Annotated in this window: 53 protein-coding genes, 1 tRNA gene and 1 pseudogene (1 of these 55 only partly in view); 38 read left to right on the plus strand and 17 right to left on the minus strand. The window is 67.3% G+C overall.

Annotated elements, in window-relative coordinates; translation table 11 throughout:
* Together ASE22_RS20830 and ASE22_RS20835 are read left to right on the plus strand one after the other, a co-directional pair.
* Window positions 1-443 (plus strand): glucokinase (locus ASE22_RS20830; RefSeq protein WP_200956580.1); only part of this gene is annotated, 443 nt, incomplete at its 5' end.
* Window positions 440-1,190 (plus strand): annotated as a pseudogene (locus ASE22_RS20835) (bifunctional 4-hydroxy-2-oxoglutarate aldolase/2-dehydro-3-deoxy-phosphogluconate aldolase). The gene ASE22_RS20830 and the pseudogene ASE22_RS20835, both read left to right, overlap by 4 nt.
* Here ASE22_RS20835 and ASE22_RS20840 read toward each other — a convergent pair.
* On the minus strand, window positions 1,153-1,917 hold the full coding sequence (locus ASE22_RS20840) for a DsbA family protein (protein ID WP_156397261.1): 765 nt from the start codon (window positions 1,915-1,917) through the stop codon (window positions 1,153-1,155). The pseudogene ASE22_RS20835 and the gene ASE22_RS20840 overlap by 38 nt on opposite strands.
* A complete protein-coding gene (locus tag ASE22_RS20845; RefSeq protein WP_156397260.1) occupies window positions 1,910-2,404 on the minus strand; it encodes a hypothetical protein in 495 nt (164 codons plus the stop codon). The genes ASE22_RS20840 and ASE22_RS20845 overlap by 8 nt, the downstream gene beginning before the upstream one ends.
* A 196-nt stretch (window positions 2,405-2,600) precedes the next feature.
* Between ASE22_RS20845 and ASE22_RS20850 the strand changes: the two genes are divergently transcribed.
* The 13 genes from ASE22_RS20850 to ASE22_RS20905 all read left to right on the plus strand — a co-directional run bounded on the left by ASE22_RS20850 (window position 2,601) and on the right by ASE22_RS20905 (window position 19,172).
* Window positions 2,601-4,775: a molybdopterin-containing oxidoreductase family protein gene (locus ASE22_RS20850; RefSeq protein ID WP_056364225.1), complete on the plus strand. Its 2,175-nt coding sequence runs from the start codon at window positions 2,601-2,603 to the stop codon at window positions 4,773-4,775.
* Between the two features lie 20 nt (window positions 4,776-4,795).
* A complete protein-coding gene (locus ASE22_RS20855) occupies window positions 4,796-5,296 on the plus strand; it encodes a cupin domain-containing protein (RefSeq protein WP_056601534.1) in 501 nt (166 codons plus the stop codon).
* A gap of 161 nt (window positions 5,297-5,457) precedes the next feature.
* Entirely contained in the window at window positions 5,458-5,814 is a 357-nt protein-coding gene (locus ASE22_RS20860; RefSeq protein WP_056364228.1) for a hypothetical protein, read from the plus strand.
* 391 nt (window positions 5,815-6,205) lie between these two features.
* Window positions 6,206-7,024 carry a helix-turn-helix domain-containing protein gene (locus ASE22_RS20865; RefSeq protein ID WP_056364230.1) on the plus strand — a complete coding sequence of 273 codons (819 nt, stop codon included), beginning with the start codon at window positions 6,206-6,208 and terminating at the stop codon, window positions 7,022-7,024.
* A gap of 124 nt (window positions 7,025-7,148) precedes the next feature.
* Complete coding sequence (locus ASE22_RS20870) at window positions 7,149-8,657, plus strand: linalool dehydratase/isomerase domain-containing protein (RefSeq protein ID WP_056364232.1); 1,509 nt, start codon at window positions 7,149-7,151, stop codon at window positions 8,655-8,657.
* Window positions 8,657-9,403, plus strand: a complete 747-nt coding sequence (locus tag ASE22_RS20875; protein ID WP_056364235.1) for an alpha/beta fold hydrolase — start codon at window positions 8,657-8,659, stop codon at window positions 9,401-9,403. The genes ASE22_RS20870 and ASE22_RS20875 overlap by 1 nt, the downstream gene beginning before the upstream one ends.
* Window positions 9,404-9,694: 291 nt before the next feature.
* Entirely contained in the window at window positions 9,695-11,932 is a 2,238-nt protein-coding gene (locus ASE22_RS20880; protein WP_056364237.1) for a TonB-dependent receptor, read from the plus strand.
* A gap of 113 nt (window positions 11,933-12,045) precedes the next feature.
* Entirely contained in the window at window positions 12,046-13,296 is a 1,251-nt protein-coding gene (locus ASE22_RS20885; RefSeq protein WP_056364240.1) for an MFS transporter, read from the plus strand.
* A gap of 166 nt (window positions 13,297-13,462) precedes the next feature.
* The gene (locus ASE22_RS20890) at window positions 13,463-14,560 is read left to right on the plus strand and encodes an NAD(P)-dependent alcohol dehydrogenase (RefSeq protein WP_056364242.1); all 1,098 of its coding nucleotides are present in this window, start codon (window positions 13,463-13,465) and stop codon (window positions 14,558-14,560) included.
* Window positions 14,560-16,113: a class I adenylate-forming enzyme family protein gene (locus ASE22_RS20895; protein WP_056364244.1), complete on the plus strand. Its 1,554-nt coding sequence runs from the start codon at window positions 14,560-14,562 to the stop codon at window positions 16,111-16,113. Before ASE22_RS20890 ends, ASE22_RS20895 begins: the two co-directional genes overlap by 1 nt.
* The gene (locus ASE22_RS27940) at window positions 16,113-17,042 is read left to right on the plus strand and encodes an aldehyde dehydrogenase family protein (RefSeq protein WP_327196987.1); all 930 of its coding nucleotides are present in this window, start codon (window positions 16,113-16,115) and stop codon (window positions 17,040-17,042) included. Before ASE22_RS20895 ends, ASE22_RS27940 begins: the two co-directional genes overlap by 1 nt.
* Window positions 16,975-17,601 carry an aldehyde dehydrogenase family protein gene (locus ASE22_RS27945; protein ID WP_327196991.1) on the plus strand — a complete coding sequence of 209 codons (627 nt, stop codon included), beginning with the start codon at window positions 16,975-16,977 and terminating at the stop codon, window positions 17,599-17,601. The genes ASE22_RS27940 and ASE22_RS27945 overlap by 68 nt, the downstream gene beginning before the upstream one ends.
* Window positions 17,601-19,172: a linalool dehydratase/isomerase domain-containing protein gene (locus tag ASE22_RS20905; RefSeq protein ID WP_056364245.1), complete on the plus strand. Its 1,572-nt coding sequence runs from the start codon at window positions 17,601-17,603 to the stop codon at window positions 19,170-19,172. Before ASE22_RS27945 ends, ASE22_RS20905 begins: the two co-directional genes overlap by 1 nt.
* 65 nt (window positions 19,173-19,237) lie before the next feature.
* Here the strand turns inward: ASE22_RS20905 and ASE22_RS20910 are convergent, their stop codons facing one another.
* The 3 genes from ASE22_RS20910 to ASE22_RS20920 all read right to left on the minus strand — a co-directional run bounded on the left by ASE22_RS20910 (window position 19,238) and on the right by ASE22_RS20920 (window position 21,669).
* A complete protein-coding gene (locus ASE22_RS20910; protein ID WP_056364248.1) occupies window positions 19,238-20,782 on the minus strand; it encodes a sodium:solute symporter family transporter in 1,545 nt (514 codons plus the stop codon).
* Entirely contained in the window at window positions 20,779-21,105 is a 327-nt protein-coding gene (locus ASE22_RS20915) for a DUF485 domain-containing protein (protein WP_056364250.1), read from the minus strand. Before ASE22_RS20915 ends, ASE22_RS20910 begins: the two co-directional genes overlap by 4 nt.
* A gap of 99 nt (window positions 21,106-21,204) precedes the next feature.
* Window positions 21,205-21,669, minus strand: a complete 465-nt coding sequence (locus ASE22_RS20920; protein WP_056364662.1) for a MarR family winged helix-turn-helix transcriptional regulator — start codon at window positions 21,667-21,669, stop codon at window positions 21,205-21,207.
* An 88-nt stretch (window positions 21,670-21,757) separates the two neighbouring features.
* Between ASE22_RS20920 and ASE22_RS20925 the strand changes: the two genes are divergently transcribed.
* Genes ASE22_RS20925 through ASE22_RS20935 form a run of 3 tightly spaced genes read left to right on the plus strand, consistent with a single transcriptional unit; the run spans window position 21,758 to window position 26,152 of the window.
* A complete protein-coding gene (locus ASE22_RS20925; RefSeq protein ID WP_056364252.1) occupies window positions 21,758-22,549 on the plus strand; it encodes a cyclase family protein in 792 nt (263 codons plus the stop codon).
* Window positions 22,542-24,668, plus strand: a complete 2,127-nt coding sequence (locus tag ASE22_RS20930) for an indolepyruvate ferredoxin oxidoreductase subunit alpha (RefSeq protein ID WP_056364254.1) — start codon at window positions 22,542-22,544, stop codon at window positions 24,666-24,668. The genes ASE22_RS20925 and ASE22_RS20930 overlap by 8 nt, the downstream gene beginning before the upstream one ends.
* Entirely contained in the window at window positions 24,668-26,152 is a 1,485-nt protein-coding gene (locus ASE22_RS20935) for an indolepyruvate oxidoreductase subunit beta family protein (protein ID WP_235536383.1), read from the plus strand. Before ASE22_RS20930 ends, ASE22_RS20935 begins: the two co-directional genes overlap by 1 nt.
* A gap of 2 nt (window positions 26,153-26,154) precedes the next feature.
* Here the strand turns inward: ASE22_RS20935 and ASE22_RS20940 are convergent, their stop codons facing one another.
* From ASE22_RS20940 to ASE22_RS20960, 5 genes are read right to left on the minus strand one after another with little or no spacing between them, the layout of a single operon-like run.
* On the minus strand, window positions 26,155-27,729 hold the full coding sequence (locus tag ASE22_RS20940; protein WP_056364256.1) for a phytoene desaturase family protein: 1,575 nt from the start codon (window positions 27,727-27,729) through the stop codon (window positions 26,155-26,157).
* Window positions 27,726-28,517, minus strand: coding sequence for an SDR family oxidoreductase (locus ASE22_RS20945; protein ID WP_056364258.1), 792 nt, complete (start codon window positions 28,515-28,517; stop codon window positions 27,726-27,728). The genes ASE22_RS20940 and ASE22_RS20945 overlap by 4 nt, the downstream gene beginning before the upstream one ends.
* Window positions 28,514-29,098 (minus strand): cysteine hydrolase family protein, encoded by a 585-nt coding sequence (locus tag ASE22_RS20950; RefSeq protein WP_056364261.1) that lies wholly within the window; start codon window positions 29,096-29,098, stop codon window positions 28,514-28,516. The genes ASE22_RS20945 and ASE22_RS20950 overlap by 4 nt, the downstream gene beginning before the upstream one ends.
* On the minus strand, window positions 29,095-29,580 hold the full coding sequence (locus tag ASE22_RS20955; RefSeq protein WP_056364263.1) for an aromatic-ring-hydroxylating dioxygenase subunit beta: 486 nt from the start codon (window positions 29,578-29,580) through the stop codon (window positions 29,095-29,097). The genes ASE22_RS20950 and ASE22_RS20955 overlap by 4 nt, the downstream gene beginning before the upstream one ends.
* Window positions 29,577-30,872: an aromatic ring-hydroxylating dioxygenase subunit alpha gene (locus tag ASE22_RS20960; RefSeq protein ID WP_056364265.1), complete on the minus strand. Its 1,296-nt coding sequence runs from the start codon at window positions 30,870-30,872 to the stop codon at window positions 29,577-29,579. Before ASE22_RS20960 ends, ASE22_RS20955 begins: the two co-directional genes overlap by 4 nt.
* A gap of 109 nt (window positions 30,873-30,981) precedes the next feature.
* On the opposite strand from ASE22_RS20960, the gene ASE22_RS20965 reads away from it, so the two are divergent.
* The 9 genes from ASE22_RS20965 (at window position 30,982) to ASE22_RS21005 (ending at window position 39,774) form a co-directional block, all read left to right on the plus strand.
* The gene (locus tag ASE22_RS20965; protein ID WP_056364268.1) at window positions 30,982-31,944 is read left to right on the plus strand and encodes an AraC family transcriptional regulator; all 963 of its coding nucleotides are present in this window, start codon (window positions 30,982-30,984) and stop codon (window positions 31,942-31,944) included.
* A gap of 94 nt (window positions 31,945-32,038) precedes the next feature.
* Window positions 32,039-32,500 carry a MarR family winged helix-turn-helix transcriptional regulator gene (locus ASE22_RS20970; RefSeq protein WP_056364269.1) on the plus strand — a complete coding sequence of 154 codons (462 nt, stop codon included), beginning with the start codon at window positions 32,039-32,041 and terminating at the stop codon, window positions 32,498-32,500.
* Between the two features lie 3 nt (window positions 32,501-32,503).
* Complete coding sequence (locus tag ASE22_RS20975) at window positions 32,504-32,923, plus strand: acyl-CoA thioesterase (RefSeq protein ID WP_056364272.1); 420 nt, start codon at window positions 32,504-32,506, stop codon at window positions 32,921-32,923.
* A gap of 117 nt (window positions 32,924-33,040) precedes the next feature.
* Window positions 33,041-35,368, plus strand: a complete 2,328-nt coding sequence (locus ASE22_RS20980) for a bifunctional salicylyl-CoA 5-hydroxylase/oxidoreductase (RefSeq protein WP_056364274.1) — start codon at window positions 33,041-33,043, stop codon at window positions 35,366-35,368.
* Window positions 35,365-36,126, plus strand: coding sequence for an SDR family NAD(P)-dependent oxidoreductase (locus ASE22_RS20985; protein WP_056364275.1), 762 nt, complete (start codon window positions 35,365-35,367; stop codon window positions 36,124-36,126). Before ASE22_RS20980 ends, ASE22_RS20985 begins: the two co-directional genes overlap by 4 nt.
* A 15-nt stretch (window positions 36,127-36,141) precedes the next feature.
* Window positions 36,142-36,954, plus strand: a complete 813-nt coding sequence (locus tag ASE22_RS20990; protein ID WP_056364666.1) for an enoyl-CoA hydratase family protein — start codon at window positions 36,142-36,144, stop codon at window positions 36,952-36,954.
* A 1-nt stretch (window position 36,955) separates the two neighbouring features.
* A complete protein-coding gene (locus ASE22_RS20995) occupies window positions 36,956-38,137 on the plus strand; it encodes an acyl-CoA dehydrogenase family protein (RefSeq protein WP_056364277.1) in 1,182 nt (393 codons plus the stop codon).
* The gene (locus tag ASE22_RS21000) at window positions 38,134-38,526 is read left to right on the plus strand and encodes a RidA family protein (RefSeq protein WP_056364278.1); all 393 of its coding nucleotides are present in this window, start codon (window positions 38,134-38,136) and stop codon (window positions 38,524-38,526) included. The genes ASE22_RS20995 and ASE22_RS21000 overlap by 4 nt, the downstream gene beginning before the upstream one ends.
* A 63-nt stretch (window positions 38,527-38,589) precedes the next feature.
* Entirely contained in the window at window positions 38,590-39,774 is a 1,185-nt protein-coding gene (locus ASE22_RS21005) for an acyl-CoA dehydrogenase (protein ID WP_056364668.1), read from the plus strand.
* A 26-nt stretch (window positions 39,775-39,800) separates the two neighbouring features.
* On the opposite strand, the gene ASE22_RS21010 is transcribed toward ASE22_RS21005, so the two are convergent.
* The 4 genes from ASE22_RS21010 to ASE22_RS21025 form a co-directional block, all read right to left on the minus strand.
* Window positions 39,801-40,553, minus strand: a complete 753-nt coding sequence (locus ASE22_RS21010; protein WP_056364281.1) for an RES family NAD+ phosphorylase — start codon at window positions 40,551-40,553, stop codon at window positions 39,801-39,803.
* Window positions 40,525-40,905, minus strand: a complete 381-nt coding sequence (locus tag ASE22_RS21015; RefSeq protein WP_056364283.1) for an MbcA/ParS/Xre antitoxin family protein — start codon at window positions 40,903-40,905, stop codon at window positions 40,525-40,527. Before ASE22_RS21015 ends, ASE22_RS21010 begins: the two co-directional genes overlap by 29 nt.
* Before the next feature lie 71 nt (window positions 40,906-40,976).
* Window positions 40,977-43,226 carry an acyl-CoA dehydrogenase gene (locus ASE22_RS21020; protein WP_056364286.1) on the minus strand — a complete coding sequence of 750 codons (2,250 nt, stop codon included), beginning with the start codon at window positions 43,224-43,226 and terminating at the stop codon, window positions 40,977-40,979.
* Window positions 43,227-43,317: 91 nt separating this feature from the next.
* Window positions 43,318-44,724 carry a methyl-accepting chemotaxis protein gene (locus tag ASE22_RS21025; RefSeq protein ID WP_056364288.1) on the minus strand — a complete coding sequence of 469 codons (1,407 nt, stop codon included), beginning with the start codon at window positions 44,722-44,724 and terminating at the stop codon, window positions 43,318-43,320.
* Window positions 44,725-44,836: 112 nt separating this feature from the next.
* On the opposite strand from ASE22_RS21025, the gene ku reads away from it, so the two are divergent.
* The 4 genes from ku to ASE22_RS21045 all read left to right on the plus strand — a co-directional run bounded on the left by ku (window position 44,837) and on the right by ASE22_RS21045 (window position 49,542).
* Window positions 44,837-45,715: a non-homologous end joining protein Ku gene (ku, locus tag ASE22_RS21030; protein ID WP_056364290.1), complete on the plus strand. Its 879-nt coding sequence runs from the start codon at window positions 44,837-44,839 to the stop codon at window positions 45,713-45,715.
* 3 nt (window positions 45,716-45,718) lie between these two features.
* The gene (ligD, locus tag ASE22_RS21035; protein WP_056364292.1) at window positions 45,719-48,235 is read left to right on the plus strand and encodes a DNA ligase D; all 2,517 of its coding nucleotides are present in this window, start codon (window positions 45,719-45,721) and stop codon (window positions 48,233-48,235) included.
* Window positions 48,236-48,305: 70 nt separating this feature from the next.
* A complete protein-coding gene (locus ASE22_RS21040; RefSeq protein ID WP_056364670.1) occupies window positions 48,306-48,644 on the plus strand; it encodes an antibiotic biosynthesis monooxygenase family protein in 339 nt (112 codons plus the stop codon).
* A gap of 43 nt (window positions 48,645-48,687) precedes the next feature.
* Window positions 48,688-49,542 carry an SDR family oxidoreductase gene (locus ASE22_RS21045; protein WP_056364294.1) on the plus strand — a complete coding sequence of 285 codons (855 nt, stop codon included), beginning with the start codon at window positions 48,688-48,690 and terminating at the stop codon, window positions 49,540-49,542.
* 198 nt (window positions 49,543-49,740) lie between these two features.
* Here the strand turns inward: ASE22_RS21045 and ASE22_RS21050 are convergent, their stop codons facing one another.
* Together ASE22_RS21050 and ASE22_RS21055 are read right to left on the minus strand one after the other, a co-directional pair.
* Window positions 49,741-49,974, minus strand: coding sequence for a hypothetical protein (locus ASE22_RS21050; RefSeq protein WP_056364296.1), 234 nt, complete (start codon window positions 49,972-49,974; stop codon window positions 49,741-49,743).
* Between the two features lie 215 nt (window positions 49,975-50,189).
* Complete coding sequence (locus ASE22_RS21055) at window positions 50,190-50,603, minus strand: RrF2 family transcriptional regulator (RefSeq protein WP_056364298.1); 414 nt, start codon at window positions 50,601-50,603, stop codon at window positions 50,190-50,192.
* 142 nt (window positions 50,604-50,745) lie between these two features.
* Between ASE22_RS21055 and ASE22_RS21060 the strand changes: the two genes are divergently transcribed.
* The 4 genes from ASE22_RS21060 (at window position 50,746) to ASE22_RS21075 (ending at window position 53,494) form a co-directional block, all read left to right on the plus strand.
* Window positions 50,746-50,822 (plus strand) — tRNA-His (locus ASE22_RS21060).
* A gap of 241 nt (window positions 50,823-51,063) precedes the next feature.
* Window positions 51,064-51,705: a hypothetical protein gene (locus ASE22_RS26940; RefSeq protein ID WP_156407255.1), complete on the plus strand. Its 642-nt coding sequence runs from the start codon at window positions 51,064-51,066 to the stop codon at window positions 51,703-51,705.
* 215 nt (window positions 51,706-51,920) lie between these two features.
* Complete coding sequence (locus ASE22_RS21070) at window positions 51,921-52,181, plus strand: hypothetical protein (protein WP_156397257.1); 261 nt, start codon at window positions 51,921-51,923, stop codon at window positions 52,179-52,181.
* 263 nt (window positions 52,182-52,444) lie between these two features.
* Complete coding sequence (locus ASE22_RS21075) at window positions 52,445-53,494, plus strand: Glu/Leu/Phe/Val family dehydrogenase (protein ID WP_056364305.1); 1,050 nt, start codon at window positions 52,445-52,447, stop codon at window positions 53,492-53,494.
* Between the two features lie 47 nt (window positions 53,495-53,541).
* Here ASE22_RS21075 and ASE22_RS21080 read toward each other — a convergent pair whose 3' ends face one another.
* Window positions 53,542-54,456: a DMT family transporter gene (locus ASE22_RS21080; protein ID WP_056364672.1), complete on the minus strand. Its 915-nt coding sequence runs from the start codon at window positions 54,454-54,456 to the stop codon at window positions 53,542-53,544.
* A 119-nt stretch (window positions 54,457-54,575) separates the two neighbouring features.
* On the opposite strand from ASE22_RS21080, the gene ccmC reads away from it, so the two are divergent.
* The 3 genes in view from ccmC to ccmE are tightly spaced (at most 5 nt apart) and all read left to right on the plus strand, a layout consistent with a single transcriptional unit that may run on beyond the window.
* Window positions 54,576-55,292: a heme ABC transporter permease CcmC gene (ccmC, locus tag ASE22_RS21085; RefSeq protein ID WP_056364307.1), complete on the plus strand. Its 717-nt coding sequence runs from the start codon at window positions 54,576-54,578 to the stop codon at window positions 55,290-55,292.
* Window positions 55,289-55,420: a heme exporter protein CcmD gene (locus ASE22_RS26945; protein WP_156397256.1), complete on the plus strand. Its 132-nt coding sequence runs from the start codon at window positions 55,289-55,291 to the stop codon at window positions 55,418-55,420. The genes ccmC and ASE22_RS26945 overlap by 4 nt, the downstream gene beginning before the upstream one ends.
* Window positions 55,421-55,425: 5 nt before the next feature.
* A protein-coding gene (ccmE, locus tag ASE22_RS21090) for a cytochrome c maturation protein CcmE (protein ID WP_056364674.1) crosses the window boundary here: on the plus strand, window positions 55,426-55,848 show its 5' portion. Its footprint extends 66 nt past the window's final position; only the first 423 of its 489 coding nucleotides appear in the window; its start codon is at window positions 55,426-55,428; its stop codon lies beyond the right edge, outside the window.

Genomic DNA, 55,848 nt, shown 5'->3' on the forward strand with positions numbered 1-55,848 from the left:
CGCTGCTCGCCCGCCTGCGCGCGCGCCACCGCCGCGTCTCGGTCGAGCGGATCGTCGCCGGCCCCGCGCTCGCCGACATCCACGCGACGCTGGCGATGATCGAAGGCCGCGCGATCGTACCGCAGGGCGATCCGGCGCTGTGGCAGGCCGCGACCGATGGGTCGGATCAACTGGCAGCGCAGGCGCTCGACCGCTTCACCATGGCGTTCGGCGCGGTGGCGGGCGACCTCGCGCTCGCCCACGGCGCCAATGCCGTCGTTCTCACCGGCGGGCTCGCCAACCGTATCGAGGACCGCCTCAGAAGCCCGYTGTTCCACGACCGCTTCCGCGCCAAGGGCCGCTTCGAGGCGCGCATGGCCAAATTTCCGATCCGTCTCGCYCGCCACCCGCAAGCCGGGCTGCTGGGCGCCGCCGCCGCCTATCAGGAGSATGAAAGACCATGACCGTCGAGCARGTGATGACCCTCGCCCCGGTGATCCCGGTGCTGGTGRTCCATGACGTCGCCCACGCCCGCCCGATCGCCGAGGCGCTGGTCGAAGGCGGCCTCCCCGCGCTCGAGGTCACCCTGCGCACCCCCTGCGCGCTCGACGTGATCCGCGAGATGGCCAGGGTCGAGGGCGCCGTCGTCGGCGCGGGCACSGTGCTCGACCCCGACGACGTCAAGGCCAGCGTCGACGCCGGCGCGCGCTTCATCGTCTCGCCGGGCCTCACCGACCGGCTCGCCAACGCCGCGATCGGCACCGGGCTGCCCTTCCTGCCGGGCACCGCCAMYGCCGGCGACATCATGCGCGGCCTCGACATGGGGCTCACCCATTTCAAATTCTTCCCCGCCATGGCCAATGGCGGCATCCCCGCGCTCAAGGCGCTCGCCCGCCGGCGACATCATGCGCGGCCTCGACATGGGGCTCACCCATTTCAAATTCTTCCCCGCCATGGCCAATGGCGGCATCCCCGCGCTCAAGGCGCTCGCMGCACCGCTCGCCGCCGCCCGCTTCTGCCCGACCGGCGGGATCACCGAGGACAATGCCCGCGACTGGCTCGCGCTCGATGCCGTGCTCTGCGTGGGCGGAAGCTGGGTCGTCCCACCCGGAAAACCCGATACCGCAGACATCGTCAGGCGCGCCAAAGCCGCCGTTCGGGTGGGTTCGCCCCCTATCGGCCGACCAGCGACGCCGCCTGTCGGGCGGTGATCCCGCCGAGGTGCATATCTCCCCGCGGGTTCAGGAAGGCGGGCACTCCATTCAGTCCCAGCGTTTCCGCGAAACGCCGTGATGCGGCCAGATAGGCGCGGACCCGGGGGGAGTCGGCGTCGCCCGCGACCGCCGCGACGTCATAGCCGAGCGCGGCGGCGATCTCCTCCATGCGGTTCTGGCCGGGGGCTGGTCCTTCCATCAGGCCGCGGTGAAGCGCCGCGAAGCCGGCCGGCCGGGCGAAATAGGCCGCCGCCGCGAAGCCCGCCATATAGTCCGAGAGCGCTCCGCTGATCGGGACGAGCAGCAGTGCCGCGTTCGATCCCGGATGCTCGGCGAGGGCGCTTTCCACCGCATGGCTCGAGCCGCGGCACGGCGCACAGAGATAATCGGTAATCTCGATCAGGCCCAGCCTGCCCTGCATCGGGCCCAGGCACGGCGCCGCGAGCGGGTTGAGCAGCCCGCCGCGCACAGCCTCGATCGTCTCGCGGCGCCGGCCGGCTTCGCTCGCGCCCGCCCTCATATCCGCGACGGCGGCGGCGGCGGCGATCAGGTCGGGATTGTCGGCAAGGAAGGCGGGGTCGCCGCTCAGGAAGGCGCGGACCCGCCTCGGCGCCGGCGGTAACAGCCAGCCGGCCAGCCCTGCTCCGCCTGCGCCGATCGCGCCGGCGACGAGATCGCGGCGCGTGATCCGGGTGAGGCCCGATCCCGCGTCGCGGTCAGCCATCGACCGCGCGCCGACCCGCGCCGATCGCATGTCCGCCCAGCATCCCGACGGTCATCGCCAGCCATTCGCCGAGCGGATGGATCGACCCGGTCAGGCGCATGGCGGCGAGGCTCGCCGCCAGCATTCCCGCGAGCATGAGGCCGGTGCACGCCAGCGCGCGGCCCAGCGCCTTTCCGGTCCGGTCTCCGGTCCAGGCCAGGCCGACCTCCCGGCACAGTCCGATCGCCGCGGCCAGGGCGACGCCCAGATACATGTTCGGCATCGCCCCGACATGGCGTTCGATCGCCTCGGACAGGCCGCCGTTGCCGGTGCAGAAATCGAGGATCAGGAAGCGCGTCCGGTGATAGTCGATCGCCATCCCCGCTGTCATGCCGAACAGGCACAGCATGAAGGGGGAGAGCCACGCAGCCGGTCGCCGGGCCGCGCGGGGCAGGGGGGACCGGTCGGGCGCCGGCGGCGCATCGGACGGAAGCAGGGCCTTTCGCATTGCCGGCGAGAACAGCACGGACGACCGGGCGCGAAAAGCGTCCGCGCGCGCCGCGCAATTGTGAATCGCGCAGGATTCCGCCGCTGCGCTGCGTCCGGCGGAACAATGATTGCGGCGCGCGCATCGCCGGCGGTCGCCGCTGCGTGGAGGATGGGCCGGCCGCACGGGGTTCGACCGGTCGGCTTGGGAGGCGCGCATGGCGACCAGGGGCGACATGGGGACGGAAGCGGCAGCGGGCCTGCCCGAACCGGGCGAAGACGGGACGCACGTCACCTTCTGCCATATTTGCGAGGCGGTCTGCGGGATGGTGGCGCAGGTCTCCGGCGGGCGCATCGCCAAGCTCGGCCCGGACCGCGACAACCCCCATTCGCGCGGCCATATCTGCATCAAGGGGCCGTCGATGCGGGACGTCGTCTACGATCCCGACCGGCTGCTCCGGCCGATGCGCCGCGTGGGCGGTCCGAGTGAGTTCGAGCCGGTCGGTTGGGAGGAGGCGCTCGCCGACATCGCGGCGCGGCTTCGGGCCATACTCGACGGTCCCGGCAGCGAGGCGGTCGCCGCCTATCTCGGCAATCCGGTCTTCTTCAACACGCTGCACTGGCCGGTCGTCTTCGACTTCTTCGCCCGGATGAAGACCGGCAAGCTGTTCGGTCCGAATTCGCAGGACCACGTCTCGCGCATGGTCGCGAACAACCTGCTCTACGGCGATCCGCTGCGCATGCCGCTGCCCGATCTGGCGGACTGCGATTTCCTCATCATCGTCGGGTCGAACCCGCTCGTGTCGCACGGCTCGATGATATCGGCCCCGCGGTTGCGCGAGCAGCTCGACGCGATCGCCGAGCGTGGCAGGATCGTCGTCGTCGATCCGCGCCGGACCGAGACCGCCGAACGGTTCGAGCATCTGTCGTTGCGCCCCGACACCGATGTCTGGATGCTCGCGGCGATGGTGCGGACGCTGTTCGACGAGCAGCTCGCCGACCTCGCCTTCCTCGACGAGCACTGCGTCGGCTGGCGCGCGCTGCGCGATGCGCTCGCCCCGATCACGCCCGCGCTGGCCGCCGAGCGGTGCGGCCTCGACGAAGCGGCCATAGTCGGGCTGGCGCGGGATTTCGCCGCGGTCCCACGGGCGGTCGCCTATAGCCGCGCCGGGATATGCCGGGGACGCTTCTCCACGCTGGCCAATCTCCTGCTCGACGCGCTCAACATGGCCGGCGGGAAATTCTGCCAGCCGGGCGGGTCGATGTTCGGCCATGCGCTGACCACGGGATCCAAGCTCAAGGGCCGCCCGCCGGATCGGCTGTCACGGGTCGGCGGACTGCCGAGCGTCATTTCCTTCCTGCCGGGCGTGGCGATGCCGGACGAACTGCTCGAACCCGGCGTGGATCGGGTCCGTGCGCTGTTCATGATCGCGGGCAATCCAGTGCTGTCGGCGCCCGGCGGCGAAGCGCTGGAAAGAGCGCTGGGCGGGCTGGACCTGTTCGTCGCCTGCGACCTCTTCGTCAACGAATCGAACAAATATGCCGATTATATCCTGCCCACGGTCACCTTCCTGGAGCGGGCCGGCGCGACGACGCTGACCTTCGGCAACATGCTCGCGCCGTATCTGCAATATGTCCGCCCCGTCATCGAGCCGCAGGGCGACGTCCGGCGCGAGGACGAGATCTTCGGCGAATTGTCCCGCCGCCTGTTCGCCGCCACCGACGTTCCGGTCGGGGAGGAGATACTGGACGGCCATATCCGGATCGGCGCCTTCGGCAACGCGTTCGGCGAGCGTCCCGACGGGCTGACGCTCGACCGGCTGAAGCGGCAACCCCATGGCATCATGCTCGAAAGCCAGAGCCGGGAGGAGCGCAAGCGGGTCGGCATCAAGCATGCGGACGGCAAGGTCCATCTCTGGGGCGATGCGATCCGCGACGAGCTGGCCCGGCTCCACGCCTTCCGCGACGACGGCGCCCTGCGCCTCTTCGGGCGGCGCCACCTGATGTCGATCAACAGCTGGATGCACAATGTCGAGCGGCTGGTCCGCAGCCAGCATCCAACGCTGTTGATCCATCCCGACGATGCGGCGCCGCGCGGCATCGCCACCGGCGACCGCGTGGTCGTCGCAAACGACTATGGCGCGATCGAGGTCGAGGCCGAACTGTCCGAGGCGGTTCATCGCGGCAGCGTCTGCTACCCGCATGGCTGGGGGCATGACGGCGGATGGCGCCGGGCCAACGGCGCGGGCGGGGCCAACGTCAACCTGCTGTCCCCGACCGATCCGGCGGCGGTGGAGCAGCTTTCGGGGGCCAGCCTGCTCGACGGTATCGACGTGCGGGTCGCGCTCGCGGCCACCCCTGCTTGTCCTGCTGATGGAAAGGGAGAAACATGACCGCAAACGAGACGCGTCCCATGGCGAAGATGACGTTCTTCCGGGCTTCCTCGAATGCCGATCCGGGCGACGACATGATGACGATCGTGGGCATGGAGGAGCTCGACGACGCGCAGCGGGCGCTGCTGGCCAACGACGCGAAGGGCGCGGGCGTGGTCCAGTGCCTGTTCCGCGACCCCGACCCGCAAGGCTTCTCGATGGTGCGCGCCTGGGCGAAGAGCGGCTTCATGCTTCCGCGCCATTCGCATAGCGCCGACTGCCTCTATTATGTGCTGGCCGGGGAGATGCACATGGGCAGCGTCGTGCTGAGGGCGGGCGACGGCGTCTATGTGCCGCGCGATAATGTCTATACATTCACGGCCGGCCCCGAGGGCATGGAGATGCTCGAGTTCCGCAACGCCGCGTCGTTCGACATGCGGCTGCGCGACAATGACGCGGCCCATTGGGGACGCATCATGGAGTCGGCCGAGAGGCACAGGGCGCGATGGCCGGACGAACTGCCCCCATCGCTTCGCGGATAGCCGCCGATGCGGTCGTGCCGCCGCCGCGGTTGCGCGAATCACCAGCCAAAGTGCGGCTCGACCATTTCTTGCCGGGGGCAGCGTCGAGCAAGGATCGACGATGGACGTCGGGCCGGCAGCAACCGGCCGGTCGGCCTGGATAAAAGTCCCCGGGGTGGATCATGACGCTGAAAGCCTGTTGCCTGTCCTGCCTGCTGATCGCATCGGCAATCGCTCCCGCCCGGGCCGAGGAGCCGCCGGCCAAGGCCCCCGACCGGATCGTCGTCCGGCAGTGTCACGTCTATGTCGGCGACGATCCCGCCAAGGGCACCGATTGCACCGTCGAGGCGAACCGCGAATGCGCCGGCAAGCCGATGTGCGAGGTCGGCATCGGCGACAACCTGACCCCGGGCACGTCGCCGCCCGAAGATGCGCAGGTGCTGATCGTCTATGCCTGCGGCGCGCTTTCCGGCGAGGCGGGTCCCCATCTGTTCAACCGCCACGCTACGGCGACCCTGGCCTGCGCCTTTGCGGACTGAGCCGCCGGCTCGGTGGTCCAAAGCTCCTACGCCCTCGCGGCGCTGGCGGCGGACATCGGCCTGCTCGTGCCCGAACCGCGCCGACGGCCAGTTTGTTTTAAGCTTAAAATTAAACTGGATTCCGCTATGATATTGGATCATAACCGGTCATCCTGGACTTCATCGTCCTGGTTCGGTCCGCCGACACGGGCGACGGTAGATAAGATCGGAATTGGACATGCTGCCATTCGCGTCTTTTCAATCAGCGCTGCCCAGCGATTACCTCTGCAATCTCAGCCGTTGCGGTCTTGAACTCAACGGTTGGCAGGCGCACTGCGACGCTACGGAACGAGATGGCCATTCCGACCGTCCATCGCTGGTCTATCGCTCCTGGTCCGATGGCGAGCTCGGTATGTTCGGGACCGATACCGGGAATGGCAGCCTCCAGATCGATGCCAAGATGTCCGACGACGTCGTCGCCTTCGCCGTGTCCCCGGGCGAGAAATCGCGCTCGTTCCGCATCGCCGATTCGCTGAGCGACGACAATCGCGGCCTCGCCATCATCTGCCTGCCCAAGGGCAGCCATCTCGAGATCAGCACGGGCGTGTGCGGCCTGCGGTCGGTGACGCTGCTCGTCCAGTTCGACGCGTTGCGCAGGGCCTGCAGGATTCCCGGCAGCAATTCGCTGTCCCTGCTCGACACCATGCTGCGGGAGAGCCGGCCCAAGCTCACCCATCGGGCGCTGCCGCTGGCCGTCCAGCGCGCCGCCGAAGCCGTCATCAGCGCGCCCTCGGCCGATCCCTTCGCCGAACTCTTCTACCGCGCCAAGGCGTCCGAGCTGCTCTGGCTGATCCTCGACCGGCTGCACCATGAGGAGCAGCTGCCCGAAGGGGGCCTCGTGATCAGCCAGGTCGCCAGCGCCGGTGTCGAGCGCGTCCGCCGCGCCATCGCCGAACATGTCACCCGCAACTGGACGACCGACGAGCTGAGCCGGATCGCCGGAATGAACCGGACCAAGCTGCGCTATCTATTCAAGCATATCCACGGGATGACGATCTTCGATTATCGGACCGCGATCATCATGCAGAGCGCGGACGAGATGCTGCAGACCACCGACCTCTCGGTCGCCGAGATCGGCTTCCGGCTCGGCTATGGCGAGCCGTCGAGCTTCAACATCGCGTATAAGCGCTTCTACGGCCATCCCCCCGGCCAGGCGCGCCGGCGGCACTGATCCGCCGGAAGTTGCGCCTCCCCGAAGTCGAATTGCGCTTCGGGTAATGAGGCGCCGGTCTCCCCCAACTAGGTCTTGGGCATAGGCGCATCCGTGCGCGCCGAAGGCTTTGGTGGAGACGAACATGAGCAATGCGCCGCACCTGTCCGAAAAGGATCTGGGGCACATCCGGCATATCGGCAAGCTCGCGGGGCAGCTGCCCGGCGACTGGTCGGGCATGGGCTCCGACTGGTGGGACATCGGCGAGGGCGCCCAGCAATATGAGCTCGCCTTCATGGCCTATACGCTGGGCCTGGTGCAGCACCGCTACACGCCGGCCTATCGCGAATTCTGCCAGGCCACGATGGAGAACCTGATCGGCAAGATGATGTTGCCGGACATCTGGGAGAAATGGATCAACGCCAGCCGTGGCGGCAAGACCGTCAATCCCGACCAGGAAGAGCTCCATGCGGGCTGGATCGACCCGATCAAGAAGTACAACATCATGTTCAAGGGCCATCTGCTGCAGATGGCGGCCCAGCATGAGGCGCTCTACCGGACGGGCAGATATGCGACGCCCGGCGCCTTCACCTTCCAGTTCAAGGCCAGCACCTGGGGCAATGGTCCCGAGGACTATGTGTACGACCTGAACGACGTCGCCCGCATCGTTTACGACGAATATGTCGAGTCCAACTATGAAGGCGTCCAGTGCGAGCCCAACCGGGTCTACCCGATGTGCAACCAACATGCGGTGCTCGGTCTCATGCATTACGATCAGGCGTTCGGCACCGGCTATGCCGCCGACGTGATCCCCAAATTCAAGGCGGCGTGGCTGCGCAAGGGCTATACCGACGAGAAGACCGGATCGCACATGCGCCTGCGCTGGGTGCAGCAGGACCAGATCTTCCCCGCGCAGACCCCCTGGTCGGACGGCTGGACCGGCATCTTCATGCACGCCTGGGACCGCGACTTCATCCAGTCGATCTACCCGCGCGAACGCGATACCCATCTCAAGCTGTTGCTGGCCGGGAAGGAGCATGAGCGCGTCTGCTGCGCGATGGTGCCGACATCGGCGAAGATCGGCTTCGGCATGTTCACCGCGCTGGCCGCCGAGGTGGGCGACGCCGAGGCGCGCGAGAGCCTGCTCGACTATGCCGATCGCAACTTCAATCCGACCTGGACCGAAGGCGCGCTTCATTATCCGCGTAGCGACAACTGGATGCCGGATGCGGATGGCAATTCGACGGGCGTCGACGTGCTGACCGCCAATGCGTTGCTGCCGATGGCGCGCCTCAACACGGGCGACGGTTTCTGGGGCCTGTACAACCAGCCCTGGACCGACGCGCAGCGCGCCGCCCCCTATTTCGCCGACATCGACCAGCGGATTGCGGGCGTGTCGGCGGCCTATCATGACGCGATGGACAAGGCGCTGCACCTGTCGCTGCTGCCCGGGCCGAAGGCGGGTGGGCTGCAATTCTCGATCCGCCAGCTCGATCCGTCGCGCAGCTATGTCGTGCGGCGGGACGGTGCCGAGATCGGCAAGCTCGCGGTCGGCAGCGCCGACGGTGCCGCCGAATGGCGCGACGGCGCCGACCCGATCGTCCGCGTCGATGCAGGCACGGCCGCTTCCTACGTCGTCGCGGAACTTGCCTGATGTCGTCCGTGCCGGGTGCCGTGGGGAACGAGGACTCCGCGGCCTTCCTTCTCATCCATGGCGCCTGGCACGGAGCATGGTGCTGGGATGCGACCGTCGCGGCGCTGCGGGACCGGGGCCATGCGGCGGTCGCGCCCGATCTGCCCGGGATGGGCGATGACCCCACTCCGCTCGCCACCCTGTCCTTCGACGACTGGATCGATCGGATATTGGAGGTCGTCGATGGCATCGCCGGGCCGATCGTCCTGGTCGGCCATAGCCGGGGCGGCATCATCATCAGTCAGGTCGCCGAGCGGCGGCCCGACCGGATCGCGCGGCTGGTCTATCTCTCGGCCTTCCTCGTGCCCGACGGCCTCACCCTGCAGGAGGTCGCGGCTCCCGCCATCGGCGGCAGCGGACTGGCCGGCGCACTGGTCCCCGGTGACGGCGTCTTCGGCGTCGACCCGGCGCGGGCCGCCGCCTTCTTCTTCAACGGCTGCACCGACGCAGTCGCGGCGGCGGCGACGGCCCGGCTCTGTCCCGAGCCCGCTTTTTCGATGACGACCCCGCTGCGGCTCGGCGCCGCCTTTGCCGGAGTGCCGCGCGCCTATATCGAATGCACGTTGGACGCGGTGCTGCCGCTGGCGGTGCAGCGCGCTATGCGGATCGCCCTGCCGTGCGATCCGGTGCTGGAGCTTCACAGCGACCATTCGCCGTTCCTGTCCATGCCCGACGCACTGGCCGACCGGTTGAGCGCGCTCGCCTGATCGCTTGCGGCGCAATGGACTATCGGCTCTAGCTCCGTGCCTTGTCGGGCGGCAGGGCTGGTCGTTCGCGGCGCCCGTCGAGCCGCCCGGAAAATGTCAGCGCTGCGAAAGTCCTAAACGAGATTGCGTTCCGAACATTTCTATAGCGGTGCGACCCAAGCATCTTGGCATGGCGTAGTGGATCAGGATGGGAAGCCATCCGATCGGATGCGGGACAGAAGAACAGCCAAGGATAGTGGGAGAGGGCCGAAGGTCGCCTGCGGATCCGGAGCGGAATAAGGGGGTAGAATTATGCTATCGCGCAGCAAGAAACGGGCGATATTCCTCGTCGGCGTCTCGTTGGCAGGCCTGCACACGGGGGCCGCGCAGGCCCAGGCGGCGGCCGAACAGGTGGCCGGCGGCGACATCGTCGTCACGGCGACCCGGCGTGAAACCAATGTCCGCGACGTGCCGGTGGCCGTGCAGGCCTTCACGAGCCTGGCGATCGAGCGCGCCAACATCACCCGCCCGGCGGACTTCATCAACCTGACCGCGAACGTCAACCTGTCCGAGGCCGTCCGCCCGGGCGAGGCGAACGTCTCGATGCGCGGCGTCCAAGGCAATTTCGGTCTGACCCTTCCGGTCGCGATCGTCATCGACGGCGTCATCGCACCGAGCCCCAACGCGCTGCAGCAGGAGCTGGTCGACGTCACCCAGATCGAAGTGGTGAAGGGTCCGCAAAGCTCGCTCTACGGCCGCAACGCCAGCGCCGGCGCGATCGTTATCACGACCCGCAAGCCCGGCCCCGAAGTCGAAGGCAAGGTGCTGGTCGGCGGAGGCAATGGCGGCACCACCCGGGCGCAGGCGATGATCAGCGGTCCGATCGCATCCAGCGTCTTCGGGCGCCTCGCGCTCTCGTCGAAGAACAGCGACGGTTTCTGGCGCAACGCCGTCCTCGATCGCGGTGCGGATTATTTCCGTGAGCAGGTCGCCGATGCCCGCATCATCTACGATGCCAGTGGTCCGTTCACCGCCGATCTGCGCGGGCGCTACAGCCGCACCCGCATGGGCGCCCAGCTCTGGACGGCGCAATTCCTGACCTTCGACAACAACAACAGCTTCCCCGATTTCCAGCAGAACAACGGCAATTCGAACGGCCGGCAACAGCGCATCGATCTGTCGCTGAAGTTCGATTACGACATGGGTTTCGCGGTCGCGACCCTGACCGGTTCGTACAACCGGCTGCGTGCCAACTATACCGGCGACGCGCCGGTGGATGGGGCATCGCTCGGTCCAAACCCGCCGGGAACGCCGAGGCCGCTGCCCGGCTATAACTACCGCCTGACCGGCAACAGCTTCACCGTGCTCAACGAAACCGACAAGACCGTCGAGTTCCGTATCGCCTCCCCGAGCAACCAGCCCTTCCGCTGGATGATCGGCAGCTATTACAGCGATATCGTCCGGCTGGAGCATTCGCAGAGCAAGGTCGACAAAGGGATCAACATTCGCGACCTGTTCAGCCCGGATGTGCTGAACATGGCGACCGGCACCAATCCGTTGGCGGCTGGCGGCTGGCAGGCGGGCGAGAACCATCTGCGCGACACCGCCCTGTTCGCGCGGGTGGAATATGACATCCTGCCGGGCCTCCAGGCGGCGGCCGGACTGCGCTGGGATCATGAGCGGAACACCACCAGCAACAAGGTGCCGGCCGGCTATACGCCCAACCCCGGCTTCCAGAACAAGGCGTCGTTCGATGCGTGGCAGCCCAATGCCTCGCTCCGCTACAAGATCACCCCCGACGCTTCGGCCTATGCCAGCTACGGTCGCGGCGTGCGCGTCGGCGGCTTCAATCGGCCGGGATCCTCCGCCACGATCGCACCGCTGGGCTTCAACTTCCCCGAAGCCTTCAAGACCGAGAAGTCGGACGCCTTCGAAGTCGGTTTCAAGAGCAGCTTCTTCGACCGTCGTTTCTCGCTGAACGTCGCGGCCTTCCACTACACGATCCACGATGCGCAGAACTTCACGGCCTTCGCGACCTCCCCGCCCGTCACCATCGTCATCAATCAGGACAAGGTGGTGTCGAAGGGCTTCGAGGTCGAGGCGAGCGTGCGGATCATCGACGGGCTGACCATCTCCGACAGCTTCGGTCTGACCGATGCGAAGTTCAAGGAATCGCAGATCGCCTCGACGATCGGCAACCGCGTTCCGCTGTCGCCGAAATACAGCAATGTCGTGGCGGTCGATTATTCGACCGAGTTAACCGACACGATGACGTTCAGCGCCAACGGCAGCTGGCGGCGGACCGGCACGATGTGGTTCGACATCTACAATACGCCGAACACCAGCCGTAAGCCCTTCAACCTGTTCGACGGCCGCGCGGCGGTGGATATCGAGACCGGCTCGGGCAACACGTGGACGCTGGCGCTCTGGGGCAAGAACATCTTCGACAAGAAGTACATCGTCTACGGTGCTCCGCTGCCGCCGAGCTTCAACTTCAACTATCGTGGCCAGCGCCGCTCCTACGGGGTCGAGGCCAGCTACAAGTTCTGACCCGATGCGGGTGCCGTCGCCGGACGGCGCCCGCTTCTTCCTGCCCGCCCCTTCCCGCGCGCCGGCCGGGCCGCGGCTGGCGCGATCCCGTTTCGCACCTATGGGAATCGACCGTGATCGAGCATGAGAACGACGCCGGCACCGGAGAGTGGCGGCGCGGCTGGCGAGGATTGGCCTCCGCCGCCATCGGGGTGGGGACCGGCTATAACCTGCTGCTGATGACCGCCGGCCTGTTCATCATCCCGATGGAGCAGGAATGGCATGTGCCGCGCAGCGCCCTGGTGCTCGGCCCCGTCGTGGGATCGATCAGCGCGCTGCTCAGCCCCGTCGCCGGTGTCATCATCGACCGGGCAGGACCACGCCCGCTGGCGATACTGGGCCTGTCGGCACTGGGCGCCGCCTTTCTCGCCATGGCCTTCCTGCCGTCCAGCCTGATGCTGTTTTACGCGATGGCGATCCTGTTCGGCTTCATCACGCCGTTGAGCAATCCGATGGTCTTCTGTCGCGGCATGGTGACCTGGTTCCGGCGCAACGCCGGGGTCGCGCTGGGCATCACCATGAGCGGCACCTCCCTCGGCGCCTCGCTGGCGATCCCGCTGCTGGCCTGGGTCATCGCCGATCATGGCTGGCGCGCAGGCTATGCGACCCTGGCCGCCATCTCCCTGTTCGTCGGCCTGCCGATCGTCCTGCTCTGGTTTCGCGAACGGAGCGATGCGGCCGGTGAGGACGCGGCCCCGACCCGCGTCAATTCCTGGCCCCTGCTGCGGCTGGCGGCGCGGGACCCACGCTTCTGGACGATCAATATCGCCTTCGTCCTGGCCGGAGTCTTCATCGGCGGCTTCATGAACCAGTTGCAGCCGGTGCTGATCGGCAAAGGCTTCGCGCCCCTGGCGGCGGCGGGAATCGTATCGGTCTATACCGCCGCGATCGGGTGCGGGCGGATCGGCGCCGGCTGGTGGCTCGACCGGTGGAAGCCGCAGCGCGTGGCGATGCTCTGCCTGGTCGCCGCTGGATGTGGCGCACTGATGGTCGCCGGGCTCGACGCAACCCATAGCGGCGCGTGGCCCCTGGCGGCGCTGGCGGCCGCGTTGATCGGCATGGGGCAGGGGGCGGAGGCGGATTTCATCGCCTTCTTCACGATCCGCATCTTCGGGCTTCCGGCCTTTTCCGCGATCTTCGGGCTGTTCGCCCTGACCGTCGGACTGGGGATCGCGGGCGGCGGCGTGCTGTTCGCTGCCCTGTTCGACCTGACCGGTAGCTATGGTCTCGCCGTCCTGCTGGCGGCGGCGATGATGGTGGTCGCGGGCGGCCTGATCGGCACGCTGCGGATCGGAACCCGGCCCGACGGGCTCGACCCGCGCTGAGCCGAAGCCCGCGGCACCGCCGCCAATTCTTGCGCTATTCGCAACCAAATCTGCGGCCTTCCGCTTCATCCGTCGGTCTCCAGCGGTCAGCATGGCGCGGCACTGCAAGAGCGCGCAGGCGGCCGTCCGGCCGCTGAGCCGGCCGAGACGCCGATGGAGGGAAACGTTGAAGATCCAAGCCGCCGTGATTCAGGAACAGTCCGGGCCGTTCATCCTCGACGATCTGGTGCTGGACGCGCCGGGCGCCGACGAGATCCGGGTCCGCATCGCGGGATGCGGCATCTGCCACACCGATCTGGTCTGCCGCGATCAATATTTCCCGGTGCCGCTTCCCTGCGTGTTCGGCCATGAGGGCTCGGGCGTCGTCGAGGCGGTGGGCGCGGGGGTGACCGATCTGGCGCCGGGCGACCATGTCGTGCTGAGCTTCGATGCCTGCGGCAAATGCCAGCCCTGCCTGCGCGGCCTTCCGGGCTATTGCCTCGACCTTTACGCGCATAATTTCCTGGGCACACGGCCCGACGGCAGCATGGCGCTGCACCGTCATGACGGCGGTGCGGTCCATGGCCATTTCTTCCAGCAGAGCAGCTTCGCCACCCATGCGATCGCCAGGGCCGCCAATGCGGTGAAGGTCGATCGCGACCTGCCGATCGAGCTGCTCGGCCCGCTTGGTTGCGGTATCCAGACCGGCGCGGGCGCGGTGATGAACGCGCTGCGGCCCCAGGCCGGATCGAGCATCGCCGTGTTCGGCGCGGGATCGGTCGGGCTCAGCGCGATCATGGCGGCGCGGGTGGTGGGCTGCGCGACGATCGTCGCGGTCGATCTGAACCCCGATCGCCTCGAGCTGGCCCGCGAACTGGGCGCCACCCATGTCGTCGCGGCCGGAGACGGCGATCCGGTCGAGGCGATCCGCGCGATCAGCGGGGGCGGGGTGCTCTTCTCGCTCGAATGCACCGGTCTGCCCAAGGTGCTGCGCCAGGCGGTCGACGCGCTGACGCTCACCGGGGTGTGCGGGGTGATCGGGGTGTCGCCGCTCGGGACCGAGGTCGCGCTCGACATGAACTCGCTGATGTTCGGACGCAGCGTGCGCGGCATCATCGAGGGCGACAGCATACCGCGGATCTTCATCCCGCAGCTCGTCGAGCTTCACAAACAGGGTCGCTTCCCCTTCGACAGGCTGATCCGTTTCTATCCGCTCGACCGGATCAACGAGGCGGTGCACGACACCGAAAGCGGCAAGGTGCTCAAGGCGGTGGTGCGGCCCTGATGGAAGGCGGCTTCCTCTCGATCGGCGAACTTCCCCGCCTGGCCGCGCGCAGCTTCGGCGGCAAGACCGCCCTGGTCGACGGCGACCGGTCGCTCAGCTTCGACGAGGTCGACCGGCTGTCCGACCGTTTCGCCGCCGGGCTCGCGGCGCGGGGAATCGGCGCGGGCGACCGCGTCACCCTCTATGGCGAGAATGGCTGGGCCTGGATCGTCAGCTATTACGGCATCGCCAAGGCCGGGGCGGTGATCAATCCGGTCAACCAGCTGCTCACGCCTGGCGAGGTCCGCTACATCGTCGACGACTGCGGCGTCTCGGCCGTCGTCGCTTCGGCGGCGAGGGCGCGTGCGCTGGTGCCCGTCCTGGCCGGTAGCGGCGCCGAGCTGGTCGTCTGTTATGGCGAGGGCGCACCGGAGGGCACGGTGGCGTTCGACACGCTGCTCGTCGGCGACCATCCCGTCCCGTCGAGCTCCGGCGACGACGCGCGCCTGGGCACGATCGCCTATACGTCGGGCACGACCGGCCATCCCAAGGGCGCGATGCTCAGCCATCGCGCCATCGTCACCAATGTCCGGATGACCGCGCTTATGCATGGCAGGCGGGCGGACGACATCATCGTTTCCGCGCTGCCGCTGCCGCATGTCTACGGCAATGTCGTCATGAATGCTGCCTTCCTGTGCGGCTCGACGCTGGTGCTGTTCCCGACCTTCGACGCCGCCACGATCCTCGGCGCGATCGCCCACCGCCGCGCAACGATGTTCGAAGGCGTGCCGACCATGTACCATTATCTGCTGCAGAGCCCGGCGCTGGCCGCCGCAGACCTGTCGTCGCTGCGGCTCTGCACGGTCGGCGGACAGGCGATGCCGGTCACCGCGATGGAGGCGGTCGAGGCGCGGTTCGGCTGTCCGTTGATCGAGCTGTGGGGGATGACCGAACTCGGCGGGCTGGGCACGACCCATCCGCATCTCGGCCCTTATCGGCATGGATCGATCGGGATCGCGCTCCCTTTCCTCGAGGCGCGGATCGCCGAGGCGGAGGATGCGCTGCGCGACATGCCCGAAGGCGAGGTCGGCGAGCTGCTCGTCCGCGGGGCGATGGTGATGCAGGGCTATCATGGTGCGCCCGAGGCAACCCGGGACGCGATCTGCGACGATGGCTGGCTGCGCACCGGCGACCTCGCCCGGATCGACCGCGACGGCTTCATAACGATGGTCGACCGCAAGAAGGACATGATCCTGACGGCGGGCAACAACATCTATCCGGCCGAGCTCGAACGGGTCATCGCGATGCATCCGGGCGTCGCCTTCTCGGCGGTCGCGGGCTTTCCCGACCCGGCCAAGGGCGAAGTCCCGGTCGCCTTCATCGTCGCCAGGGCCGGAGCCGCGCCGACCGGCGAGGAATTGGCGGCGCACTGCCGCGCGCACCTCGCGCCCTACAAGGTGCCGCGCGCCTACCGCTTCGTCGACGACCTGCCGAAGACCAGCACCGGCAAGATCATGCGGCGCGCGCTCGCCCAGCTCCACAGCGACAACGACAAGATGACGAGGACAGGATGATGACCGACTTCTTCAGCGATTATGTGATGACGATCGATGGCGGGCCGGCGACGGCGGGCGCGACGATCGACGTCGTCAATCCCGCGACCGAGGAGCTGATCGCCGGGGCGCCCGATGCGAGCCGCGAGCAGCTCGAACAGGCGGTGGCCGCCGCGCGGCGCGCCTTTCCCGGCTGGCGCGATACCCCTCTGGCCGAGCGCCAGGCGCTGGTGGCGACGATCGGCGACCTGATCGAGGCGCATGCCGAGGATTTCATGCGGCTGCTGACGATGGAGCAGGGCAAGGCGCGGGCCGGCGCCGAATGGGAGATCTTCGGTTCGGTGGCCTGGTGCCGCGCGGTGGCGGCGCAGTCGCTCGAGACCGAGACGGTCGAGGACCAGCCCGGACGCCGGGTCGAGACCCGCCGGGTGCCGATCGGCGTCGTCGGCGCGATCACGCCGTGGAATTTCCCGATCTTGCTCGCGATCTGGAAGATCGCCCCCGCGCTGGTGACGGGCAATGTGATGGTGCTCAAGCCCTCGCCCTATACGCCGCTGGGCACGCTCAAGCTGGGCGAGCTGCTGCAGGGCGTGCTGCCGCCGGGGGTGCTGAACGTCGTGTCGGGCGGCAACGATCTCGGCGCCTGGATCACGCAGCATCCGGCGATCGGCAAGATCAGCTTCACCGGATCGACCGCGACCGGGCGGCGGATCATGGAGAGCGCGTCGGGCAACCTGAAGCGGATCACCCTGGAACTGGGCGGCAACGACCCGGCGATCGTCATGCCCGACGTCGATCCGAAGACGGTTGCCAAGGAGCTGTTCTGGGCGGCCTTCCAGAACAGCGCGCAATTCTGCGTCGCGGCCAACGGTTGCCAAGGAGCTGTTCTGGGCGGCCTTCCAGAACAGCGCGCAATTCTGCGTCGCGGCCAAGCGGCTCTATGTCCATGAGGATATCTACGACGCGGTTCGCGACGAGATGGTCGCCTATGCGCAGACCGTGAAGGTCGGCGACGGATCGCAGCAGGGCACCGATCTCGGCCCGATCCAGAACCGCATGCAATATGAGAAGGTCAAGGATCTGCTCGCCGACACGCGGCGGATCGGCGCCAATATCGTCGCCGGTGGTGAGGCTGGCGAAGGGCCGGGCTATTTCATCCCGGTCACGATCGTCGACAATCCGCCCGACGACAGCCGCGTCGTGACCGAGGAAGCGTTCGGCCCGGTCCTTCCCTTGCTCAAATTCTCCGATGTCGACGATGTGATCGCGCGGGCGAACAGCACCGAATATGGGCTGGCCGCATCGGTCTGGTCGAAGGACACCGCCGCCGCACTGCGCATCGCCGAGCGGATCGAGGCGGGCACGGTGTGGATCAACGAGGTCCATGTCTTCGGTCCCCACATCGCCTTCGGCGGGCACAAGCAGTCGGGCATGGGGGTCGAGAACGCGCTCGACGGCCTCGCCGAATATACCAATCCGCAGACGATCACCGTGAAGGACCTAGCCTGATGCACTTTCTCAAGCTTGCTGCGTTCGGCATGGCTTTGGTCACGGCCGGCGCCCAAGCCGCCGTGCCGAAAGTCGATCCGGCCGATTATCCGGAACTGACCGACAAGGAGATCGGCCATGTCCGCCACATGATCCGATTGTCGCGGCAGCTTCCCGGCGACTGGTCGGGCATGGGCAGCGACATGTGGTCGGTCGCCGAGCGCACCATCCAGTTCCAGCTATCCTATATGGCGACGGCGCTGGGGCTGGTGCAGCACAGCTACACCCCTGCCTATCGCGAGGCCTATCAGCCGGCGATGGACGCGCTGATCCAGAAGATGACCTTGCCCGACGTCTGGGAATTATGGCTGAATTCCAGCCGTGCGGGTACCTTCCGCAGCAAGACGCGCAGCATCCAGCCGGGCTGGGTCGACCCGGTGCGCAAATATAACATCATGCTGAAGGGCTATCTGCTCCAGGCGGGTGCCATGTACGACATGCTGTACCAGGACGGCAGATATGATCGGCCCGGTGCCTTCACCTTCCGCCATATCCCGGCGACCTGGGCCAATGGGCCGCAGACCTTCCGCTACACGCTGGGCGACGTCGCCCGGATCGTCCATCAGGAATATGTCGATTCCGACTATGCGGGGGTACAGTGCGAGCCCAACGTGGTCTTCCCGCAATGCAACCAGCCGCCGATCCTGGGCCTGATCAACTATGACCAGAGCCACGGCACCCATTATGCGGCCGACATCATGCCGAAGTTCAAGGCCCAGTGGAGCCGGATCGGCTATACCGACGCGAAGACCGGCCAGAACATCGGCTACATGCGGGTCTCGACCGGCGCGAAGGTGGGGTTGACCGGGCCCGTCGGCGACGGCTGGTCGAACAGCTGGATGAACGTGTGGAATCCCGAACTGGTCCGCGACATCTATCCGAAGCTGCGCGAGCAATATTATCGCAACTTCGTCTCGGGCGCCTATGCGCGCAACGTGCCGTCCTACGGCAACAAGGACATGATCGGGCTGGGCTTCGGCCAATATGCCTTCATGGCGGCGGAGGTCGGCGACGGCGCGGCGCGGGCGGCGATGCTTGCCTATGCCGACCGCAACTTCAATCCGGTGTGGGAGAATGGCGAATATTATTACCCGCGAAGCGATGATTATGCGCCCGATGCCGGCGGCAACTCGCGCGGCGTGGACAGTTGGACCGGCAACGTCCTGATCGCGCTGGCGCGTCTCGACAAGGGCGACGGTTTCCGCAAGCTCTATGCCAGCCCCTGGACGGCAGCGACGCTGCGGCAGCCTTATGTCAGCGGGATCGACTATCGGACGACCAATGTCAGCCGCGCCTGGTACGATGCCGGCAAGCGCGCCCTGGTGGTCACGCTCAAGCCCGGCCCGGTCAAGGCGAAGGCGACCCGCTTCACCGTCAACCAGCTCCAGCCTGGCGTCGATTATGTGGTGCTGCGCGACGGCGTGGAGATCGGACGGGTCGGGAAGGGAAGCTTCGCGCGCCGGGCCGACGGCACGGTGCAGATCGGCGGCCCGCTCGACAAGGCGCACAGCTATGTGATCGTGGCCGGCTGAGGGCGGTCAGCACATGGGCGGTTCGACTCGACCGGCGGCCCGGGCCGGTGGAAATGCTCCTCCGTCTAGCCGAGGCCGACCGAGCGCCGCCGCTGCGCGGCGAAGGCGGCCCGCTCGCCCGCGCCGCGCGCGCTGCGATCGAAGTGCGAGACGAGGAACGCGGCGCCGAGCGCGGCGCCGAGCGCGAGCACGGTCGGATATTCATAAGGAAAGAGCGCCTGCGGCTGGCCCAGCGTGTCGACCCACACCTTCTTGCTGAGGATGATCGGCCCGATCGAGAAGAGGAGGCCGAGCGTGCCGCCGGCAACCGCGCCGCGCGTGGTCAGGCCCTTCCAGTAGAGCGCGAGCAGCAGGATCGGGCAGTTGACGCTGGCGGCGATGACCAGCGGCAAGGTCGCGAGGAAGCCGATATTCTCATGCTCGAAGGCGAGTCCCAGCAGCACCGAGGCGGCCCCGATCACCGCCGCCGCGATCTTCGAGACGCGCACCTCGCTCCGTTCGCTCGGCGTGGTCCGCGCGAAGACGTGGCGGTAGAGATCGCGCGACACCGCCGAGGCGGCCGCCAGCGTCAGCCCGGCGACGACGGCCAGGATCGTCGCGAAGGAGACCGCGGAGACCGCGCCGAGCAGCGTCGGTCCGCCGAGGGCCTCGGCGAGATGGAGCGCCGCCATGTTGAGGCCACCGATCAGTTTGCCGTCGGCCGTTGCGAAGCGCGTATCGCCCGACAGCAACGCCATCGCCGCATAGCCCAGCAGTACCATCAGCATCTGGAACACCGCGATGATCAGCGCGGCGATGCCGAGCGAGCGCCGCGCGGAAATCCCGTCGCGCACCGTGAAGAAGCGCATCAGGATATGCGGCAGGCCGATCGGCCCGAGCGCGAAGGCGAGCGCCAGCGACACCGCGCTGAAGCCGTCGGGCAGCAGCCCCGTCTCGCGCATGCGGCCGGTGGCGCCGGTGGAGGAGGCCGCCGCCGCGTCGATCAGCGACACCGGGCTGAAGCCGTAGATGCCTATGGCCAACAGCACCATCGTCAGCGCGATCAGGACGAGCAGCGTCGCCTTGATGATCTGGATCCACGTCGTCGCGGTCATCCCGCCGAACACGACGTAGAAGACCATCAATATGCCGAAGCAGGCGATCGCATAGCCATAAGGCAGGCCGAACAGCCCGGCGATCAGAGTGGCCCCGCCGACCATCTGCGCGATCAGGTAGAAGCCGGTCACGCACAATGTGCTGATCGCGGTGAACAGGCGTATCGGCTTCTCGTCGAGCCGGTAGCTCACCGCGTCGGAAAAGGTGTAGCGGCCGAGGTTGCGCAGGCGCTCCGCGACCAGGCACAGGACGATCGGCCAGCCAGCCGCGGCGCCGACCGCATAGATCAGCCCGTCGTCGCCCATTCCGTAGAAGACCGAGAGCGTCCCCAGGAAAGAGGCGGCCGACAGATAGTCGCCGGAAATCGCGAGCCCGTTCTGCACGGGGGTGATCTTGCCGCCCGCCGCATAGAAGCCCTCGGCGCTCTTGCTGCGCCGATGCGCCCACCAGGTGATGACGAGGGACGACAGGACGATCGCGGCGAAGATGATGATCGCCGAAGGATGGACGGTCATCGCCCGTCCCCGCCGATGTCGGTCGGAATGCTGTCGCCGCGCAGTTTGTCGGTGCGGTTGGCGACCGCGGAGAAGAGCAGGATGCCGACGATGAACAGCGCGAGCAGGCAGAGTGCGGCCACCGTGAAGCCGCTCACCGCATGACCGAACAGCGTCCGGTCGAGCACCGGCCAGTCGAGGGTCATCGCGACCATGAAGGCGATGGTGACCAGGACCGCGAGCGCTGAGATGGTCCAGCCCAGACGCTCCTGGCTGCGCAGCGCGGCTTCCAGGCGAGCGTCCGCAGGCGGGCCGGCTTCCTCAGGGGACAATTGCTCGGCCATCGAAGCTCCTTCTAGCGGGGCGGGTCTGCGCGATCTCCTTCATCGGGCTCCCATGTCCAACTGACAAGCTATTCGGCGACGGCCGGTCGAGACGCCGGTTCAGTCGAGATTGTCGTGGAGCCGGTTGAGCATGTCGATCAGGGCGGTGAAATCGCGGGCGCTGAAGGTGCGGATCAGCTTGCGATAGACCGGCGCCGTCACCGTGCGGGCGGCGGCCAGCTTTTCCCGCCCTTCCTCCGTCAGGAAAAGCTCGGTCACCCGGCCGTCATCCATGCTCGGGCGGCTGCCGATCAGGCCGGCCTTGGTCATGCGTTCAACGATCCGCATCATCGTCGAGATGTTGATCACGGCCGAGCGGGCGATCTGCGCGATCGGCTGGGGCGATCGCTCGCCCAGGACCATCAGGACCCGCCATGTCGGGATGTCGATGCCGATCTTCCGCAGTTCGGCTTCGATCACGACATTGTAGCGGCTCACCGCCCGGTTGAGCAGATAGAAGGGATAGGCATCGACCCGGAATTCTTCCGAACCGGGATCGCCGTAGTGACGCAGGTCCTTGGTCATCGCTTCCTTCGCCATAAGGCAGAAAATGCTTGCATATGCAAGTTTAATGAGACAGGCTTGCCTCGGTCCATGATGTGGAGACGGTCAGATGTCCAGCCTCGAAGCGCTCGCCGCTGTCGCTACCAGCCTTGCCGACGGATCGATCGATGTGATCGACCTGACGCAGACTCTTTCAGAAGATACGCCGGTGCTGGTGCTGCCGCCGAACTTCGGCCAGTGCGCACCCTTCTCGCGGGAAGAGATCTCGCGCTACGATGATCGCGGCGTCGCCTGGTACTGGAGCAATTTCACCGTCGGCGAGCATACCGGCACACATTTCGATGCGCCGGTCCACTGGGTCAGCGGCGCGCAGCTTCCGGACAACACGCTGGACCGCATTCCGGCGCGCGACTTCATCGCTCCGGCAGTCGTCCTCGATTTTTCCGCGCAGGCCGCGGCGGACCCCGATTATCTGCTGACCGCCGCCGATATCGAGGCGTGGGAGGCCGAGCATGGCCGCATCCCGGCGCGGAGCTGGGTGCTGTTCCGCACCGACTGGTCGAAGCGCGACGTCGATGCCTACACCAACCGCCGCGAGGATGGCGCCCACACGCCGGGGCCGGACCCCGAGGCGGTGCGCCTGCTGGTCGAGGATCGCGACATCCTGGGCTTCGGGGTTGAGACGATCGGAACCGACGCGGGCCAGGCCCATCTGCTCGATCCGGCCTATCCGGCACATACCCTGCTGCACGGCGCTGGCCGCTATGGCCTCCAGTGCCTGGCCGACCTCGATCGCCTGCCGCCGACCGGTGCGGTGGTGATCGCCACGCCTCTCAAGATCCGGGACGGTTCGGGCAGCCCGCTGCGCGTCGTCGCGCTCGTAGCGCGTTCCGATGGCTGAACGGTCTTTCGCCGCCGAGGTCGAACGGCTCAAGCTCGGCGAGGGTGAGACCTTCGTCGGCGAGGGCATCCTGGCAGTCACCAAGGCGCTGCTCCAGTCGGGCGTCGCCTATGTCGGCGGCTATCAGGGGTCGCCGATCAGCCATCTGATGGACGTCTTCGCCGACGCCAACGACCTGCTCGCCAGCCTCGGCGTCCACTTCGAGGCGAGCGCGAGCGAGGCGACGGCGGCGGCGATGCTGGCGGCTTCGGTCAACTATCCGCTGCGCGGCGCGGTCGCCTGGAAATCGGTCGTCGGCACCAACGTCGCATCCGACGCGCTGTCGAACGTGGCTTCGGGCGGCGTCACCGGCGGCGCGCTGGTGATCGTCGGCGAGGATTATGGCGAAGGCTCCTCGATCATGCAGGAGCGGACCCACGCCTTCGCGATGAAATCGCAGATGTGGCTGATGGACCCGCGGCCCAATCTGCCGAGCATCGTCGACGCGGTCGAGAGCGCCTTCCAGCTGTCGGAAGCCTCCAACACCCCCGTGATGCTGGAGATGCGGGTTCGCTCCTGCCACATGACCGGCAGCTTCGTCGCCAAGGACAATGTCCGTCCCGCGATGACCGTCGACGAGGCGGCGGCGTCGCCCGTCCGCGACACCAACCGGATCGTCCTGCCGCCCGCCAATTTCCTCCATGAGGTGGAGAAGGTCGAGAAGCGCTGGCCGGCCGGCATCGCCTTCGTCCGCGACAACAAGCTCAACGAATGGTTCGGCCCGGACGAGGGCGAGGTCGGGCTGATCGTCCAGGGCGGCCTGTTCAACAGCCTCAATCGGGGGCTGGAACTGCTCGGCCTGTCGGATGCGCTGGGCGCGTCGCAGCTTCCGATCTATTGCCTCAACGTCACCTATCCGCTCATCCCCGACGAGGTCGCCGCCTTCTGCCACGGCAAGCGCGCGGTGCTGATCCTCGAGGAGGGGCAGCCCGAGTTCATCGAGCACGAACTGAACACGCTCGTCCGCCGCGCCGATCTCCAGACCCGGATCGTCGGCAAGGACGTGCTGCCCCGCGCCGGCGATTACACCGCCGAAACGATGGCGCGCGGGGTGCGCAAGTTCGCCGCCGAATGGCTGCCCTCGCTCGATCTGCCCGATATCTCGATCGTGCCGCTTCCGACGCCGGTTGCCTCGCAGATCCCGCAGCGCCCGGCCGGCTTCTGCACCGGCTGTCCGGAGCGCCCGATCTTCACCTCGATGAAGCTGCTCGAACGCGAGCTGGGGCCGGCGCATGTGTCGGCCGACATCGGTTGCCACCTTTTCTCGATCCTGCCGCCGTTCAACATCGGCAACACGACGATGGGCTACGGACTGGGAACCGCAGGCGCCTCGGCCTTCAAGCCCAAGGACAAGCGCGCGATCGCGGTGATGGGCGACGGCGGCTTCTGGCACAACGGCCTGACCTCGGGCATCGGCAACGCCGTCTTCAACAAGGACGACACCGTCACCGTCATCATCGACAACGGCTATTCGGCGGCGACCGGCGGGCAGGACATCCTGTCGTCGCGCGCCGACAACCGCGCGCGGACCACGCGGCACCCCATCGAGAGGGCGGTGCGCGGGATCGGTGCGGGCTGGGTCCGCACCGTGAACCGCACCTATGACCTGAAGCGCATGACGGCGGCGCTGCGCGAGGCGATGACCAGCCCCGAGCGCGGGCCGAAGATCGTCATCGCCCAGTCGGAATGCATGCTCAACAAGCAGCGCCGCGAGAAGCCGGTGGTGCGCAAGGCGATGAGCGAAGGCAAGCGGGTCGAGCGCGAGCGCTTCGGCATCGATCCCGACACCTGCACCGGCGATCATAGCTGCATCCGCCTGTCGGGCTGTCCGTCGCTGTCGATCAAGCCCAATCCCGATCCGCTGCGGCAGGACCCGATCGCCCATGTCGACAACAGCTGCGTCGGTTGTGGCCTGTGCGGGGAGGTCAGCCATGCGGCGGTGCTGTGCCCAAGCTTCTACCGCGCCAACATCGTCGCCAATCCCGGCCGCTGGGAGGGCTGGTGGAAGACGCTGCGCTCGCGGCTGATCGGCGGGCTCCAGGCGCGCGATGCGCGCGTCCGTGCGGCGAGGGCGTTCTGATGGCTGGCGGCGAAAACACACGCGACCGCATCGGGATCGCGATCCTCGCGCTCGGCGGGCAGGGCGGCGGCGTACTCGCCGACTGGATCCAGGAGCTCGCGCGGCACCATGGCTGGCTTGCCCAGGGGACCTCGGTCCCCGGGGTCGCGCAGCGCACCGGTTCGACCGTCTATTATGTCGAACTGGCGCCGGCGCCGGCCGGTGCGCTGCCGATCATGGCGCAGATGCCGACGCCGGGCGACGTCGACATCGTCATCGCATCGGAGCTGATGGAGGTCGGCCGCGCGATGCTGCGCAACTTCTCGACCGCCGACCGGACCACGCTGATCGGCTCGACGCACCGCATCTATGCGATCGCCGAGAAGAGCGGGATGGGCGACGCGCGCGGCAGCAGCGACCAGATCATCGAAGCGACCGCCCGCCGGGCGAAGCGCTTCGTCGGCTTCGACATGGAAGCCGCGACCGAGCGATCGGGCAGCGTGATCAGCGCGATCATGTTCGGCGCCCTCGGCGGCAGCGGCGCGCTGCCCTTCCCGCGCGAGGCGTTCGAACAGGCGATCCGCGACAGCGGCATCGCCGTGGCGAGCAACCTGCGCGGCTTCGACGAGGGCTTTCGCGCCGCTCAGGCCCCGGTCGCGCTGCCGGACGAGGCCGAACATCCCATCCCGCAGCCGACCACCGAGACCGGCCGGCGGCTGCGCGACCGTGTTCTCGGCGAACTGCCCGAGCCGGCGCACCGCCATGCGCTGCACGGCGTCCAGCGGCTGATGGACTATCAGGACGCGGGCTATGCCACGCTCTATCTCGACCGGCTGGCGGGCATCGCCCGGCTCGATGCCGCGCCTTGGGAGATCACGGCGGAAGCCGCGCGCCATCTGGCGCTCTGGATGAGCTACGAGGACACGATCCGCGTCGCCGACCTTAAGGTCCGGACCTCGCGCTTCGAGCGGGTCCGCTCCGAGGTCAAGGCCGGCGAGGAGCAGTTGCTCGGGATCACCGAGTTCATGCATCCGCGCCTCCAGGAGGTTTGCGAGACGCTGCCCGCCGGGCTTGGCCGCTGGATCCTGCGCTCGCCGCGTCTGTCGAAATGGCTCGAAGGCTTTTTCCGCGACGGCCGCTACGTCGAGACGACCAGCCTGCGCTGGTTTCTCGTCCTGCGCCTGCTCGCGGCGATGCGTCCGATGCGCCCGCGCTCGCTGCGTTATGTCGAGGAGCAGGAGCGGATCGACGGCTGGCTGACCGATATCCGCGACAGCATCGGGCGCGATCCGGCGGTCGCCCTCGCGCTGGTGCGCGCGCAGCGGCTGATCAAGGGCTATGGCGACACGTTCGAGCGGGGCCTGCGCAACTTCCGCGCCATCCGCGCGGCGCTGTTCGCACGCGCCGCCGCCGATCGCCGCGCCGAATGGCTCGATGAAGCCTGCGCCCAGGCGCTCGCCGACGACAGCGGCAAGGCGCTGGAACGGGTTTTGGCCGCCGCCTGAGGTCAGAGCCTCCGGCCGACCATATGGCCCGACATGCCGGCAAGGCCCGGCCCCGGATGGGTCGATGCGCCGATATGGAAGAGCCGCCGCACCGGCGTGTCGTGGTTGCGGCCGCCGGCCAGCGGGCGGAACAGGTGGAACTGGTCGATCGAACAGGCGCCCGAATAGGGATCGCCGCCGACCAGGTTGACGTTCATCGCCTCCAGATCGGCCGGCGAGAGGATCGCCGTCTTCAGCAGCGCGGACTCGAGATTGGCGATATGGCCCCCGAGCCGCGCCAGGATGCGGGCGGCGTAGGCTTCGGCCAGCGCCGGGGTCCAGCGGCCGTCGGCGGGGACCGCGATGCTGCCGGCCGCGTCGCCGCGCACGATCCTCGGCAGTTCCTGGAGCTGGATCCAGAGCAGTCCCTGGCCCTGCGGCACCCGCGACGGATCGGTCGCGGCCGGCTGGCCGACGACGATCGTCCCCTCGACCGGCAGCAGCCCCCGCTCGGCCTCGTTCACCGCGCGCGAAACCCCGTCGAGGCCTGGCGTGACGTGAACGAGCGCGACCTTCTCCAGCGCCGGGTCGGTCCAGCGCGGCAGTTCCGACAGGGCGATGTGGATCTGCATGTCGGCGCGGCCATAGCTGTAGCGCCGGGCGCGCTCGGCCTGCGCGGCCGGCGGATCGGCGAGCAGGCGGCCGTAGAGCTGGGTCGGGGTGACGTTCGCGACCACGCCCTTGCGCGCCATCAGGCGCCGCCCGTCGGCGGTCTCCACCCCGGTCGCGGTGCCGCGCTCGACGATGATGCGGGTCACGTCGGCGCCGGTGCTCACCTGCCCGCCATGCGCCTCGATCAGCGCGGCGAAGGCGCCGACGAGCTGGGAGACGCCGCCTTCGACGAAGGGAATGCCCACGGCTTCGAGGGTGAACAGGATGAGCTTCCCCATCAGCGCCGAGAGCGGCGCGTCGGGGCCGAGGCCGGTGTGGAGGATCCAGGGCGCGATCAGCGCGCGGGCCAGGTCCGATCCGAAATCCTGCTCCAGCCAGGCGCGCATCGGGCGCAGGAAGTCGCCGGCGAGGCCGGCGAAGGCGTCGACCCGCTGGCGGAGCAGCGTTCGCCCGAGCAGGCCCAGCGTCTGGCGGCTGCGCGGTTCGAGGCCGAGCAGCCCGAAGATCAGCGGCGCGTTCGCCTCGATCTCCTCCATAGCGCGGACATAGGCCGCGCCGTCGCCGGGATGGAGGGCGTCGAACGCGGCGGCATTCGCCTCGCGCGACGGGCCGAAGACCATCGCGCGCCCATCGTCGAGCATGACCGCGGTGGGTTGCGGTGCGGTCACGAGGCGCAGGCCATGCTCGGCCAGCCTGGGGCCGAGCAGCGGATAATGGGCGGCAGTGACGAACAGCGGCAGCGACATCGCGAACAGGTCGTGGCGGAAGCCCGGCAGCGTCGCCTCGGCGGTGCGCAGGCAGCCGCCGGCGATCTCGTTGCGTTCGAGCACCAGCACGCGGCGCCCCTTCAGCGCCAGTTCGGCGGCGCAGACCAGCGAGTTGATGCCGCTGCCGATGATGATCACGTCATGCTGCGCGGTGGTCATTCGCCCTCTCCCTCGAACCATGGGCGCGGCCCCAGGCCCTGGTCGGGGCCGAGGACCGAATAGCCGCCGTCGACGGCCAGGTCGCCCCCGGTCATGAAGCGTGCCATGTCCGAGCACGCGAAGACCACCACGTCGCCCACATCGCCGCCCCGGCCGACCCGGCCGAGCGGATGGGTGCGCGCGCCGACCCGATCGGCGCGGTCCTCGCTGCCGGCCATGCTTTCCAGCGCGGGGGACCAGGTCCAGGCCGGGGAAACGGTGAGCACCCTTATCCCGCGCGGCGCGAGCGTCACCGCGGCGTTCTTGGTCAACTGCATGATGGCGGCCTTCGATGCCGGATAAAGCATCCGGCCGGCGGCGCCGAACTTGCCGCCGACGCTGCCGATATTGACGATGACCCCGCCGGGCGACGGCATCAGATCGGCGGCCTGCGCCATCAGCAGCGCCGGGCCGACCAGGTTGACGTCGAGCGATCGCCGCCAGTCGGCGCGGGTCGCGCCGAAGCCCGGATCGACATAGAGGCAGGCATTGTTGACGAGGATGTCGAGCCGCCCGAAACGCGCAACGGCGGTGTCGAGGCAGGCGGCGATGCCTTCGTCCTCGGCCAGGTCGGCGGCGACGAACGCCGCCCTGTCGCCCAGCGCCGCCGCCACCGCCGCGCCGCGTTCGGCGTCGCGGCCGGTGACGAGCACCGACGCGCCCGCCGCGTGCAGCGAGGCGGCGATGTCGGCGCCGAGACCCTGGGTCGCGCCGGTCACGATAGCGACCTTGCCGTCGAGGGAGATCATGGCCGGTGCTCCAGCAGATCCGCCACCGTCGAAACCTCGCCCAGCAGGGCGATGTTGTCGAGGGCCGCCCGATGGAGATGGGGCTGACCGGCCGAACAGGCATCCGCCGCGACGGCCACCGCGAACCCCATGTCGGCGGCATGGCGGGCGCTGTGCTCGACGACCGAATTGGTCGCGACGCCGGCCATGATCAGTCGATCCACAGCGAGTCCTGCGAGCACCCGCTCCAGATCGGAATCGAAGAAGGCGTTGACGCGGTTGTGAGTGACGACCGCCTCGCCGGGCAGCGGGCTGAGGCCGTCGTGGAAGGCGGCGCCCCAGCTGCCTTCCTGCATCGCCCCGGATGCCACGACGTTGCGGAAGATCGGGGCATTCTGCGCGACGCCGGCATAGCCGGCCGGGAAGGCGATGCGGACGTGCACCAGCGGAATGGCTTGCCGGCGGGCGGCGGCGAGCAACCGGCCGGCGGCGGCGATCACGGCCTCGCGTCCGGGCGCCCCCTCGGCCACGCCGAGGCGGATCCTGCCGTCGGGGTGCAGCACTTCGTTCTGATAATGCAGCGCGAGGACGGCGGTGCTCACAGGAACACCTCATAGCAATCCTGGATGCCGTCGCAGTTGATCAGGTCGACCCGCTTCAGCACGATCCGCCAGGCGCCGGCCGGTCCTGCCAGGTCGTGCGTGTAATGGCCGGCGAGCTGGCGCTGGTCGCGGCCCTTGCGCCATTCGGTCATCTGGAAGGTGGAACGGACCCGGAGGCCATCGCCGCTCTGCCCGACCACCCGGACGTTGCCGACGATCCGCGCGGTGCGGGTGACGGGCTGCTGCGACCAGGCATGGGTCTCGTCGAGCCGCCGTCGCCGCACGTCGCGGAGGACGGCGTCTTCGTAGAAGATCGAGGCATGGTTGAGCGGATCGGCCTGCCCGTGCTGCAGCGGCACCCAGTACATGCCCTCGTCGGTGAACAGGGCGTCCCATTCGTCCCAGCGCCGCGCGTCGAGCAGTTCGGCCTCGTGGTAGAGATAGTCCGCAACGGCGTGGGTCAGCATCGGATCTCCGCTCATGCCACGGCCTCCGCCATATAGGAGGACCAGGCGCGGAACTGGTTGCGCATCGGAACCTCGCTGATCCCGGCTCCCAATATCCCACCCTCGAACGGCGTGTCCTGTCCGGCCATGCGATGCTGGCTGATCCAGTCGCCGCCGTCGGAGGCCATGCCCTCCTGGCACCGCTGATAGACCTCGACATCGTCGACCATCACCGTCGACGAGGGCGAGTTGACGATGTTGGTGTAGCTGATCGTCCGCTGGAAGAAGGCGTCGGACGTGCCCTTGAGCCGGAAGGTGAAGATCTCGACCAGCGTGCGATCGATCGAGATCGGCCGGATCACCCGCAACTGCTGGAAGCCGGTGTGGGGCGAGCAGCTCGGGTATATGATCGTGTTGTGCCGGTTCATCGACAGGATCTCCTGCGTCCGCTCGACGCCGTGCGCGGCCTCGAGCTGAGCGCGATATTCCAGGCTGATCGCGTCGGTCGGCGCGTTGAAGATGGCGTCCATATAGCTGTGGCCATGGTCGTAGCAGCGCAGTTCGAGGCTCTCCCAGAAGCTGTTCGGCTCGCCATTGCCTTCGATGATGTGGAGCTGGAACGGCGTCTTGCCGCCGAGCTTCTCCTTCACCGTCCGCCGCGCGGCGGCGAAGGAGCTTTCATGGGTCGCCTGCGGGTGGCCGGTATCGTTGAGATTCTCGAAGAAGATCTTCCAGTTGCTGTGCTGCATCACCCGCATCACGCCGCCGGCGACCTCGACCTCGCCGCCGGGCGCGCGATCGATGAAATTGTCGATGCTGGCGAGCGCGCCGCCGAGATAGTCCTCGAGGCCGGGGCCGTCGTCCGCCAGCGAGCAGAAGACGAAGCCGCCCCGCTCCGCGACCCGTGCGACCGGCTTCATCGAGAATTGGGGATCGTCGAGCGAGAAGCCGGTGTCCTTGTAGCCCTTACGGAAGGGAACGCCCTTGATCGTGCCGTCGAGCGTGAAGGTCCAGGCATGATAGGGGCAGCGGAACAGCGGCCCGACATGGCCGCAACCGTCGGCGACCAGCTTCGCACCCTTGTGGGGACAGCGGTTGTAGAGGACCCGGATGTCGCCGCCGCGATCGCGGACCATCACGACCGGCTCGCGGCCGATCAGCGTCGTCCAGTAATCCCCCGGCTGGGGCACCTGGCTGGCATGGCCCACATAGACCCAGGCCCTGCCGAAGATGCGCTCCATCTCGAGGTCGAAGATGGCCGGATCGGTATAAACGCTCTTGTGGACCCGGTCCGGTTCCACTAGCGCGGCCAGAGTGTCGGCATTCATTGCTGCGTTCTCCTTGCGGTGCCGCAGACGGTGCGCGATTAATTGCATATGCAATATCCGCGATTGGCGGATATCATCCGCATCCGGCCGGAATCACGTCAGGAACGCCATGGGTCAATTCACCCTGCTGAAGGACGAGCATCGCGCGATGCATCGCCTGAACCCACTGGAGGAAACGACCCTCGCGGGCGCCCGGCGCATCGTTGGAGGGGCGCTCAGCGACCATGAGCTCGCGGTCGCGGAAGACGCGCCGCTCGCGGTCGAACTTCGGACGGCGAGCGTCGGTGCGCTGCCGCTGGTGCTGTTGCGCTACGGTGCCGCGGTGTCGATCGAGCCGCGAAAACTGCCCGGCCATTTCCTCTTCCAGGTCGTCCTGCGCGGCAGACTTGAGGTCGACGCTGCCGATGGCGGCTTCGTCGCGGGGGAGGGCGATGCCGTGCTGCTCGACGAGCTGGCGGGGCGCCGCCTCCATTGGTCGGGCGACAGCCGCCAGCTGATCATGCGCATTCCGCGCGCGGCGGTCGTCAAGGCAGCTGGTGCCGACAGTGGCCCGATCCGTTTCGACCGGCGCTTTTCGCTGCGCGACGACGAGAGCGGAACGCTGGAGTTGATCCGCTACATCATGACCCAGGCGGCGTCGCCGCACATGGCGGCCGGTCTCGGCACGACGGTGCTCGACCTGCTGGTCAGCCATCTGCTGGTTCACCACAGCGATCACCGGCAGCAGCATTCGCCGCTCCCGGCGAGCATCCACCGCGCCGAAGCCCATATGCGCCGGAACCTGTGCGAGGCGATGACGCTGCCCGACCTGGTCCAGGCGGTTCAGTCGACGGCGCGCACGCTGTCGGCGAATTTCCAGCGCTTCCGCGGCGTATCGCCGATGGCCCGTTTCCGCGACCTGCGGCTCGACGCGGTTCGCGCTGCCTTGCAGGCCGGGGAGGCGCGATCGGTCACCGAGGTCGCGACCCGTTACGGATTCTATCATCTCGGCCGCTTTTCCAGCGCCTATCGGCTGCGGTTCGGGGAGTCGCCCAAGGTGACGCATTGGGCGTCCGGCTATCGGGACAACTGACGCATGTCATGCGCGGCATCGCCGGCGCTGTCATGCTTGACAGCCGGGCCGAACTGACGCGCAAGGCCTGGACGCGCAATTCATGGGAATCGGTATGCAGGAAAAGCACGGCGGATCGATCAGCGCACCGATGGACCTGCGTGTATGGGTGCGTCTGCTGAGCTGCGCGATGCGGATCGAGAAGCGCCTGCGCCGCAACTTCGCGGACCAGTTCGGCACCACCCTGCCGCGCTTCGACATCATGGCGTCGCTCGATCGCTATCCCGAAGGCCAGACGATGGGCGATCTGTCGCGCGCGCTGCTTGTGTCGAACGGCAACGTCACCTCGATCGTCAAGCAGCTCGAATCGCAGAAGCTGGTGAGCACCCGGACCGATCCCCATGACCGCCGCTCGGCGATCGTTTCTCTGACCGAGGAGGGCAAGCGCCAGTTCGGGGAGATGGCCGAGGCGCATCATGGCTGGGTCCGCGAGGCGCTGGGCGATTTCCCGGCGAGCAAGCAGAAGCAGCTCTACGATCTGCTCGACGATCTCAAGACGTCGATCGGGCGGGACTGAGCGATGGCGTTCGAGACCGAGACCATCGTCCGCTTCGCCCATGTCGACGCTGCCGGCATCGTCTTCTACCCGCGCTATTTCGAGATGCTCAACGCCGCGGTCGAGGACTGGTTCGCCGCGATGGGCCTCGATTTCGCGACGATGCACGTGGCCCGCAACATGGGGGTTCCGACGATCAAGCTCGACGCTACCTTCGTGGCGCCGTCCGAACTGGGCGATCGTCTGACCGTGTCGATCACCCCGAAGGAGATCGGGCGCAGCAGCTGCAGCCTCGCGGCCGTCTTCGCGGGGGAGGGTCGCGAACGGCTCCGCGTCGATGTCGTGCTTGTCTGCATGGACCTCGGCGCGCGCCGCTCGATCGCATGGCCCGACGAGCTGCGCGTGGAGATGGCACGCTACGGCGATCCGGCCCAGATATCATAGGCGTCAGATAAAACCGGTCGGGCTCCGCGGCCTCCTCCTGGCACGATTTATTTTATACTTGAACTAATTCCGGACATCGATAATGTTTAAGGCCTAAACAGATTCGGGAGTTATCGGATGAAAATCGCCTGCGTCGGCGGCGGGCCCGCCGGGCTCTACTTCGCGATCTCCATGAAGCTTCGCGATCCCGGCCATGACGTCACCGTGTTCGAGCGCAACCGCGTCGGGGACACCTTCGGCTGGGGCGTGGTCTTCTCCGACCAGACGATGGAGCGGCTGTCCGAGAACGACCCGGTCAGTGCGCGCACCATGATCGACGAGCTGGCGCATTGGGACGACATCGACGTCCATGTCGACGACGGCGCGCGCAAGGTGAAGACCAGCTCGACCGGCCACGGCTTCATCGGCATCGGCCGCAAGCGGCTGCTCGATATCCTCCAGCGGCGCGCGGCCGAACTCGGCGTGCGGATCGAATATCAGGTGGAGGTCGAACCCGACAGCGCGTTCCTGGCCGGCTATGACCTGGTGATCGCAGCCGATGGCCTGAACAGCAAGCTGCGCCGCCGTTACGAGGCCAGCTTCGAGACCGACATCGACGTCAAGCGCAACAAGTTCGTGTGGCTCGGCACGCACCAGCGCTTCGACGCGTTCACCTTCGCCTTCGTCAATACCGAGCATGGCTGGATCTGGGCGCACGCCTATCAGTTCGACAAGGACACAGCGACCTTCATCGTCGAATGCTCGCCCGAGGTGTACAAGAAGTTCGGCTTCGGCGAGATGAGCCAGGAGGAGACCTGCCGCCTCTGCGAGAAGATCTTCGCCGACTATCTGGGCGGTCACGAGCTGATGACCAACGCCGCGCATATCCGCGGATCGGCCTGGATCAACTTCCCGCGCATCATCTGCCGCAAGTGGAGCCACGAGAATATCGTCCTGCTCGGCGACGCCGCCCACACCGCGCATTTCTCGATCGGGTCGGGCACCAAGCTCGCGCTGGAGGATGCGATCAAGCTCGCCGAGGTGGTCAACCGTCCCGGCATCCAGAGCGGCGGGCAGACCGGCGGGCTCGCCGACGCCTTGTCGGAATATCAGGAGGAGCGGCAGCTCGAGGTCGTCAAGCTGCAGAACGCGGCGCGCAACTCGACCGAGTGGTTCGAGCATCTCGACCGCTACCTCAAGATGGACCCGATGCAGTTCGCCTATACGCTGCTGACCCGAAGCCAGCGGGTCAGCCATGAAAATCTGCGCCTGCGTGACCCGGCCTGGCTGGCCGAGCTGGAGAAGACGCTGGCCGAGGCGGCGTTCGGCCGGCCGGTCGAGGAGCCGATCCCGCCGATGTTCACGCCCTTCCGCCTGCGCGAGATGAGCATCCGCAACCGCGTCGTCATGTCGCCGATGGCGATGTACTCGGCGGTCGACGGCCTGCCCGACGATTTCCACCTCGTGCATTATGGCGCTCGCGCCCTCGGCGGAGCGGGGTTAATCATCACCGAGATGACCTGCGTTTCGCCAGAAGGCCGGATCACGCCGGGCTGCACCGGCATCTGGAACGACGAACAGGCCGTGGCCTGGCGCCGCATCACCGACTTCGTCCACCGCACTCCCGAAGCACGCATCTGCCTGCAGATCGGCCATAGCGGCTCGAAGGGGTCGACCCGGGTCGCCTGGGAAGGGATCGACAAGCCGCTGGAAAGCGGCAACTGGCCGGTCGTCGCGCCGTCCGCCATCCCCTATTCCCCCGACAACCAGGTGCCGATCGCGCTCGACCGTGCGGCGATGGACGTCGTCCGCGAGACGTTCGTCGCGGCCGCGCACCGCGCCGAGGCGGCGGGGTTCGACATGATCGAGCTGCACTGCGCGCACGGCTATCTGCTGTCGGGCTTCATCAGCCCGACCCAGAACCGCCGCACCGACGACTATGGCGGCAGCCTCGACAATCGGCTGCGCTATCCTCTGGAGATCTTCCGGGCGATGCGGGCCGTGTGGCCGGCGCACAAGCCCATGTCGGTACGCATCTCCGCGCATGACTGGGTCGGTGAGGAGGGGGTCACGCCGGAAGAGGCGGTGCTGATCGCGCGCGCCTTCAAGGAGGCCGGCGTCGACCTCGTCGACGTGTCGTCGGGCCAGGTCACCAAGGCCGAGAAGCCGGTCTATGGCCGGATGTTCCAGACGCCCTTCTCCGACCAGATCCGCAACGAGGTCGACATCCCGACGATCGCGGTGGGGAACATCTTCGAGATCGACCATGTGAACTCGATCATCGCCGCCGGCCGTGCCGACCTGTGCGCCCTGGCGCGGCCGCATCAGATGGACGCCAACTGGACGATCCACGCCGCGGCGGCGCAGCAGCTCAAGGAGGCGCCGGTGCCCAACCAGTATAAGAGCGGCTATTTCCAGCTCGCGCTGAACCTGTCGCGTGCGGCGCAGATGGCGGCCGCGAAATGACGGCGGCGGGCGGCCATGCGCTGGTGACCGGCGGCAGCAGCGGCATCGGTCGCGCGATCGCCGTAGCGCTTGTCGATGCCGGCTGGCGGGTGACGATCCTCGGCCGCAGCCCGGAGAAGCTGGAAGCGGCGCGGATCGAGCGGCCCGACCTGTTCGCGCTGGCCTGCGACGTCGGCGATGAGGCGGCCGTCGGGCGCGCCGTCGCCGAGGCGATCGAGCGCAACGGCACGATCGCGGTGCTTGTCAATTGCGCAGGGGTGGCCAGGACCGCGTCGTTCGAGAAGAGCGATCCCCGGATGTGGGAAGAACTGTGGCGCACCAATGTGATGGGGGCGGTCCACGCCACCCGCGCCGTCCTTCCCGGCATGCGGCAACTGCCGTCGGCGCGGATCATCAACATCGCCTCGACCGCGTCGCTCAAGGGCTATGCCTATACCAGCGTCTATGCGGCGACCAAGCATGCGCTGCTCGGCCTCACCCGGTCGCTGGCGCTCGAACTGGCGGGGACGTCGATAACGGCCAATGCCATCTGCCCCGGCTATACCGATACCGACATCATCCGCGACTCGATTGCCACCATTGTCGCCAGGACGGGGCGCAGCGAGACCGAGGCGCGTGCCACCTTCACCGGCACCAACCCGCAGGGGCGGCTGATCGAACCCGACGAAGTCGCGGGTACGGCGCTGTGGCTGCTGTCCGATGCGGCGCGATCGGTGACCGGCCAGGCGATCGTCGTCGCCGGTGGCGAGATCATGTGAGGAGTGGATAAGCCGATGTTCGATCCCAAGGCTTACGAGCCGCGCCATTTCGCCTTCGCCTTCGCCGGCAAGGTCGCGACCGTCACGCTCAACCGCCCCGAGCGGAAGAACCCGCTGACCTTCGAATCCTATGCCGAGCTGCGCGACATGTTCCGCGACCTCGTCTATGCCCCCGAGGTCAAGGCGGTGGTCATCGCCGGTGCCGGCGGCAATTTTTGCTCGGGCGGCGACGTGCACGAGATCATCGGCCCGCTGACCGACATGGCGATGCCCGAGCTGCTGGCCTTCACCCGCATGACCGGCGATCTCGTCAAGGCGATGCGCAACTGCCCGCAGCCGATCGTCGCTGCGGTCGACGGCGTGTGCGCGGGGGCGGGCGCGATCCTGGCGATGGCGTCCGACATCCGCTTCGCCAGCCCGGAGGCCAAGACGGCGTTCCTGTTCACGCGCGTCGGGCTGGCCGGGGCGGACATGGGCGCCTGCGCGATCCTGCCCCGCATCATCGGCCATGGCCGCGCCGCCGACCTGCTGTTCAGCGGGCGGTCCTTCTCGGCCGAGGAGGGCGAGCGCTGGGGTTTCTTCAACCGGATCGTCGCGGCCGACGCGGTGCATGGCGAGGCCGCGGCCTATGCGGCGATGCTCGCCAACGGGCCGACCTTCGCGCACGGCATGACCAAGAACCAGCTCGACATGGAATGGGCGATGCCGATCGAGACGGCGATCGAGGCCGAGGCGCAGGCGCAGGCGATCTGCATGCAGACCCGCGACTTCGAGCGAGCCTATCACGCCTTCGTCGCCAAGCGGAAGCCGGTGTTCGAGGGGGACTGACATGGCCGATACGAGCTTCATCGACTGGCCCTTCTTCGCGGACGGGCATCGCGCGCATTTCGCCGCACTGGCCGACTGGTGCGCGGCCAATGACGGCACGCTCCATGCCGAGAGCGGCGATGTCGACGCCGATTGCCGGCGGCTCGTCCGTCTGCTGGGCGAGGGCGGATGGCTGCGTCACGCGGTGCCGGCCGCCTATGGCGGCGCCTCTGCGGCGCTCGGCGTCCGCACGCTGTGCCTGACGCGCATGGTATTAGGCTATCATGCCGGGCTCGCCGACTTCGCCTTCGCGATGCAGGGACTTGGCACCGGCGCGATCTCGCTGTTCGGCAGCGAGGCCGTGCGCCAGGCTTATCTTCCCAAGGTCGCGACGGGCGAGATGATCTCCGGCTTCGCTCTGTCGGAGCAGGAGGCGGGGTCCGATGTCGCCGCGATGGCGACCACGGCCGAGCGCGTGCCCGGCGGCTGGCGCATCAATGGCGAGAAGACCTGGATCTCCAACGGGACGATCGCCGACCTGCTGACGGTCTTCGCGCGCAGTGGCGAGGCGCCGGGCGCGCGGGGCCTTTCCGCCTTCGTCCTGCCGACCGCGACCAAGGGCTTCTCGGTGGTCGAGAAGATCGACGTGATCGCGCCGCACCCGCTGGCCACGATCCGCTTCGACGATTGCTTCGTCCCCGACGACCATCTGATCGGCAAGGCGGGCGACGGCTTCAAGATCGCGATGGCGACGCTGGACGTGTTCCGCTCCACGGTCGGCGCGGCCGCGCTGGGCTTCGCCCGCCGCGCCACCGACGAGGCGCTCGGCCGCGCCACCTCGCGCACGTTGTTCGGCGCGCCGCTGTCCGATCTGCAATTGTCGCAGGCGGCCCTGGCGGACATGGCGCTGGGCAACGACGCCAGCGCCTTGCTGATCTTCCGCGCCGCATGGGCCAAGGATCGCGGCCAGCCGCGCGTGACGCGCGAGGCGGCGATGGCGAAGCTCTACGCCACCGACACCGCGCAGCAGACGATCGACAAGGCGGTCCAGCTGTTCGGCGGCGCCGGCGTGGTCAGCGGCAACATGGTCGAGCGGCTTTACCGCGAGATACGGGCGCTGCGCATCTATGAGGGCGCGAGCGAGGTTCAGAAGGTTGTCATAGCGCGGGCGGCGATCGCCGAAGCGCAGGGAGCGAAGGCATGAGGATATTGCAACCCGAGGGTTGGCCGCGACCGAAGGGCTATGCCAACGCGATCGAGGTGCGCGGGCGATCGATCTATGTCGCCGGCCTGATCGGCTGGAACGCGGAAGAGAAATTCGTCGCCAAGGACCTGCCCGGCCAGTTCGAGCAGATCCTGCGCAGCCTCGTCACATTGCTGGCCGAGGCGGGCGCCGGGCCCGAGCATGTGGTGCGGATGACATGGTACGTTACCGACAAGCAGGCTTATCTTCGCGAGGTGCGTCGCATCGGCGAGATCTATCGCGAGATCATGGGCAAGGTCTTCCCGACCATGGCGGTCGTCCAGGTGGTGGCGCTGATGGAGGACGAGGCGCTGATCGAGATCGAGACCACAGCCGTTATTCCCGACTGACCCCATTTCGGGCTACGCAGCGACAGCCCTTCCCTTCAAGGCCGATATTTCAAGGATAGCATGATGAGCCAGATGAGCCGTTTCGACTGGGTCGACCCCTTCCTGCTCGACGACCAGCTGACCGACGACGAGCGGATGATCCGCGACGCGGCCCAGGCCTATGCGCAGGAAAAGCTCCAGCCGCGCGTGATCGAGGCCTTTGCGAAGGAATATACCGATCCGGAGATCTTCCGCGAAATGGGTGCGCAGGGCCTGTTGGGCGTGACCGTGCCCGACGAATATGGCGGCGCCGGCGCCTCCTATGTCGCCTATGGCTTGGTCGCACGTGAAGTCGAGCGCGTCGACTCGGGCTATCGTTCGATGATGTCGGTGCAGTCGAGCCTCGTCATGTACCCGATCTATGCCTTCGGTTCAGACGAGCAGAAGCGGAAATATCTGCCGAAGCTCGCCTCGGGCGAATGGATCGGCTGCTTCGGCCTGACCGAGCCCGACGCCGGCTCCGACCCGGGCGGCATGCGCACCCGCGCGGTCAAGACGCCCGACGGCTATCGCCTGACCGGCAACAAGACCTGGATCTCCAACGCGCCGATCGCCGACGTCTTCGTCGTCTGGGCGAAGTCGGACGCGCATGACGGCCAGATCCGCGGCTTCGTCCTCGAAAAGGGCATGAAGGGGCTGTCCGCGCCGAAGATCGAGGGCAAGCTGAGCTTGCGCGCCTCGATCACCGGCATGATCAACCTCGACGATGTCGAGGTGGGCGAGGACGCGCTGCTCCCGAACGTGCAGGGCCTGAAGGGGCCGTTCGGCTGCCTCAACCGCGCGCGTTACGGGATCAGCTGGGGGGCGCTCGGCGCCGCCGAGTTCTGCTTCCACGCCGCGCGCCAATATGGCCTCGACCGCAAGCAGTTCGGCCGTCCGCTGGCGGCGACGCAGCTCTACCAGAAGAAGCTGGCCGATATGATGAGCGACATCGCGCTCGGCCTGCAGGCGTCGTTGCGCGTCGGCCGCCTGATGGACGAGGGCCGCTTCGCACCCGAGATGGTCTCGATCGTCAAGCGCAACAATGTCGGCAAGGCGCTCGATATCGCCCGGCAGTCGCGGGACATGCACGGCGGCAACGGCATCTCGGAGGAGTATCAGGTCATCCGCCACATGGTGAACCTGGAGACGGTGAATACCTATGAGGGCGCGCACGACGTCCATGCGCTGATCCTCGGGCGGGCGATCACCGACATCGCCGCGTTCTGACGCCCGGCGCCGCTACGCCGCCGCCTCTATTCCGCCGCCGGCAGTCCGAACTGCTCGTAGCTGAAGCTGTGGCGTTCGTCGGAAGGGAAGGCGGCGTAGGCGGTCATGCGGCCGCCTTCGTGGCGGAAATGCCAGGTCTGGCGGATATCCGGGACCGCCTTCGCGAACGCCGCGGGATCGAGCAGCGCGACGTTCGCGCGGTGGGCGGGGTCGCGGATGGAGGTGTAGCGGATCGCCTGGGCCGCTATGCGCCGCGCCGCCCGGGCGAAATCCTGGCAGGCGGAATAATCCTCCGGATCGCCCCAGGCGGCGGCGCGCGCCGAATAGGGCGCTTCGGACAGGTCGAGGAGGCGCTCGACCCGGACCGGCACGGTGAAGGCGGAATGTTCGACGATGGTCGTCGGCGGTCGGAACCCGGGGGAGCGCGAGAAGAACAGCAACCGCCAATAGGCAGTCTCGGCGACCGCGGTGGCGACATGCTCGGCGGCATAGAAGATGCCGGGGCGTTCGCCTGCCCTGCGGAAGCGCGACGCCTTGCCGTGGCCATAGCGAAACGGCGTCGCCAGCAGATAGTGAAGCCCGCGCGCGGCGGGCGGAAGCGGCGGCTTCACCTCCTCGACCAGCTGCTCGAGCAGGGTCTGGTCGTCCGCGTTCGCCGCGAGCCGGTTGGTCGAGATGCGGTGTTGCGCCTCGACCAGCCGCCACAGCGTCCCGCCATAGGCTCTGAAATCCCCCGCGCGCGGCCGGGCGTCAGATCTGGGCGCGATGGTCGTCGACATAGTCCGCCACGTCGCTCAGCCCCCGCACCGTCCGGATGAGCTCGATCGGGCGGCCGTCGAGATCGAGGTTCGCGGTCCTGAGCCAGGAGATCGATGCTCCGTCGTCGCTGCCCATCAACGCGTCGAGGCTGCGGAACAGGCGGACGAGATATTGGCCGAGCTCGAACGGCTTGCTCGATCGTTCGAGCTGGAAGCTGCCCGATCGCAGGCGGGAGGCCGTCGCCGGGGAGAGGCCCAGGATTGCGCCGAGCTGCTCGTTGGTCAGCTTCCAGCAGCCCGCGATCCGCACGATCGCTTCGGACAGTACCCGCCCCTGATCGGCAGCGGCGCCAACGGGGTGAACGGTGGCCAATTTCCATTCCTATGAACGATTTTGATATATACCAATCATAGGAATGAAGGCGAGGATTTGCAAGGCACGCCCTACTCGGCCGCCTCCCGATAGGCGGGATCGCCGCGCCGATGGGCCAGTTCTTCGGGCGCGAAGTCGTCGACCGCGATGACGGTGGCGACGGCCGCTTCGGCGGCGGCGAGCGCGGCGGCCTGCCGGTCGTCGACCAGCCCCTCGAGGCGCGCCTTGCGCCAATCCTTGTGGCCGGCCTTGCGCAGCCTGTCGTGGATCGGCTGGACCTCGTTGACCAGCCGGAAGGCGCGGCCGAGCTGGCCGACCGGTTCCTCGTCGCTGCCGATATAGATGCCGTCGGTCAGCCTGTCGCGGGTCGCCGACGGTTTCAGCAGCAGCCCGGCGACCTGCCGGATCAGCCGGTCGGACGGCCCGCGCCGCCGCCGGCCGAACGGCATGATGAAGAAGCGCAGCATCCGCCGCACCGGCGGATAGGGCAGGTTGGCGAGGATCTCGTCGAAGCGCTGCTCGATCGTCTGGAAGCTCGTTTCCATGCAATAGTGGAGCAGCGGCCAGTCGGCGGCCTGCCTGCCCTCGTCCTGCCAGCGCTTGAGCGCGGCGGCGGCGAGGTACAGCTCGGACAATATGTCGCCGAGCCGCGCCGACAGCAGTTCGCGCCGCTTGAGTTCGCCGCCCAGGGTCAGGAAGGCGATGTCCGAGGTCAGCGCGAAAGCGGCCGAATAGCGCGACAGCTGCCGGTAGAAACGTCGCGCCCGACCGGTCCCGCGCGGGGCCGGCGCGAACAGGCCGCCGGTCCAGCTCCTGAAGGAGGCGCGCAGCGCGGTGCGGACGAAGTGCCCGACATGGCGCCAGAATTTGTCGTCGAACTGGACCAGCGCCTGCTGCGGATCGGGGTTGCCCAACGCCCGGATCTCGTCGAGCAGATAGGGATGCGCACGGATCGCGCCCTGGCCGAACACCATCAGGCTGCGGGTCAGGATATTGGCGCCCTCGACGGTGATGCCCACCGGTACCGCGCGGTAGAGACTGGCGAGATAGTTGCGCGGTCCCTCGATGATCGCCTTGCCGCCATGAACGTCCATCGCGTCGTTGACGACGATCCGCATACGTTCGGTCGCGTGAAGCTTCATGATCGACGCGATCACCGCCGGGTGGTGGCCCTGGTCGAGCCCCGCGCAGGTCAGCCGCCGCGCGCCGTCGAGCAGATAGGCGTTGCCGGCGACGCGGGCGAGCCGCTCCTGTATGCCCTCGAACTGGCCGATCGGCAGGCCGAACTGGGCGCGGATGCGGGCATAGGCGCCGGTGGTGTGGGCGGCGAAGGCGGCCGACGCGGCCGACAGCGACGGCAGCGAGATGCCGCGCCCGGCGGCCAGCGCGCTCATAAGCATCTTCCAGCCCTGACCGACCCGTTCGGCGCCGCCGATGACGTGGTCGATCGGCACGAACACGTCCTCGCCGCTGGTCGGGCCGTTCTGGAAGGGTTGCATCGACGGGAGGTGGCGGCGGCCGATGGTGACGCCGGGCAGGTCGGTCGGGACCAGCGCGACGGTGATGCCGATCTCCTCCTCGTCGCCGAGCAGATGGTCGGGATCGCGCAGCTTGAAGGCGAGCCCCAGCACCGTCGCGACCGGGGCGAGGGTGATGTAGCGCTTGCTCCAGCTGAGGCGGATGCCGAGCACGTCGCGGCCGTCCCACTGTCCCCGGCAGACCACGCCCTCGTCGGTCATCGCCGCGGCGTCCGATCCGGCATCGGCGCTGGTCAGGCCGAAGCAGGGTATCTCGCGGCCGTCGGCGAGGCGCGGCAGCCAGTGGTCGCGCTGTTCGTCGGTGCCGAAGGACAGGATCAGCTCGCCCGGCCCCAACGAGTTCGGGACCATCGCCGTCACCGCCGCCGCGGCCGATCGCGAGGCGATCTTGCGGACGACTTCGCTATGGCCATAGGCCGAGAAGCCGAGGCCACCATGGCGCTTCGGGATGATCATCCCGAAAAAGCCCTCGCGCTTGAGGAAATCCCATGCCTCGGGCGGCAGATCGCGGCTTTCCCAGCTGATCTTCCAGTCGTCGATCATCGCGCAGAAGGTCTCGACCGGCCCGTCGAGGAAGGCGCGCTCCTCCGCGCTCAGCCGTGCCGGCGGTACCGCGAGCAGCTGGGACCAGTCGGGATCGCCGGTGAAGATCGTCGCGTCGAGCCACGCGTCGCCAGCGTCGATCGCCTCGCTCTCGGTCGGCGACAAGGGTGGCATAGCCTTGCCGGCCAGGTCGAACAGGGGGCGCGATACGAGGTCGCGGCGGACCGTCGTCAGGGCCATATTGTCTCTCCTTCGGGAGAGGCAACGCAACAGAATGCGGTGGGGTCCGTCTCCGGCTCGAAACTGTCGAGCCTGGCTCAGGCCCGGGGGCTCAATCCAGATAGGCGAATTCGACATTGCCCCAGCGGCGGCCCTTCACATGGAGGGGCAGGCAGATGCTCTTCACCGGCCGGTATCGGCCGCCGCCCAGGTCCTGGCGATAGGTCTCGACGATGAACGGCGCTTCGCTCTTCAGGTTGAGCGCGGTCTGTTCGTCCATGAAGAAGCGGCGGTTGCGGCAATGTTCGGCGTTCCACAACGGATCGGGTCCCTGCGGCAGCGAGCGGCTGGAGATATGGGTCGGGAGGAAGCCGTTGGCGTCGACCATGGCGGTGGCCAGCACCCGGTCGTCGCCCTCGACGACGCGGTCGAGCAGCGGGCGGACATGCGCATCGGCGAAGGCGACGAAGCGGGTCGTGAACTGTTCCGGATCGCTGCCCGCGATCGGGACGTAGGTTCGGTCGAACAGGTCCTCGATCGACAGGCGCTCGTCGTCGATCGCCGCTTCGGCGACCAGACGGATATCGAGCATCAGCCGTCGCGCAGTGTCGATGAAGGGCGTGTCGGCGGTGCGGACGCCCGTGCTCGACACCAGGTTGAGCAGGCCGTTGGAAACCCGTTCCAGGTCGCCCAGCCGGTCCCTGGCTTCGGTCAACGCCTGGCTGTTGGCCTGCGCCTCGCTCGACAGGCTGGTCAGGCCCATCTCGAAATCCTGGACGTTGCGGCGGATTGCCAGCGATCCTTCGGCGATGTTGCTCGAACGGGTGTCGAGCGCGTCGACGAAGACGAGCGTCTCGCCCAGCACGTTGGCCAATTCGGCGGTTCGCGCGTGCGCCTCGCCGCCGCTCGCTACGCCGGCATCGATCTCGTCGCCGATGCCGCGCGCCTCCTCGGTCAGCCGCTCGATCGTGCGGGCGATCCGCTCGGTCGCGCTGCGCGTGTCCGAAGCCAGCTTCTTCACCTCGCCGGCGACGACCGCGAAGCCGCGGCCCGCCTCGCCGGCGCGGGCGGCCTCGAGCGTGGCGTTGAGCGCGAGCAGGTTGGTCTGGCGGCCGATCTGGTCGATCGTCAGCGCCACCGCCTGGACCTCGCGCAGCGCCTCCTCCAGATTGTCCATGCGCTTGCCGAGGCGGAGGACCAGTTCGGTAAGGCCGGCGAAGGTCTCGATGGCGCCGTCGACGACGGGCTTCGACGCTTCGAGGTGGCCGCGCGCCTGGGTCGCATATTCGCGGGCATCGGCGGCGGCTTCGGTAACCTGCTCCTGCTCGGCGCGCAGGCCCGTCGCGGCCTCGCGCAGCTGATCGAGCAGACTGGCCTGGGCGACGATCTTGGCGCCGACCTCGACGACCCTGCCGCCCACGTCGCTGCATTCGATGGCAAAGCTGCCGCAGCCGCGCGCGATCTCGCCGACTGCGGCTTCCAGCTCGAGACCATCCTTGCCCACGGGAACCATCTCCATTCGGACCGGTCTACCGCCATATGGTAAACGGAGTCTTTCGACGGTCGTCGAAAGGAACGTTCGCGCCGCTGGGGGTTTGAATCGGCCACACCGTTCCGCAGGAGGAATCATCATGGCCGCGCGCGCCTATTGGCAGGGACAGATCCGCCTTGCGCTCGTTTCGATCCCCGTCGAGATCTACAACGCGACCAGCAGCACTGCCCAGATCGCGTTTCACCAGATCCACGAACCTTCGGGCAAGCGGATCAAATATGAGAAGGTCGCGCCGGGGATCGGCGCGGTCGACGCCGACGATATCGTCAAGGGCTATGAGGTCTCGAAGGGCAATTACGTTCTCCTCGAACAGGATGAGATCGACGCGGTCAAGCTGGAGAGCAAGCGGACGCTTGATCTGATCCAGTTCGTCGATGCCCATGAGATCGACGTGCTCTATTTCGAGAAGCCCTATTATGTCGTCCCCGCCGACGAGCTGGCCGAAGAGGCGTTCATCGTGCTGCGGGAGGCACTGCGGCGGACCAGGAAGGTCGGGCTCGGCCAATTGGCGATGCGCGGGCGCGAATATGTCGTCAGCCTCAAGCCCTGCGGTCGCGGCATCGTCCTCGAGACGCTGCGCTATGCCGACGAGGTACGCAAGGCGCAGAGCTATTTCCGCGACATTCCCGATACCAAGCCGGACGACGACCTTCTCGACCTTGCCGAGACGCTGATCGAGAAGAAGACGGCGAAGTTCGACCCGAGCGAGTTTCACGACCGCTATGTCGATGCACTGAAGAATCTGATCGAGAAGAAGAAGAAGACCAAGGGCAAGAAGATCATAGAGGAAGTCGAGGATGGCCCCGGCCGCAAGGGCAATGTCATCGACCTGATGGCCGCCCTCAAGAAATCGGTCGGCGGCGACGGGCCGTCGAAGCCGGCCGCCAAGAAACCGGCGGCCCGCAAGGCGCCGGCGAAGGCCGCGGCGGAAAAGCCGGCCGCACGCAAGCGGGCCTGACCGATGGCCGGGCTGGAGGACTATAACCGCAAGCGCGACTTCAAGAAGACGCGCGAGCCGGCCGGCAAGCTCGGAAAGCAGGGCCGCCACCGCTTCATCGTCCAGAAGCACGACGCGACCCGGCTCCATTATGATTTCCGGCTGGAGATGGACGGGGTGCTCAAGAGCTGGGCGGTGACGCGCGGCCCGAGCCTCGATCCCGACGACAAGCGGCTGGCGGTGCGCACCGAGGATCATCCGGTGTCCTATGCGTCCTTCGAAGGGACGATCCCCGAAGGCGAATATGGCGGCGGTACGGTGATGCTGTGGGACGAGGGGACCTGGGCGCCGATCGAAGGCAAGAGCGAGCGGGATATCGACGAGGGGCATCTTCACTTCACGCTCGACGGCGAGCGGATGAAGGGCGAATGGCTGCTGGTCCGGATCAAGGACCGGCCCGGCGAGAAGCGGGAGAACTGGCTGCTCCGCAAGATCGACGATGCCGAGGCGGGGGGCAGCGAGGATCTGGTCGCGCGCGAGCTTACCAGCGTGAAGACCGGCCGGACGATGGCCGAGATCGCCGCCGACAAGGGGGGGAGGTCCAGCCTGAAAGGCAAGCGCGGCAAGGCGTTCGACGCGATCATGGCCAAGGCCGACGAGCATAGCGAGACAATGGCCCGCCGCTCCGGCGGTGCCCGCAAGCCCGCCAGGTCGGCGTCGGCGAAGCTCGCTTCGTTCCGGCCCCCCCAGCTGGCGACGCTGGTCGACCATGTGCCGACCGGTAGCCAGTGGATCCACGAGATCAAGTTCGACGGCTATCGCGCGCTCGTCGCGGCCGCCGGGGACAAGGTGAAGATCTTCACCCGCAGCGGGCTCGACTGGACCGACAAATTCGCGCCGGTCGCGGAGGCCGTCGCCGCGCTGGACCTGCCCTCGGCGCTGATCGACGGCGAGATCGTCAGCCCCGACAGCCATGGCAATCCCAGCTTCTCGGCGCTGCAGAAGGCGATCAAGGGCGAGGGCGGCGGCTTCGAGCTGTTCGCCTTCGACCTGCTTTCGCTCGATGGCCGCGACCTGACCGGCCTGGGCACGGTCGAGCGCAAGGCGCGGCTCGCGGGGCTGCTTCCCGCCAGCCACCCCATGATCCACTATGCCGATCATGTCGTCGGCGCCGGCGAGAAGCTGTTCGACGCGATGTGCGGGGCCGGGCAGGAGGGGATCATCTCGAAGCGCGCCGACGCCCGCTATCGCGGCGGGCGGACGTCCAATTGGCTGAAGGTCAAATGCACCCGGCGACAGGAGTTCGTCATCATCGGCTGGAGCCGGAGCGAGTCGGCAGGGCGCCCCTTCCGTGCGCTCCTGTTGGCGCAGCAGGGCGAGGACGGGCTGGTCTATGCGGGCAAGGTCGGCACGGGTTTCGACCGCGACACGATGGAGATGCTGGCCGGCAAGTTCGCCGCCCGCGCCCGGAAGACGCCGCCCGCCGACGTCCCCCGGGCCGAGGCGAGGGGCGCGTCATGGCTTCGCCCCGACCTGGTCGCCGAGATCGGTTTTGCGGAGTTCACCCATGAGGGTATATTGCGGCAGGCAAGCTTCATCGGCCTGCGATCCGACAAGAAGGCCGCCGATGTGCGGCCGGAGAAGCCGATGCCGGTCGAAGAGGTTGCGGCGCCCGAGGAGGCGCCGGTGAGCATCAGCAATCCCGACCGGGTGATCTTCCCCGAGTCGAAGGCGACCAAGGGCGACCTTGCCCGCTATTATCAGGCGGTGGGGCCGATCATCCTGCCCTGGCTGGCGCATCGCCCGGTGAGCCTGGTCCGCTGCCCGCAGGGCCGGGCCAAGCAATGCTTCTTCCAGAAGCATGATTCGGGCAGCTTCGGCGACCATGTCCATCACGTCCCGATCATGGAGAAGGACGGCAAGACAGAGGACTATCTCTATGTCGACGACGTCGCCGGAATCCTCGCCTGCGTCCAGATGGGTACGATCGAGTTCCACGGCTGGGGCTCGCGAGTCGAGCAGGTCGAGAAGCCCGACCGGATGGTGTTCGATCTCGACCCCGACGTCGGCCTGGATTTCGCCGACGTGCGCAAGGCGGCGAAGGAGATACGCGGCCTGCTGTCCGACATCGGACTGACCAGCTTTCCGATGCTGTCGGGGGGCAAGGGCGTCCACGTCGTCGTGCCGCTGCGCCCCGAGGCCGAATGGCCCGCCGTCAAGGATTTCTCGCACCGCTTCGCCGAGGCGATGGCCCAGGCCGAGCCCGACCGCTTCGTCGCGACCATGGCCAAGGCCAAGCGGGTCGGCCGGATCTTCATCGACTATCTGCGCAACCAGCGCGGTGCGACGGCGGTAGTGCCCTATGGCGCCCGGGCGCGGGAGAACGCCCCGGTCGCGGCGCCGGTGAGCTGGGACGAGCTCGACGGTTTCGACAAGGCGAGCGCCTTCACGATCATGGATGCGGACGCGCTGCTCGAGCGAGCATCGTCGAAGGCGCTGAAGGGTTGGGGCGTGGCGGACCAGCGGTTGCCCGACCTGTGAGGCGCGGGATTGTGTAGCGGCTGCTATAGATCGTCACGCGGTGAGGCGGGCGAAGGGGGAGAAGGAGTCGATGTTCGTCGCGGTCTATTGGTGGCGGGTTCATCCCGGCAAGGAGGAGCAGTTCATCCGCGCCTGGACGCGCGGGACCGAATTGATCCGGGAAATCTACGGCAGCTACGGGTCGCGGCTCCACCGTGACGCCGACGGCCGCTTCGTCGGCTATGCCGAATGGCCCGACGAGGCGACCTGGCGCTACGCCTTCGACCACAAGATGACCTATGAGGACCCCGAGACCCGCGAAGCCTTCGTCGACGCGGTGTGTGAGGTGCCGCCCGACGCCGATCCCATCTTCACGATGACGGTGGTGAGCGACCGCCTGACGACCCGGATCGACCCCGCAACGGACTGAACCGGCGGAGCCTCCTTTCGTTGGAGTGCGAAAGGAGACAGCCATGACCGACCAGCAGCAGCCGATGATCCACGAGGACGGGCTCCCGGGCCACGAAAGCACCCTCGAGCCCAAGCCGGAATGGGCGCCGCGCTATCCCGGTTCGGGACGGCTGGACGGCAAGGTGGCGCTGATCACCGGCGCCGACAGCGGCATCGGCCGTGCCGTCGCCGCGCTGTATGCGCGCGAGGGCGCCGACGTCGCCATCCTCTATCTGTGCGAGCACGACGATGCCGCCAAGACCGCGGAGATCGTCGGCCGCGAAGGCCGCAAGGCGATCGCCATCGCGGGCGACGTCGGGGACAAGGACTTCTGCGACCGCGCCGTGGCGGAGGTGATCGACAAGCTCGGGCGGCTCGACATCCTGGTCAACAACGCTGGCGAGCAGCATCCCGACAAGGACATCACCGACATCAGCGAGGAGCAGCTGCGCCGCACCTTCCAGACCAACATCTTCGGGATGTTCTTCCTGACCCAGGCGGCACGGCCGCATCTCCGCAAAGGGGCCGCGATCGTCAATTGCACGTCGGTGACGATGTATCAGGGCAGCAAGGAACTGCTCGACTATTCGAGCACCAAGGGCGCGATCACGGCGTTCACGCGGTCGCTGTCCGAAAATCTGGTGGGCGAGGGGGTCAGGGTCAACGCGGTGGCGCCCGGGCCGATCTGGACCCCGCTCAATCCGTCCGGCGGCGCCAGCAAGGAGAAGCTGGAGCATTTCGGGGAGAGCACGCCGATGGGTCGTCCCGGCCAGCCCAACGAGGTCGCGCCGTCCTTCCTGTTCCTGGCCTGCGAGGATTCGAGTTACATGTCGGGCCAGGTTCTCCACCCGAACGGCGGAACCATCGTGAACGGGTAGGGCGGTTCGCTATCGTTTGCGCCGGAGCCCGTCAGGGCTCCGCAAGCGCGAACGCGCGCCCGAGCTTATGCGAGGATAGAAGGTCACGGATGTGACCGCCGGCGCTTGAGGCCAGACAATAAGGCGTAACGAAAATGGGCGCCCCCGAAGGGACGCCCATCTCGTTCGGCAATCGTGGCTCCGTAGGGAGCCAGGCGATTACTTCGAATCCTTGACCGCGTCGGAAGCGTTCTCGGCCGCATCGGCGGCGTTCTCGAGCGCGCTCTCGGTCGCTTCGTTGGTGGCGTAGTCGGCCGCGTTCTCAAGCGCCTCGGCCTGGTTGTCCAGGGCCGCAGCGGCGTTGTCGGCGGCGTTCTCAGCCGGGGTTTGCTTGTTGCAGGCGGCCAGGGCCAACAGGCCGGCAGCGACGAAAACGAGGCTCAGCTTCTTCATTCGAGCAGCTCCCAAAGCATATTATCGGCCCGGCTCGAACGCCGTTCCTCTCGCTGACATAACGTTGATGAGGGTAGCGTCAACGGAAAATCGACATGAATCGAAGGCTTAAGCGCGGCTCGGCCACGGTTCGCCGCAACCGTTCAGCGCTGATTAACCGCCGTGCGGGCCGCCGAAAACGGGGATTGTTGCGGCGCCGTCGCGCCACGGCAAAGCTACTGCGGAATCGATTCCGCCAAGGACAGCTGGTCGAGAATTTTCGCCGTCTCGTCGCGCACCGAGAGCATTACGCCGCGCAGGCGGCATTCTGCCTCGTCGATGCAATGATCGCAAGGCGCATAGGCGAGCCGCGCGGCGCAGGGCACCAGCGCCAGCGATCCCCGGGTGGCGCGGACGATGTCGCCATAGGTGATCTCGGTCGGCGCACGCGCCAGCCAGTAGCCGCCTTCCTTGCCGCGCATCGTCTCCACGAAGCCGGCGCGCTTCATCTCCGACAGGATCACCGTCAGGAACTTGGCCGGGATATTCTGCCGCTCCGCGATCTCGGCAAGCTGGATCGGCCCCTGCCCATGATGGTCGGCGAGATGAAGCAGTGCGCGGATCGCATATCGGGTTCGTTGGGAAAGCACGGATCGGCCTTTAAGGAGCTTACGCTGGTGTAGGCAAACCATATAATAATGAAAGAGTAGAGTTAGTAGACAATGATGCCCGCTTGCGTCGCACGGGCCGTTTCCCTATGGAGCGCCATCGCGACGCCAAGCGGCGTCTGTGGCGATCGTAGCTCAATTGGTTAGAGCGCCGGTTTGTGGTACCGGAGGTTGCGGGTTCAATCCCCGTCGATCGCCCCATTATCTCATTGATAATTCGCCATTTTATGATTTGGTGAAGCCGTTGTTCCTCACCCCTTTTCTGTTCAAGTGAACAGATGCAGGCGCACCAGCGTGCGTCACCGGCGCTCCCCAGTTCAAATGCTCGCAGTCTTGGTCCGATGGGTCACTTGAGCGGCTCGGGATGAGCCCATGTGGTTAGCCCCGCATCGACTCTTTGATCAGTCCGATGGATAACGTCCCCGTTCGCTTGGGGGCAGTTATGGAATTTCTTGCGAAGCTACTGGATGTCCTGCGAAACGTTCCTCTGTGGCTGACCGGCTCCGTCGCTAGCGCATGTCTGTTCATCCTATACGGCCCAACCGTTCACGGCTTACCGGTAGAAGCAGCAAGAGCCTGGCCTTTCTTCGGCGTCGTGACTGTATTTGCGATCGCCTTCACGATTGGCCAATTGGTTGCGATTATATGCCGGGCGGCGATTGATCGCTGGAAAGGGCGACAGGGCTCCGTACTCACGATGGTGTGCGATGAGCGCCGCAACTTTTCATTCTGGGCCGCCACAAAAAAACCTGACGGCTCCGCCACAACGCAAATTCATCTCCGATTATCCGTCCATAACGCAGGGACGAAATTCGCTCGGATCGTCAAAGTCTCGATACGGCGACCCATGTTCATAACGGAAGCTCAGGTTCTTTCGATTATGTTTCAAGCTCCGACACAGATTGGCGGTCACACATATGACAGCAAGGGGTATCTGTTTTCGGGACAATCCGCCGACTGCAATATTGATGCGATCATCGGCCGCAATCTTGGGCGGAAAAACAAGCCGTTGAGGGTGAGGTTCGATCTCATTGACGAGAAAGCGAAGGCGCATCGGGTGACAGCGACATTGCTACCCAACTGAGTGCGTTTCAAGGATGCCTAGGCTAACACAGGGGGTGGACGTTGAGGTTAAATAAGTCGACGGGCGATGCTCTGCTTCGGGTGGCACTTCGAGCGCTTCCCCTTATTCCAGCGCCTGAAATGTACGACCTGATTAGATCAGTCGGAAAATCAGAGAGGGATCTGGATAGGGAAATCAGAGATGCCTTCGACGCTCTATCGAGATCATCGAACTTGGTGGATGATCTCGGCGTTGTCCTAAGAGAACGGGAGCAAAAGCTTCTAATTTTGCGAAAGGAATATGAGCGAATTTCCGAGTTGTCGAAAATGACGCAAGCCCAAGCAGATGCAGTTTCCAAATCGCTTGAGTTGGCACTAGGGCGGTCTGCAAGAAGGGAGCGCCTGATCGCCTTTGGGATCAACATTATTACGGGCTTGATAATTTTTGTCGTCGGCGTTTACGCCTCCGATTGGATCAAGGGTCTAGTTGGGGCTTAGGCAAAAGCCAAACCGGTGCTCCTCGGTTCAGGGTGAACAGAGAAGCCGTTATTTGAATCGATAACGGCCGATCAGGCGGTATAATGGAGCTAGAAAAACCTAGAAAAACAATTCGGCTCGGTATAAGCCGCTGCATTGTGGTACCGGAAGTCACGGGTTAATCCCCGTCGATCGCCCCTTTTCCTTACCCTGCGATTCCGGGCTGGCATTCGCCGTAGAATAATATTATTGCGCATTCGTGTAATCAAATTGCGCGAGGCGATATGACCGCTCCCTGGACCTACCCCGATTTCGACGACCATGAAGGCGTCCACCTGTTCCGCGACGCCGCCTCCGGCCTCACGGCGGTGATCGCGCTTCATTCGACGCATCTCGGGCCGGGTGCGGGCGGCACGCGCTTCTGGCATTATGCGGATCCGGCCGAGGCGATCACCGACGCGTTGCGCCTGTCGCGCGGCATGAGCTTCAAGAATGCGATGGCGGGCCTGCCGATGGGCGGCGGCAAGGCGGTCGTCCTGGCCGATTCGCTGCGGACCAAGACGCCCGAGCTGCTGGCCGCCTTCGGCCGCGCCGTCGATTCGCTCGGCGGCCGCTACATCACCGCCGAGGATGTCGGCATGAGCGACGCCGACATGGTCGCGATCTCGAAGGAGACGCGCCATGTGTCGGGGCTGCCGGTGGCGGCGGGCAGCGCGGGCGGCGATCCGGGACCGACCACCGCCAAGGGGGTCTATCTGGGCGTCCGCGCGGCGATCGCCCGCGCGCTCGGCAAGGCCGACCCGGCCGGCGTCCATGTCGCGGTCCAGGGCGTCGGCAGCGTCGGCGGCGGGCTTGCCCGCCTGCTCGCCAGGGACGGCGTGAAGCTGACCCTCGCCGATGTCGACGCGCGCCGCGCCAGGGCGCTGGCCGACGAGCTGGGTGCGACGGCGGTCGCATCGAGCGAGATCATGACGGTCGCCGCCGACGTGCTGAGCCCCTGCGCGCTCGGCGCGGTCCTCGACGAGCGCTCGATCGCGGCGCTGCAGGTCGGCGTCGTGGCGGGCGGGGCCAACAACCAGCTGGCCACGCCGGCGGACGCCGACCGCATCCATGCGCGCGGCATCCTCTATGCGCCCGACTATGTGATCAACGCCGGCGGCATCATCAACGTCGCGCTCGAATATCTCGGCCAGGGCGACCGCGCCGAGGTCGAGGCGCGGGTGACGAAGATTCCCGAGCGGCTCGAGCAGATCTGGGCCGAGAGCGCCGCCACCGGCGTGCCCGCGGCGGTCGTCGCCGATCGCATGGCGATGCGGCTGATCGGCCGGGGCTGAGGCCGCCGTCGCGGCGGCGCCCTCCTCGATCGCTCTATTCGATCGCTCTATTCGATCGGGGGCGTCGCCGCGACCGCATCCTTGTGCAGGCGATGCTCGCGCCACGCGGTGGTGAGGCCGCTGGCGACGATCAGCGCCGCGCCGAGAGCGGTGTTCAGCCCGGGCAGGGTCGACCAGATCAGCCAGCCGAGCAGCGCCGCCCAGACGATCTGGGTATAATCGAACGGAGCGACGACCGAGACCGGCGCGACCTGCAGGGCGCGGGTCATCAGCAATTGCGCCGCCGCGCCGGTCACCCCGCCGAACACCAGCAGCGCCCAGGTCAGCGGCGGGTGGGGCGCGGCGTGGAAGATCATGCCGACGCCGCTGACCAGCGTGGCCGACAGGAAGAACCAGAAGACGATCGAGCCGTGGGTCTCGATGCCCGTCATCTCGCGGATGGTGACCGTTGCGGCGGCCGACGCCGCCGCGCCCGCCAGCGCATAGGCGATCCCCGCGAGCGGCAGGTCGGTGCCCGACGGGCTGGCGACGACGAACACGCCCAGGAAGCCGATGGCGACCGCCGCCCAACGGTGCGGGCCGACCTTCTCGTGGAGGATCAGCACCGACAGCAGCGTCGCGAAGGCCGGCGACGAGAAGCCGATCGTCACCGCGTCGGCGATCGGCAGCAGCATCAGCCCCTGATAGAGCATCGTCAGCGAGAACAGGCCGATCGCCGATCGAAGGAGATGCGCGCCGGGCCTCTTGGTGCGGACCGCGCCGATGCCGGGCCCCATGGCGAGCCATGCCAGCGTCACCGGCAATCCCACCGCCGATCGGAAGAAGACCAGCTCGACCAGGCCCGCGCCTTCCTCGCTCGCCCACTTCATCGCGGCGCTCATCAGCGCGAAGAAGAAGATCGCGGCGCAGCGCAGCAATATGCCCTGCAGGGCATGCGAGGAGCGGGGCGGCGAAGCGACCATGGCGGGTGGAGGCCATGCGGCCGATCGGCCGGGCGCGCAAGCCATCTTCCCGCCATCGTCACCGAGCGCCATCGCGCCCATTGCGAACGGCGCGGGTACCCCTTATTCCCCGACCCGCCGTGCACATCTTCGCCAACCCCGCCCGCTTCCTGTCGATCGCGCGACCGCTCACCCCGTGGCTGGGCTGGGCGGGCCTGGTGCTGATCGCGGTCGGGCTTGTTTCGGGCCTGCTCCTGACCCCGCCCGACTATCTGCAGGGCGAAAGCGTGCGTATCATGTACGCCCATGTCCCGGCCGCATGGCTCGGCATGGCGGGGTGGAGCGGGATCGCGGTCGCCAGCCTGATGCAGCTGATCTGGCGCCATCCGCTGGCGGCGGTAGCGGCGCGCGCCATCGCGGTGCCGGGGGCGCTGTTCGCGGCGATCTGCCTGCTCACCGGCTCGATCTGGGGGCGCCCGACCTGGGGCACCTGGTGGGAATGGGACGGACGGCTGACGTCGATGCTCGTCCTCTTTTTCCTCTACATCGCCTATATCGCGCTGTCCTCGGCCGGCGCCGAGCGCGGCAGCAACGATCGTGTCTCGGCGATCTTCGGCGTCGTCGGCGCGGCGAACATCCCGATCATCCACTATTCGGTCGAATGGTGGCGCACGCTCCACCAGGGCCAGAGCATCGGCCTCGGCGGTTCGAAGATCGACGGCTCGATCTTGTGGCCGCTGCCGCTCACCACGCTCGGCTTCACCCTGCTCTTCGCGGCGATCGTGCTGATGCGGATGCGGGCGATGCTGGCCGAGGCGAAGGTCGAGGCAAGGCTCAAACGAATGGCGTCCGAATGAACCACTGGCCTTTCATCGTCGCGGCCTATGCGATCACCATCATCGGCACGGCGGGGGTGCTCGTCGCCAGCTTCGTGCGGATGCGCCGTGCAGAGCGACGCGCCGACTCCCTCGGCAGGCGCGACTGATGGCGATCAAGGCGAAGAACCAGCGGCTGGTCCTGGCGTTGCTCGCGGTCGTCGCGATCGTCGGCGCGGCGCTGCTCGCCATGTCGGCGCTCAAGGACCAGGCCGCCTATTTCTACACGCCGGCCGATGCGAAGCGCGACCATGTCGAGCCGGGCAGGGCGGTGCGGCTGGGCGGGATGGTGCAGAAGGGCTCGATCGAGCGGCAGCCCGACGGCGTCACCATCCGCTTCGTCGTCACCGACAATGTCGACACCGTGCCGGTGCGCTTCACCGGAATCGTGCCGGACCTGTTCAAGGAAGATTCGGGCGTGGTGGCGGAAGGCAGCTTCCAGCCCGACGGCAGCTTCCTGGCGACCAACATCCTCGCCAAGCATGACGAGCGCTACATGCCGCCGCAGGTGGCGGGCGAGATGCACAAGACGGAGAGC

The organism is Sphingomonas sp. Root720, from assembly GCF_001428605.1.
Lineage (GTDB): Bacteria > Pseudomonadota > Alphaproteobacteria > Sphingomonadales > Sphingomonadaceae > Rhizorhabdus.

What these genes read in the sequence shown, in the direction of transcription:
- ASE22_RS20915 (WP_056364250.1), bottom strand. Translation starts at nt 21,105, where the DNA reads ATGGCCGAGCAATTGTCCCCTGAGGAAGCCGGCCCGCCTGCGGACGCT.
- ASE22_RS26945 (WP_156397256.1), top strand. Translation starts at nt 55,289, where the DNA reads ATGAACCACTGGCCTTTCATCGTCGCGGCCTATGCGATCACCATCATC.
- ASE22_RS20910 (WP_056364248.1), bottom strand. Translation starts at nt 20,782, where the DNA reads ATGACCGTCCATCCTTCGGCGATCATCATCTTCGCCGCGATCGTCCTG.
- ASE22_RS20945 (WP_056364258.1), bottom strand. Translation starts at nt 28,517, where the DNA reads ATGATCTCCCTCGACGGCAAGGTCGCTATCGTGACCGGCGCGACCCAG.
- ASE22_RS21050 (WP_056364296.1), bottom strand. Translation starts at nt 49,974, where the DNA reads ATGAAGAAGCTGAGCCTCGTTTTCGTCGCTGCCGGCCTGTTGGCCCTG.
- ASE22_RS21010 (WP_056364281.1), bottom strand. Translation starts at nt 40,553, where the DNA reads ATGTCGACGACCATCGCGCCCAGATCTGACGCCCGGCCGCGCGCGGGG.
- ASE22_RS20940 (WP_056364256.1), bottom strand. Translation starts at nt 27,729, where the DNA reads ATGACCACCGCGCAGCATGACGTGATCATCATCGGCAGCGGCATCAAC.
- ASE22_RS20860 (WP_056364228.1), top strand. Translation starts at nt 5,458, where the DNA reads ATGACGCTGAAAGCCTGTTGCCTGTCCTGCCTGCTGATCGCATCGGCA.
- ASE22_RS21025 (WP_056364288.1), bottom strand. Translation starts at nt 44,724, where the DNA reads ATGGAGATGGTTCCCGTGGGCAAGGATGGTCTCGAGCTGGAAGCCGCA.
- ASE22_RS20935 (WP_235536383.1), top strand. Translation starts at nt 24,668, where the DNA reads ATGGCTGGCGGCGAAAACACACGCGACCGCATCGGGATCGCGATCCTC.
- ASE22_RS20985 (WP_056364275.1), top strand. Translation starts at nt 35,365, where the DNA reads ATGACGGCGGCGGGCGGCCATGCGCTGGTGACCGGCGGCAGCAGCGGC.
- ASE22_RS20965 (WP_056364268.1), top strand. Translation starts at nt 30,982, where the DNA reads ATGGGTCAATTCACCCTGCTGAAGGACGAGCATCGCGCGATGCATCGC.
- ASE22_RS20995 (WP_056364277.1), top strand. Translation starts at nt 36,956, where the DNA reads ATGGCCGATACGAGCTTCATCGACTGGCCCTTCTTCGCGGACGGGCAT.
- ASE22_RS20855 (WP_056601534.1), top strand. Translation starts at nt 4,796, where the DNA reads ATGGCGAAGATGACGTTCTTCCGGGCTTCCTCGAATGCCGATCCGGGC.
- ASE22_RS20895 (WP_056364244.1), top strand. Translation starts at nt 14,560, where the DNA reads ATGGAAGGCGGCTTCCTCTCGATCGGCGAACTTCCCCGCCTGGCCGCG.
- ASE22_RS20870 (WP_056364232.1), top strand. Translation starts at nt 7,149, where the DNA reads ATGAGCAATGCGCCGCACCTGTCCGAAAAGGATCTGGGGCACATCCGG.
- ASE22_RS20980 (WP_056364274.1), top strand. Translation starts at nt 33,041, where the DNA reads ATGAAAATCGCCTGCGTCGGCGGCGGGCCCGCCGGGCTCTACTTCGCG.
- ASE22_RS20845 (WP_156397260.1), bottom strand. Translation starts at nt 2,404, where the DNA reads ATGCGAAAGGCCCTGCTTCCGTCCGATGCGCCGCCGGCGCCCGACCGG.
- ASE22_RS21000 (WP_056364278.1), top strand. Translation starts at nt 38,134, where the DNA reads ATGAGGATATTGCAACCCGAGGGTTGGCCGCGACCGAAGGGCTATGCC.
- ASE22_RS21020 (WP_056364286.1), bottom strand. Translation starts at nt 43,226, where the DNA reads ATGGCCCTGACGACGGTCCGCCGCGACCTCGTATCGCGCCCCCTGTTC.
- ASE22_RS20850 (WP_056364225.1), top strand. Translation starts at nt 2,601, where the DNA reads ATGGCGACCAGGGGCGACATGGGGACGGAAGCGGCAGCGGGCCTGCCC.
- ASE22_RS20920 (WP_056364662.1), bottom strand. Translation starts at nt 21,669, where the DNA reads ATGACCAAGGACCTGCGTCACTACGGCGATCCCGGTTCGGAAGAATTC.
- ASE22_RS20865 (WP_056364230.1), top strand. Translation starts at nt 6,206, where the DNA reads ATGTTCGGGACCGATACCGGGAATGGCAGCCTCCAGATCGATGCCAAG.
- ASE22_RS20880 (WP_056364237.1), top strand. Translation starts at nt 9,695, where the DNA reads ATGCTATCGCGCAGCAAGAAACGGGCGATATTCCTCGTCGGCGTCTCG.
- ASE22_RS21075 (WP_056364305.1), top strand. Translation starts at nt 52,445, where the DNA reads ATGACCGCTCCCTGGACCTACCCCGATTTCGACGACCATGAAGGCGTC.
- ASE22_RS20930 (WP_056364254.1), top strand. Translation starts at nt 22,542, where the DNA reads ATGGCTGAACGGTCTTTCGCCGCCGAGGTCGAACGGCTCAAGCTCGGC.
- ASE22_RS20960 (WP_056364265.1), bottom strand. Translation starts at nt 30,872, where the DNA reads ATGAATGCCGACACTCTGGCCGCGCTAGTGGAACCGGACCGGGTCCAC.
- ASE22_RS26940 (WP_156407255.1), top strand. Translation starts at nt 51,064, where the DNA reads ATGGAATTTCTTGCGAAGCTACTGGATGTCCTGCGAAACGTTCCTCTG.
- ASE22_RS20840 (WP_156397261.1), bottom strand. Translation starts at nt 1,917, where the DNA reads ATGGCTGACCGCGACGCGGGATCGGGCCTCACCCGGATCACGCGCCGC.
- ASE22_RS21040 (WP_056364670.1), top strand. Translation starts at nt 48,306, where the DNA reads ATGTTCGTCGCGGTCTATTGGTGGCGGGTTCATCCCGGCAAGGAGGAG.
- ku (WP_056364290.1), top strand. Translation starts at nt 44,837, where the DNA reads ATGGCCGCGCGCGCCTATTGGCAGGGACAGATCCGCCTTGCGCTCGTT.
- ASE22_RS20955 (WP_056364263.1), bottom strand. Translation starts at nt 29,580, where the DNA reads ATGAGCGGAGATCCGATGCTGACCCACGCCGTTGCGGACTATCTCTAC.
- ASE22_RS21005 (WP_056364668.1), top strand. Translation starts at nt 38,590, where the DNA reads ATGAGCCAGATGAGCCGTTTCGACTGGGTCGACCCCTTCCTGCTCGAC.
- ASE22_RS21045 (WP_056364294.1), top strand. Translation starts at nt 48,688, where the DNA reads ATGACCGACCAGCAGCAGCCGATGATCCACGAGGACGGGCTCCCGGGC.
- ligD (WP_056364292.1), top strand. Translation starts at nt 45,719, where the DNA reads ATGGCCGGGCTGGAGGACTATAACCGCAAGCGCGACTTCAAGAAGACG.
- ASE22_RS27940 (WP_327196987.1), top strand. Translation starts at nt 16,113, where the DNA reads ATGACCGACTTCTTCAGCGATTATGTGATGACGATCGATGGCGGGCCG.
- ASE22_RS21080 (WP_056364672.1), bottom strand. Translation starts at nt 54,456, where the DNA reads ATGGTCGCTTCGCCGCCCCGCTCCTCGCATGCCCTGCAGGGCATATTG.
- ASE22_RS20975 (WP_056364272.1), top strand. Translation starts at nt 32,504, where the DNA reads ATGGCGTTCGAGACCGAGACCATCGTCCGCTTCGCCCATGTCGACGCT.
- ASE22_RS20905 (WP_056364245.1), top strand. Translation starts at nt 17,601, where the DNA reads ATGCACTTTCTCAAGCTTGCTGCGTTCGGCATGGCTTTGGTCACGGCC.
- ASE22_RS20925 (WP_056364252.1), top strand. Translation starts at nt 21,758, where the DNA reads ATGTCCAGCCTCGAAGCGCTCGCCGCTGTCGCTACCAGCCTTGCCGAC.
- ASE22_RS20970 (WP_056364269.1), top strand. Translation starts at nt 32,039, where the DNA reads ATGCAGGAAAAGCACGGCGGATCGATCAGCGCACCGATGGACCTGCGT.
- ASE22_RS20990 (WP_056364666.1), top strand. Translation starts at nt 36,142, where the DNA reads ATGTTCGATCCCAAGGCTTACGAGCCGCGCCATTTCGCCTTCGCCTTC.
- ASE22_RS20875 (WP_056364235.1), top strand. Translation starts at nt 8,657, where the DNA reads ATGTCGTCCGTGCCGGGTGCCGTGGGGAACGAGGACTCCGCGGCCTTC.